This window comes from Asticcacaulis sp., assembly GCF_035497195.1.
Lineage (GTDB): Bacteria > Pseudomonadota > Alphaproteobacteria > Caulobacterales > Caulobacteraceae > Asticcacaulis.
The window spans coordinates 457780-514262 of the sequence record NZ_DATJDZ010000019.1; the positions used below are offsets into that span (position 1 = coordinate 457780).

At 57.9% G+C, this 56483-nt stretch carries 55 protein-coding genes and 2 tRNA genes (2 of these 57 only partly in view); 25 read left to right on the top strand and 32 right to left on the bottom strand.

The window, feature by feature from the left end; genetic code table 11:
* Positions 1-278, bottom strand: the beginning of a protein-coding gene (locus VL130_RS13000) for a YqgE/AlgH family protein (RefSeq protein WP_325363421.1). It extends 325 nt beyond the left edge of the window; only the first 278 of its 603 coding nucleotides appear in the window; the start codon lies at positions 276-278; its stop codon lies beyond the left edge, outside the window.
* 216 nt (positions 279-494) lie between these two features.
* Here VL130_RS13000 and VL130_RS13005 point away from each other — a divergent pair, with 216 nt between their 5' ends.
* Positions 495-977, top strand: a complete 483-nt coding sequence (locus VL130_RS13005; protein ID WP_325363347.1) for a peroxiredoxin — start codon at positions 495-497, stop codon at positions 975-977.
* On the opposite strand, the gene VL130_RS13010 is transcribed toward VL130_RS13005, so the two are convergent.
* From VL130_RS13010 to VL130_RS13020, 3 genes are all read right to left on the bottom strand, one after another.
* Positions 974-1528 (bottom strand): hypothetical protein, encoded by a 555-nt coding sequence (locus tag VL130_RS13010; RefSeq protein ID WP_325363348.1) that lies wholly within the window; start codon positions 1526-1528, stop codon positions 974-976. The two genes, VL130_RS13005 and VL130_RS13010, sit on opposite strands and share 4 nt — an antisense overlap.
* 203 nt (positions 1529-1731) lie before the next feature.
* Positions 1732-3519, bottom strand: a complete 1788-nt coding sequence (locus tag VL130_RS13015) for an acyl-CoA dehydrogenase C-terminal domain-containing protein (RefSeq protein ID WP_325363349.1) — start codon at positions 3517-3519, stop codon at positions 1732-1734.
* A gap of 42 nt (positions 3520-3561) precedes the next feature.
* Positions 3562-3993, bottom strand: a complete 432-nt coding sequence (locus VL130_RS13020) for a MerR family DNA-binding transcriptional regulator (protein ID WP_325363350.1) — start codon at positions 3991-3993, stop codon at positions 3562-3564.
* 179 nt (positions 3994-4172) lie between these two features.
* On the opposite strand from VL130_RS13020, the gene VL130_RS13025 reads away from it, so the two are divergent.
* From VL130_RS13025 to VL130_RS13035, 3 genes are all read left to right on the top strand, one after another.
* Positions 4173-5861, top strand: a complete 1689-nt coding sequence (locus tag VL130_RS13025; RefSeq protein WP_325363351.1) for a hypothetical protein — start codon at positions 4173-4175, stop codon at positions 5859-5861.
* A gap of 63 nt (positions 5862-5924) precedes the next feature.
* On the top strand, positions 5925-7595 hold the full coding sequence (locus VL130_RS13030; RefSeq protein ID WP_325363422.1) for a lysine--tRNA ligase: 1671 nt from the start codon (positions 5925-5927) through the stop codon (positions 7593-7595).
* A gap of 57 nt (positions 7596-7652) precedes the next feature.
* Positions 7653-8837, top strand: a complete 1185-nt coding sequence (locus VL130_RS13035; RefSeq protein ID WP_325363352.1) for a serine hydrolase domain-containing protein — start codon at positions 7653-7655, stop codon at positions 8835-8837.
* Between the two features lie 54 nt (positions 8838-8891).
* Here VL130_RS13035 and VL130_RS13040 read toward each other — a convergent pair whose 3' ends face one another.
* From VL130_RS13040 to VL130_RS13060, 5 genes are all read right to left on the bottom strand, one after another.
* The gene (locus tag VL130_RS13040; protein ID WP_325363353.1) at positions 8892-9524 is read right to left on the bottom strand and encodes a helix-turn-helix transcriptional regulator; all 633 of its coding nucleotides are present in this window, start codon (positions 9522-9524) and stop codon (positions 8892-8894) included.
* 111 nt (positions 9525-9635) lie between these two features.
* Positions 9636-10061 carry a hypothetical protein gene (locus VL130_RS13045; RefSeq protein WP_325363354.1) on the bottom strand — a complete coding sequence of 142 codons (426 nt, stop codon included), beginning with the start codon at positions 10059-10061 and terminating at the stop codon, positions 9636-9638.
* A gap of 72 nt (positions 10062-10133) precedes the next feature.
* Entirely contained in the window at positions 10134-10502 is a 369-nt protein-coding gene (locus tag VL130_RS13050; protein WP_325363355.1) for a hypothetical protein, read from the bottom strand.
* 126 nt (positions 10503-10628) lie between these two features.
* A complete protein-coding gene (locus VL130_RS13055; RefSeq protein WP_325363356.1) occupies positions 10629-11072 on the bottom strand; it encodes a PaaI family thioesterase in 444 nt (147 codons plus the stop codon).
* Complete coding sequence (locus VL130_RS13060; RefSeq protein ID WP_325363357.1) at positions 11072-11527, bottom strand: PaaI family thioesterase; 456 nt, start codon at positions 11525-11527, stop codon at positions 11072-11074. The genes VL130_RS13055 and VL130_RS13060 overlap by 1 nt, the downstream gene beginning before the upstream one ends.
* Before the next feature lie 146 nt (positions 11528-11673).
* Between VL130_RS13060 and queC the strand changes: the two genes are divergently transcribed.
* The 3 genes from queC to VL130_RS13075 all read left to right on the top strand — a co-directional run bounded on the left by queC (position 11674) and on the right by VL130_RS13075 (position 13931).
* Complete coding sequence (gene queC / locus VL130_RS13065) at positions 11674-12456, top strand: 7-cyano-7-deazaguanine synthase QueC (protein WP_325363358.1); 783 nt, start codon at positions 11674-11676, stop codon at positions 12454-12456.
* 117 nt (positions 12457-12573) lie between these two features.
* Complete coding sequence (queE, locus tag VL130_RS13070) at positions 12574-13206, top strand: 7-carboxy-7-deazaguanine synthase (protein WP_325363359.1); 633 nt, start codon at positions 12574-12576, stop codon at positions 13204-13206.
* Between the two features lie 59 nt (positions 13207-13265).
* Positions 13266-13931, top strand: a complete 666-nt coding sequence (locus VL130_RS13075) for a DUF1349 domain-containing protein (RefSeq protein WP_325363360.1) — start codon at positions 13266-13268, stop codon at positions 13929-13931.
* On the opposite strand, the gene VL130_RS13080 is transcribed toward VL130_RS13075, so the two are convergent.
* The 3 genes from VL130_RS13080 to aroC all read right to left on the bottom strand — a co-directional run bounded on the left by VL130_RS13080 (position 13906) and on the right by aroC (position 16315).
* On the bottom strand, positions 13906-14376 hold the full coding sequence (locus VL130_RS13080; RefSeq protein ID WP_325363361.1) for a hypothetical protein: 471 nt from the start codon (positions 14374-14376) through the stop codon (positions 13906-13908). The two genes, VL130_RS13075 and VL130_RS13080, sit on opposite strands and share 26 nt — an antisense overlap.
* A 55-nt stretch (positions 14377-14431) precedes the next feature.
* Entirely contained in the window at positions 14432-15145 is a 714-nt protein-coding gene (locus VL130_RS13085) for a pirin family protein (protein ID WP_325363362.1), read from the bottom strand.
* A gap of 66 nt (positions 15146-15211) precedes the next feature.
* Positions 15212-16315 (bottom strand): chorismate synthase, encoded by a 1104-nt coding sequence (aroC, locus tag VL130_RS13090; RefSeq protein ID WP_325363363.1) that lies wholly within the window; start codon positions 16313-16315, stop codon positions 15212-15214.
* A 127-nt stretch (positions 16316-16442) separates the two neighbouring features.
* Here aroC and VL130_RS13095 point away from each other — a divergent pair, with 127 nt between their 5' ends.
* Positions 16443-17714, top strand: coding sequence for a dicarboxylate/amino acid:cation symporter (locus VL130_RS13095; protein ID WP_325363364.1), 1272 nt, complete (start codon positions 16443-16445; stop codon positions 17712-17714).
* On the opposite strand, the gene VL130_RS13100 is transcribed toward VL130_RS13095, so the two are convergent.
* A complete protein-coding gene (locus VL130_RS13100) occupies positions 17711-18436 on the bottom strand; it encodes a GNAT family protein (RefSeq protein WP_325363365.1) in 726 nt (241 codons plus the stop codon). The genes VL130_RS13095 and VL130_RS13100 overlap by 4 nt on opposite strands.
* 73 nt (positions 18437-18509) lie before the next feature.
* Positions 18510-19265, bottom strand: a complete 756-nt coding sequence (locus tag VL130_RS13105) for a DnaJ C-terminal domain-containing protein (RefSeq protein ID WP_325363366.1) — start codon at positions 19263-19265, stop codon at positions 18510-18512.
* A 108-nt stretch (positions 19266-19373) separates the two neighbouring features.
* On the opposite strand from VL130_RS13105, the gene pdxH reads away from it, so the two are divergent.
* The 4 genes from pdxH (at position 19374) to VL130_RS13125 (ending at position 26160) form a co-directional block, all read left to right on the top strand.
* Positions 19374-20042, top strand: coding sequence for a pyridoxamine 5'-phosphate oxidase (pdxH, locus tag VL130_RS13110; protein WP_414636280.1), 669 nt, complete (start codon positions 19374-19376; stop codon positions 20040-20042).
* Complete coding sequence (locus tag VL130_RS13115; protein WP_325363368.1) at positions 20042-21469, top strand: AAA family ATPase; 1428 nt, start codon at positions 20042-20044, stop codon at positions 21467-21469. The genes pdxH and VL130_RS13115 overlap by 1 nt, the downstream gene beginning before the upstream one ends.
* 145 nt (positions 21470-21614) lie before the next feature.
* On the top strand, positions 21615-22454 hold the full coding sequence (locus tag VL130_RS13120; RefSeq protein ID WP_325363369.1) for a DUF1499 domain-containing protein: 840 nt from the start codon (positions 21615-21617) through the stop codon (positions 22452-22454).
* Between the two features lie 628 nt (positions 22455-23082).
* Positions 23083-26160, top strand: coding sequence for a TonB-dependent receptor (locus VL130_RS13125; RefSeq protein WP_325363370.1), 3078 nt, complete (start codon positions 23083-23085; stop codon positions 26158-26160).
* Between the two features lie 458 nt (positions 26161-26618).
* Here VL130_RS13125 and sppA read toward each other — a convergent pair whose 3' ends face one another.
* From sppA to VL130_RS13140, 3 genes are all read right to left on the bottom strand, one after another.
* Positions 26619-28403, bottom strand: a complete 1785-nt coding sequence (gene sppA / locus VL130_RS13130; protein WP_325363371.1) for a signal peptide peptidase SppA — start codon at positions 28401-28403, stop codon at positions 26619-26621.
* A gap of 124 nt (positions 28404-28527) precedes the next feature.
* Entirely contained in the window at positions 28528-29424 is an 897-nt protein-coding gene (locus VL130_RS13135; RefSeq protein WP_325363372.1) for a rhodanese-related sulfurtransferase, read from the bottom strand.
* Between the two features lie 19 nt (positions 29425-29443).
* Positions 29444-29923: an MEKHLA domain-containing protein gene (locus tag VL130_RS13140; RefSeq protein WP_325363373.1), complete on the bottom strand. Its 480-nt coding sequence runs from the start codon at positions 29921-29923 to the stop codon at positions 29444-29446.
* Between the two features lie 184 nt (positions 29924-30107).
* Here VL130_RS13140 and VL130_RS13145 point away from each other — a divergent pair.
* A tRNA-Gln gene (locus VL130_RS13145) sits at positions 30108-30181 on the top strand.
* 18 nt (positions 30182-30199) lie between these two features.
* On the opposite strand, the gene VL130_RS13150 is transcribed toward VL130_RS13145, so the two are convergent.
* The 3 genes from VL130_RS13150 to VL130_RS13160 all read right to left on the bottom strand — a co-directional run bounded on the left by VL130_RS13150 (position 30200) and on the right by VL130_RS13160 (position 34096).
* Complete coding sequence (locus VL130_RS13150; protein WP_325363374.1) at positions 30200-31360, bottom strand: carbohydrate porin; 1161 nt, start codon at positions 31358-31360, stop codon at positions 30200-30202.
* 88 nt (positions 31361-31448) lie between these two features.
* Complete coding sequence (locus VL130_RS13155; RefSeq protein ID WP_325363375.1) at positions 31449-31985, bottom strand: GNAT family N-acetyltransferase; 537 nt, start codon at positions 31983-31985, stop codon at positions 31449-31451.
* Positions 31982-34096 carry a S9 family peptidase gene (locus VL130_RS13160; protein ID WP_325363423.1) on the bottom strand — a complete coding sequence of 705 codons (2115 nt, stop codon included), beginning with the start codon at positions 34094-34096 and terminating at the stop codon, positions 31982-31984. The genes VL130_RS13155 and VL130_RS13160 overlap by 4 nt, the downstream gene beginning before the upstream one ends.
* Before the next feature lie 196 nt (positions 34097-34292).
* Between VL130_RS13160 and VL130_RS13165 the strand changes: the two genes are divergently transcribed.
* A complete protein-coding gene (locus VL130_RS13165; RefSeq protein ID WP_325363376.1) occupies positions 34293-35204 on the top strand; it encodes a serine protease in 912 nt (303 codons plus the stop codon).
* A 67-nt stretch (positions 35205-35271) separates the two neighbouring features.
* Here VL130_RS13165 and VL130_RS13170 read toward each other — a convergent pair whose 3' ends face one another.
* On the bottom strand, positions 35272-35889 hold the full coding sequence (locus tag VL130_RS13170; protein WP_325363377.1) for a TetR/AcrR family transcriptional regulator: 618 nt from the start codon (positions 35887-35889) through the stop codon (positions 35272-35274).
* 152 nt (positions 35890-36041) lie between these two features.
* On the opposite strand from VL130_RS13170, the gene VL130_RS13175 reads away from it, so the two are divergent.
* Entirely contained in the window at positions 36042-36788 is a 747-nt protein-coding gene (locus VL130_RS13175; RefSeq protein ID WP_325363378.1) for a YafY family protein, read from the top strand.
* Here the strand turns inward: VL130_RS13175 and VL130_RS13180 are convergent.
* Positions 36771-37028 carry a hypothetical protein gene (locus tag VL130_RS13180; RefSeq protein ID WP_325363379.1) on the bottom strand — a complete coding sequence of 86 codons (258 nt, stop codon included), beginning with the start codon at positions 37026-37028 and terminating at the stop codon, positions 36771-36773. The two genes, VL130_RS13175 and VL130_RS13180, sit on opposite strands and share 18 nt — an antisense overlap.
* Before the next feature lie 203 nt (positions 37029-37231).
* Between VL130_RS13180 and VL130_RS13185 the strand changes: the two genes are divergently transcribed.
* The 5 genes from VL130_RS13185 to VL130_RS19540 all read left to right on the top strand — a co-directional run bounded on the left by VL130_RS13185 (position 37232) and on the right by VL130_RS19540 (position 43263).
* Positions 37232-39556: a TonB-dependent receptor gene (locus VL130_RS13185; RefSeq protein ID WP_325363380.1), complete on the top strand. Its 2325-nt coding sequence runs from the start codon at positions 37232-37234 to the stop codon at positions 39554-39556.
* A 120-nt stretch (positions 39557-39676) separates the two neighbouring features.
* Positions 39677-40735, top strand: coding sequence for a glycerophosphodiester phosphodiesterase (locus VL130_RS13190; RefSeq protein ID WP_325363381.1), 1059 nt, complete (start codon positions 39677-39679; stop codon positions 40733-40735).
* Positions 40736-40843: 108 nt separating this feature from the next.
* Positions 40844-40919, top strand: a tRNA-Lys gene (locus VL130_RS13195).
* 162 nt (positions 40920-41081) lie between these two features.
* Positions 41082-42320, top strand: a complete 1239-nt coding sequence (locus tag VL130_RS13200; RefSeq protein WP_325363382.1) for a tyrosine-type recombinase/integrase — start codon at positions 41082-41084, stop codon at positions 42318-42320.
* A gap of 655 nt (positions 42321-42975) precedes the next feature.
* Positions 42976-43263, top strand: a complete 288-nt coding sequence (locus VL130_RS19540; protein ID WP_414636274.1) for an integrase arm-type DNA-binding domain-containing protein — start codon at positions 42976-42978, stop codon at positions 43261-43263.
* A gap of 192 nt (positions 43264-43455) precedes the next feature.
* Here the strand turns inward: VL130_RS19540 and VL130_RS13205 are convergent, their stop codons facing one another.
* The 10 genes from VL130_RS13205 to VL130_RS13250 form a co-directional block, all read right to left on the bottom strand.
* On the bottom strand, positions 43456-43989 hold the full coding sequence (locus VL130_RS13205; protein ID WP_325363383.1) for a host attachment protein: 534 nt from the start codon (positions 43987-43989) through the stop codon (positions 43456-43458).
* 307 nt (positions 43990-44296) lie between these two features.
* Entirely contained in the window at positions 44297-45445 is a 1149-nt protein-coding gene (locus VL130_RS13210; RefSeq protein ID WP_325363384.1) for an efflux RND transporter periplasmic adaptor subunit, read from the bottom strand.
* Positions 45446-45448: 3 nt separating this feature from the next.
* Entirely contained in the window at positions 45449-47770 is a 2322-nt protein-coding gene (locus VL130_RS13215) for an ABC transporter permease (protein WP_325363385.1), read from the bottom strand.
* A 44-nt stretch (positions 47771-47814) separates the two neighbouring features.
* A complete protein-coding gene (locus VL130_RS13220; RefSeq protein WP_325363386.1) occupies positions 47815-48519 on the bottom strand; it encodes an ABC transporter ATP-binding protein in 705 nt (234 codons plus the stop codon).
* Between the two features lie 93 nt (positions 48520-48612).
* Positions 48613-49089: a GNAT family N-acetyltransferase gene (locus tag VL130_RS13225; RefSeq protein WP_325363387.1), complete on the bottom strand. Its 477-nt coding sequence runs from the start codon at positions 49087-49089 to the stop codon at positions 48613-48615.
* 59 nt (positions 49090-49148) lie between these two features.
* A complete protein-coding gene (locus VL130_RS13230) occupies positions 49149-50057 on the bottom strand; it encodes a universal stress protein (RefSeq protein WP_325363388.1) in 909 nt (302 codons plus the stop codon).
* An 18-nt stretch (positions 50058-50075) separates the two neighbouring features.
* Positions 50076-50738 (bottom strand): helix-turn-helix domain-containing protein, encoded by a 663-nt coding sequence (locus tag VL130_RS13235; protein ID WP_325363389.1) that lies wholly within the window; start codon positions 50736-50738, stop codon positions 50076-50078.
* Positions 50739-50843: 105 nt separating this feature from the next.
* Positions 50844-51179 (bottom strand): hypothetical protein, encoded by a 336-nt coding sequence (locus VL130_RS13240; protein ID WP_325363390.1) that lies wholly within the window; start codon positions 51177-51179, stop codon positions 50844-50846.
* A 43-nt stretch (positions 51180-51222) separates the two neighbouring features.
* Positions 51223-51393, bottom strand: a complete 171-nt coding sequence (locus VL130_RS13245) for a LuxR C-terminal-related transcriptional regulator (RefSeq protein WP_325363391.1) — start codon at positions 51391-51393, stop codon at positions 51223-51225.
* A gap of 32 nt (positions 51394-51425) precedes the next feature.
* Positions 51426-51854 carry a response regulator transcription factor gene (locus VL130_RS13250; protein WP_325363392.1) on the bottom strand — a complete coding sequence of 143 codons (429 nt, stop codon included), beginning with the start codon at positions 51852-51854 and terminating at the stop codon, positions 51426-51428.
* 630 nt (positions 51855-52484) lie between these two features.
* On the opposite strand from VL130_RS13250, the gene VL130_RS13255 reads away from it, so the two are divergent.
* The 5 genes from VL130_RS13255 to VL130_RS13275 form a co-directional block, all read left to right on the top strand.
* Complete coding sequence (locus VL130_RS13255; protein WP_325363393.1) at positions 52485-52886, top strand: c-type cytochrome; 402 nt, start codon at positions 52485-52487, stop codon at positions 52884-52886.
* Between the two features lie 203 nt (positions 52887-53089).
* Positions 53090-53764, top strand: coding sequence for a phosphoribosyltransferase (locus VL130_RS13260; protein ID WP_325363394.1), 675 nt, complete (start codon positions 53090-53092; stop codon positions 53762-53764).
* Between the two features lie 245 nt (positions 53765-54009).
* Positions 54010-54876 carry a universal stress protein gene (locus VL130_RS13265; RefSeq protein WP_325363395.1) on the top strand — a complete coding sequence of 289 codons (867 nt, stop codon included), beginning with the start codon at positions 54010-54012 and terminating at the stop codon, positions 54874-54876.
* Complete coding sequence (locus VL130_RS13270; RefSeq protein ID WP_325363396.1) at positions 54873-56165, top strand: MgtC/SapB family protein; 1293 nt, start codon at positions 54873-54875, stop codon at positions 56163-56165. The genes VL130_RS13265 and VL130_RS13270 overlap by 4 nt, the downstream gene beginning before the upstream one ends.
* Before the next feature lie 72 nt (positions 56166-56237).
* Positions 56238-56483 carry the start of an exopolysaccharide biosynthesis protein gene (locus tag VL130_RS13275; protein WP_325363397.1) on the top strand. The gene runs 411 nt beyond the window's last position, so the window shows 246 of its 657 coding nt (coding positions 1-246); the start codon lies at positions 56238-56240; the stop codon falls past the right edge of the window.

Genomic DNA, 56483 nt, shown 5'->3' on the forward strand with positions numbered 1-56483 from the left:
TGGTAATCGAGGCTGTGCAGCACGAAGCCACGATCATTCTGCACCGGCCCGCCGCGATAGATCTTCTGCATGGCCAGTCTTTGAGCGAAACGCGGATTGTCGCTCTCGATGCCCAGTTCCTTCATCATCTTGCTGAAATTCAGACCCGTGATCGGCTGGTTTAGGATCAGGCCCATCGCGTGGTCTTCATCGTGCTGGCAGACATAGATGACACTGTGATTGAACGGCTGGTCGTTCAGCACCGGCATGGCGATCAGCAATTGTCCCTGATAGGACATGTGATCGGGCAGGGGGCCATCTTCGGGGCGGGCGTCGGAAGAACTGATCATGGCGTCAATGCCTTTGGAAAAGCGCGAACGGAAAGCGTGAATATTACGCTATATGGGCACACCTGTCTTGATTGCAAAACGCCACAAATGGGGATAGCCATCCGTATCGCATTTTGATGGCGACTTCCTTACGACTTCGCCGCGATCCATACAGAAAGACCTATCATGACCCTGCAAGCCGGCGACGCCATTCCCGAACTGACCCTGACCGTGGTTGATGAAGCCGGGCCGAAACCCGTTTCTTCCAAAGAATTTTTCGCCGGCAAGACGGTGGTCCTGTTCGCCGTTCCGGGCGCCTTCACCCCGACCTGCTCGGCGCGTCACCTGCCGGGATTCAAGGATCACGCCGCCGATTTTGCCGCTAAGGGCGTCGATGTCGCCGCCTGCACCTCGGTCAATGATTATTTCGTCATGAAAGCCTGGGCGAAGGATCAGGGCATCAGCGACGAAGTGGTTCTGCTGGCTGACGGCAACGGCGATTTCGCCAAGGCGATGGGCCTGACGCTCGATGCTACCGGTTTCGGCATGGGGCCGCGTTCGCAACGCTACGCCGCCGTAATCAGGGACGGCAAGATCGACAAGCTGTTCGTCGAGGCCGGTGGCGAATTCAAGGTGTCCAGCGCCGAATACGTGCTGGAAAATATCTAACCACACTTCCTGCGATCCAGTGCGGCTTGCCACCGGGTATATCTCGGTGGCGACGGCTGCTGGCGCAGATCGGCATAATCTTCAAGCCGCGTGCCGGACGGTCCGGCGCGTGGCGTGAGATAGAGCACATCATAGGACGGGTCACAGGCTTGCAGCCCCAAGCGCCCCTGTGGCCGCATGATGACGGTCTCTTCAATGGCGCTGTCGGGCGCCGGACGATGACACAGCCGTTCATCCTTGCCGCGTGGCGCACAGGTAAAGTCCGTCGGCAACTCGGCCCTGGTCAGGGAATCGATTTTGGCCTCGAATCGCACCGCTGGTTCCTGGTCGTCGCTGTTCCTGTAGAGCGAAACATATTCAGAGGGGGGCTGTCCGTCTGAGGCGCCACCATGATAGTCCGTGATCACATGGGTGAATTCCGCCGGTGCATTGATGCAGGCGGTGGAAAGTACAGCGCAGGATTGCCTGGCGACCGTTTCCGGCGCGCACGCCCATACTGCAAAGCCCGTCGTAACACAGGCCAGCAGGATTACAGCTATAATGGTTTTCATGCCCGGCCCCTAATCCCCCGAAGGATTTAGGGTAAACCGGTTATGGTTAACGGGCAAGCCGCCTATCTTATCGCGTGTATATTTTTACGCCTAAAGCAACGAGCGTTCAATTTGACTTACAAATTGAGCGCGAGATGCGAAAAAACGTAAAATGTAGAGCGGTCTGCATTCCTTTAAATGACTCATTCAGAATGCAGACCGCTTTAAAACTGATCGTCGGCCAGCGCCATCAGGCCTTCCGAACCGGCCTTCATCTTGATCAGGTGCGCTTCGGCGTCGGGCATGATGCGTTCCAGGAAGACGCGGCCGACCTTCAACTTGGTGTCGAAGAACGGATCGGTGGAACCGGCGGCGATCTGCGCCTGGGCCGCTTTGGCCATCCGCGCCCACATATAGGCGGTGCAGGTCAGGCCGAAGAGGTGCAGGTAATCCATCGAACCGGCGGCGGCGGCATCGGGATTGCCCATGCCGTTCTGCATCAGCCACATGGTGCCGTCGAGCAGCCTGGCCTTGGTGTCTTTCAGGGCCTTGATATAGGCGGGCACGGTCGAATTGGCTTCTTCGGCGGCGATATAGGCGTCGATTTCGCCAAGGAAGCTTTGCAGGGCGCGGCCGCCTTTTGAAGGCAGTTTGCGGCCAACCAGATCGAGCGCCTGCACGCCATTGGTGCCTTCGTAAATCAGGGTGATCCGCACATCGCGCATATATTGCGAGGCCGGGAAGTGCTCGGTAAAGCCCGACCCGCCGTGCACCTGCATGGCGTCCTGAGTGACTTTCAGGCCCTTCTCGGTCAGGTAAGCCTTAATGACGGGGGTGAGCAGGCTCATATAGTCGCTTGCTTTTTCACGCATTGTTTCGTCTTCGGCGACATGCGCCAGATCGGCCTGCAACGCTACCCAGGTCAGGAAGGCGCGGCCGCCTTCGATCAGGGCGCGGCTTTCCAGCAGCATCCGGCGAACATCGGGGTGGACGAGGATGCTGTCAGCCGGCAGTTCCGGCGATTTCGGGCCGGTGAGGGCACGGCCTTGCAGGCGGTCCCTGGCGAACTGGTTGGCGGCGACCAGCGCGGCATGACCGATCGCCAGGCCCTGCAAGCCAACGCCGAAGCGGGCATTGTTCATCATGTAGAACATGATCTTCAGGCCTTCGTTTTCCTGACCGAGCAGGAAGCCCTTGGCTTCGTCATACATCATCACGCAGGTCGAATTGCCGTGGATGCCCATCTTGTGCTCAAGCCCGGCGCATTCGAGTTTATTGCGTTCGCCGGGATTGCCGTCGGCATCGGGCAGGAACTTCGGCACCAGGAAGAGCGAGATGCCCTTGACGCCCGCCGGGGCGCCTTCGAGACGCGCCAGCACCAGATGGCAGATATTGGACGTGAAATCGTGTTCGCCGGCTGAGATCCAGATCTTCTGGCCGGTGATCTTATAGCTGCCGTCGCCATTCGGCATGGCCTTGGTGCGCAGCAGGCCTAAATCAGTGCCGCAGTGCGGTTCGGTCAGATTCATGGTGCCCGACCATTCGCCGCTGATCAGTTTTGGCAGGTAAAGGTCTTTTTGTTCTTGCGTGCCGCCGGCGGTGAGGGCGGAAATGGCGCCTTCCGTCAGGCCCGGATACATGCCGAACGCGCTCGACGCGCCGGAGAGCATTTCGGAAAAGGCGGTGTTGACGAAATGCGGCAGGCCCTGGCCGCCATATTGCGGATCACCCGAAAGCGCCGTCCAGCCAGCTTCGGTCAACGCCTTGTAGGCTTCCTTGTAGCCCTTCGGCGCCGTCACCGTCTTGTCGGCATTGAGGACGCAGCCTTCCTTATCGCCGGTGATATTGATCGGGTGGATCACCTCTTCGGTGAACTTCGCTGCTTCTTCGAGGATGGCCGCCACCGTCGCCGTATCGGCGTCAGCAAAGCCTTTCAGGTTGCTGTACTGATCAGTGTTGAAGACGTTTTCAAAAAGAAACTGATAGTCTCGAACGGGAGCTACATAGGCCATTTTGTTGTTGTCCCTGTTTAGGATGGCGGAATTGGATATTGATTAATTTGAAGTTTCGGCTTCTACGTCGTGGATCTGCTGTTCGAGCCAGACGCAGCCCTCGGCCATGTCCTTGATCGCTGCATCGATATCCTCGCGCTGGCGTTTCAAGGTTTCGATCTGGCTGCGATATTTCTGGAGCGTGGCGCGCATCTGGGCGGCGCCGTGGTCCTTGGGGGTGTAGAGGTCGAGAATTTCGTGGATTTCGATCAGCGAAAAACCGAGACGCTTGCCGCGCAGGATCAGTTGCAGGCGGGCACGGTCGCGCGGTGAATAGAGGCGCGTCTGGCCCTTGCGCTCCGGCGAGATCAGGCCCTTGTCCTCGTAAAAACGCAGGGCGCGGGCGGTGACGTCGAACTCCTTGGAGAGTTGGCGAATCGAATAGGTGCGGTGCCCATCCTTGCTGTGAGAAGTGTCTTTTTGTGGCGTTTCCATGGGTGTTTTCTGATTTTCAGGTTGAGTATGTCAAAGCTTTACATTGACGTCAACGTAAAGATTAGGGATGTTTGTCAAGATCGTCAAGCAAAAAACTTGCCGTAGGGTGAAGAAGCGGCGGGCGTTGACTTGAATCCTTGCGCGTGGTCTCAATAGCCAGGCCCAACGGGGGGAGCGCTATGACATTTCAAGCCAGACTGACAACATCGGCGGCGCTGTTTTGTGTGCTGAGTGTCCTGGGGTGCAAGACTGTCCCCACAGCCAACACGCTTGATCCCGCCATCCTCGCTGGCAGTATGTGCGGCAAGCCTGAGAGTAGCGCCAGCGATAAGCCGATGCCGCTGATCAAGGGGTTGGCGACGATCCATTACGCCGTGTCATCGAGCAATCCCAAGGTGCAGAGCTATTTCGACCAGGGCATTTCTCTGCTTTACGGCTTTGAATACGACACCGCCTACAAGAGCTTCAAAGTCGCCCGCACGCTTGATCCGGACTGCGCCATGTGCGCCTGGGGCATGGCTATGGCGCTTGGCCCCAATATCAACAATGGTGACATGGACGACAAGGATTCCGCCGAGGCGCGTGGCCTGGTCGCGGCAGCTCTAACCCGGCCTGGCTTGACGGATCGTGACCGTGCGCTGCTGAAGGCGCTGGCCATCCGTTACGCGCCAAAGCCGCCCAAGGATCAGGGCAATGTCTATGCCGAGAAATACGCTGATGCTTTGATAGCGGCCTCGCAGCGCTGGCCGGACGACGATTTTGTCGCCGTACTGGCGGCGGAAGGTGCCATGACCGTCAGGCCTTGGGATTATTGGGAAAAGGGCGGGCATGTGGCTTTGCCGTGGGGCGGCAAGGCGATGACGCTGGTCGAGACCGTGCTCAAGCGTAGCCCGGACCAGCCCGAAGCCATCCACCTCTATATCCATCTGACGGAAAATTCCGACAATCCGCGCCGGGCCGAACCCTATGCCGACAGGCTGGGCCTGCTGGCGTCGAATTCGCCGCATCTCATCCACATGCCGAGCCACACCTATTATCCGCTCGGCCGCTTTGCCGATTCCATCCGCATCAATGAGCAGGCGATCAAGGCGGATGAGGGCATGGCGCGCGATCTCGGTGAGAGCCCGGTGGCCTTTGGTTATTATTTCCATCATTCGCGTTTCATCATGTCGGCGGCGCAGCAGGTTGGTGACGGCGCTACGGCCCTGCGCATCGCCGCTGAACTGGAAAAACAGGTGCCGCTCGACAAGGCGCTGAAATCCGAGTGGAGCGAAAGCACCCTGGCCCTGGCGCTTCAGGCGCGGGCGCAATTTGAAATGCCGGCTCAAATATTGGCCATCAAGGCGCCGGATCGCCGGCTGAAACTCGCCACTCTGGTCTGGCATGGCGTTCGTGCCGAGGCCTATGCGCGGAGTGGTGCTATCGATGCGGCGCGCAAGGAGTTGAGCGCCGTGGACAAGGCAAGCCAGGCGATCAAATCGAAGGACTGGCAAGGGTTTGTGCAGCGAATTGTTGAAATGGCGCACGGTCGGGTCGATCTGGCGGCCAAAAACTATGCCGCGGCGGCGGGTCATTTCCGCACGGCGGCGCTGCGCGAGGGCGAGTTCGACTATTCCGAACCGCCGCTGTGGGATCAACCGGCGGAAACCGCCCTGGGGCGGACCCTGCTGATGGCGGGAGATGCGGCCGGTGCCAAAGTGGCGTTTGATCAGGCGCTGAAGATGCGGCCGGGCAATGCCTATGCCCTGTGGGGGCGGGCGCAGGCCGAGGCCAAACTTGGTGACGTCGCCACAAGCCGGGACAGCCTGGCGGCTTTTGACCAGATATGGCTGGCGGACAAGACGGCTATCAGTCTCGAACGCCTTTAACATTGACCTTGCGGCGTGTGGGACGTAAAGCCAAGCTCTCTTAAAAGGAAAGGCTTTATCCCTATCATGTCGTCTCTTAGCCCTCTCGCTTACGCCGGCCGCGCATGGCCGTTTGAACAGGCCCGCAATCTGATTGCGCGTCTGGTCAAATCGCGCATTTCGGGGCATGAGGATCAGAAACGGGCGCTCGCCCTGATTGAGGCCGGCAAGACGGATGAAGCGCTGAAGGCTTTTGAAGGCCTGGGCCGCGCGGTGATTTTCGAGACCGGCTATGGCCCGTCCGGTTTGCCGCATATCGGCACGTTTGGTGAAGTGGCGCGCACCACCATGGTGCGCCAGGCCTTCGAGGCCATGACCGGCGGTGCGTGGCCAACGCGCCTGCTGTGCTTTTCGGATGATATGGACGGCCTGCGCAAGGTGCCGGAAGGTATCCCCAATGCCGATATCCTGCGCGAAGACCTCTATAAGCCGCTGACCGTGGTGCGCGATCCGTTCGGTGAACACCCGTCGTTCGGCCAGCATAATAATGCGCGCCTGAAGGCATTTCTCGACAGCTTCGGCTTTGCCTATGAATTCCTCTCCTCGACCGACTGCTACAAGAGCGGTATGTTCGATCAGACGCTGTTGACCGCTTTGGATCGCTTCGACGACATCCAGAAGGTCATGCTGCCGACGCTTGGGCCGGACCGCCGCGCCACCTATTCGCCCTTCCTGCCGATCTCGCCGAAGACCGGTTTCGTGCTGCAAGTGCCGACCCTGGAACGCAATGTGGCGGCGGGCACGATCGTGTTCGAGGAAAACGGCGAACGCTTTGAGGTGCCGGTGACCGGCGGTCACGTCAAGATGCAGTGGAAGCCGGATTGGGCGATGCGCTGGGCTGCGCTCGGCGTCGATTATGAGATGGCTGGCAAGGACTTGATCGATTCTGTTAAGGTGTCGTCTCAGGTTTGCAAGGTGCTGGGCGGCACGCCGCCGGAAGGCTTCAACTACGAGCTTTTCCTCGATGAGGCCGGCCAGAAGATATCTAAATCCAAGGGTAATGGCCTGACCATGGAGGACTGGCTGCGTTACGGCGCGCCGGAATCGCTGGCCTATTACATGTTCCAGTCTCCGAAATCAGCCAAGAAGCTCTATTTCGATGTCATCCCGCGCGCGACGGATGAGTTCTTCCAGCAGTTGGATGCCTTCCCGAAGCAGGAAGAGGCCAAGCAGATCGAGAACCCGGTGTGGTTCGTGCTGCGTGGCGATACAGCGATTAAGTCACCGCCGGTGACCTTCGGCCTGATGCTCAATCTGGTTTCCGTCGCCAATGCCTCGGACAAGGAAACCCTGTGGGGCTTCCTGCGCGCCTATCTGCCGGGCGCCACGCCGGAGACGGAGCCGGTACTCGATCGTCTGGCCGGCTATGCGCTGAACTATTTCGAGGACTTCGTGAAGCCGTCGAAGACCTTCCGTCTGCCGGACGACAAGGAAAAGGCGGCGATGATCGATCTGGTGGCGAAGTTTAAGCAACTGCCGGCCGATACACGCGATGCCGATGTGCTGCAAAATCTCGTGTTTGAGGTCGGAAAAATTCATGAATTCGAGCCTTTGCGGGCGTGGTTTCAGGCTTTGTATGAAGTTCTGCTGGGGCAATCCCAGGGGCCGCGCTTCGGTTCCTTCGTAGCCATCTTTGGGCTGGAACGCACGATTGCCTTGCTTGAACAGGGCATCAAGGGCGAACTGGTCGCTTAAGTCGTATTGACGTACCACACGGGCCATGATGACCTCTCGTAAAATCGGGAGGTCGTCATGCTGCGTTCATTGGCTTTCAGTGCTCTGTTATGTGTACCCACGATTGCCTTCGCGCAAACGCCCCGGCCGATCCCGGCGCCTTTGGCCATAGAGGCCAGGGTGGACGAGGCCATGAAGACTACCAGCGCCAAGGGACTGGCTATCGCGGTCATCGATGACGGCAAGGTGGCCTATGTCCATAGCTATGGGGTGCGCAATGCCGCCGGCGATCCGCTCCAGACCGACACGGTCATGTATGGGGCCTCGCTGACCAAGACGGTTTTCGCCTATGCCACCGTGAAACTGGTCGATCAGGGTAAAATCAATCTTGATACGCCCATCGCTGACGATCTCGACAAGCCGCTGGTCGAGTATGATACCAATGCCATCTATCCGGACAAGTACGGCCCCTACAAGGATCTGGCCAGTGATCCCCGCTGGAAACTGATCACGCCGCGCATGGCCCTGACCCATTCAACCGGTTTCGCTAATTTCTGGTGGCTGGAGCCGGATGAAAAACTGCACATCCATTATGATCCAGGCACACGCTACGCCTATTCCGGCGAGGGGCTGATCCTGTTGCAATTCGCTATCGAGCAGGGGAGCAAGGCAAAGGGGTTGGGCGTCGATGTCGGCGATCTGACGGATGACATTTTCAAAGAACTCGGTATGACGCGCACCTCGCTGATATGGCGCGATGGTTTCCGTCCGAATCTCGCCGATGGCTTTAATGACAAGGGCGAGGCGGTTGAACACGACGAACGTAGCAAGGTGCGCGCGGCTGGTTCGATGGATACCACTATTGATGATCTGTCGAAATTCGCCGCGGCGCTGGTGCGGGGGGATGGATTGAGCGCGGCGTCACGCGCGGAGATAGTCAGGCCGCAATTGCATATCGGGACAAAGACGCAGTTTCCGCCGTTCGCCAATGAATTGCCGGTCGATCAGCAGCGCAAGGACCTGTACGCCGGTTTGGGAGTCGTGGTTTTTGACGGGCCACAAGGGCATGGCTTCTTCAAGGGCGGGCACGACGATCAGACGGCGAATACTCTGGTTTGTATTGAGGCATCCAAGCGCTGTGTGCTTATCCTGTCGAACGATGTCCGCTCGGAAGCGGCCTTCGCTGATCTGGTGCGATTTATCCTCGGCGATACCGGCGTGCCCTATGATTGGGAATATGGCGATCATGCGGGGAAGTCATAGCCTGTAAACTAATGGGGTTTGGGGCCTCAGGCCCCAAACCCCATTAGTTATCAGCTACTGACTGGCCCACACAATCCGCGCGATCCACGCCACCTGCAACCGATCGAATGTTCGGTCCGGAAACTCCGGATTCAACGAACGCAGTTCTATCTGTCGCGCCGAATACCGCACCAGTTCCTTGGCCATCACCTCGCCATCGATCGTCTTGACCACAACGCGGTCGCCCTTGCGCAGGTTCTGATTATGCGGATCGACCAGGATACGGTCACCATCCCGATACAGCGGCAGCATCGAATCGCCGGAAATCTCCAGCGCATACAGCCCTGTATTGACCGACGGAAAGGTAATCTCATCCCAACCCTGACCGAGCGGAAAGCCTGAATCGTCAAAAAAGCCTTCGCTGCCGGCCTGGGCAAAGCCAATTAACGGAATACCCTGCCCACCGGAACGGCCCTCCGCCAGCAGGGCGAATTCGGAAAACTTGATGCCGGTCGCTTCCAGCAGCTTGGCCAGGCTTTCGGTCGACGGCCAGCGTGGCCGTGCAGGCGTTTCAGGTGACGCCCGCTTGGACTTGTTGAAGCTCGTCGGGTCGAGGCCGGCCATGCGCGCCAGGCCGGACGGCGTGGTGCCGAGCCGATTCGCCAGGGCGTCTATAGCGGCCCAGATGTGGCGGTGCGAAAGGGTCATACAAAGGCCATGTCCAGGATCAGGCCAAAACAGGCCTTGGAAACTAGGAATTACAATGAATTTCAAGGAAAATAAATCTAATAATAGGAAAATCAACCTATTTGATGGATTTTATTCGTTTCCGGCACCCTTTTTCCGCCTGCCTATGGCGGCTAAAGTCCCGGCGAGCAGGGCCAAGAGTACACCGTACGCCGAAACGATAAGGAGCGTCATATAGGTCCATTGCGCGACCTCGACGTTCAGCAGGCCGCAAATGCCGGTCATGGTGGAAGCGAGTTGACATCCAGCCGCCCATAACGGCCAGGGATGCGGCGATTTCCAGCACAAGGTGACAAATCCGATCAGGCATAGGATATCCGTTATTGTGTGGCTCAGGTTCTGCAAATGGCTCATTGCGTTCAGTGCATTGGCAATTACGTAAGCCGCCAGATAAAGGCCGGCGCCGGCCCTTTCCCGCCATGAACCGAAGACAAAAGCCGCCAGGCAGGTGAAGGACAGAAAAATCGCGCCGAAAATGGCCAGGGGAGAATGCAGCATATAACCAGTCCTGCGTGACGCCTGTCACGGATGGATGATTTAAGCCGCGATTCCCGCCTGGACCGGAAGAGGCTATTCGGCGGCGATGATCTCTTCTTCGGCAGGCGCCACCAGATGACCGGTTGGCGGTTTTGGCGCCGGCTTGTCGTCGGCCGGCAGGATGGCGACATTACCAAGGCCGACCTGTGCCTGCACCAGGGTCAGATCCGCATGGGCCGCCGTCATGTGCTGCTGCGCCGTGCTGAGCGCCATCATCGCCTTGAGGGTATTTTGATGCACGTCATTGCCGATGATCGTTGACATGTGGATCGCCCGGCGCGAGGTGACATAAGTTTCGATCAGATTGGCGGCCTCGGCAAGCGCCGTGTCTATGGCTTCTTCCGCCACATGAAGTTGGGAAGCCAAGGCTATGGCAATGTTTGTCTTTTTCGCTGTAGACATGATGTATGACCCCTCAGAATCAGTAAAAATGACGCCGCCCTATCGCCGCGTCAGTTTTAAGGGGTATCAACAATTATAGATTGTTCAATAGAAAATTGCTATTTTTAGGAGAATTTACTGCCCGATTCATCCCGTCAGGAAATGCGCCTGCAAGGTCGCTATAGGACTCTGGCGATTTTCCTGCCAGGCGGAAACCTCGACGCTGGCGATGGTGCGCCCGACCCGCTTCACCACGGCGCGGGCATAGGTATCGAGCGATTTGCCGGAGCGCAGATACTGGACGTTGACATCGATCGGCTTGGGAATGTGATCGAAATTGCCGTGCAGGGCCAGTTGCGCCATAGCGGTGATTTCCATGAAGGCGCCGATGACGCCGCCATGCAGGGCCGGGATCATGGGGTTGCCGATCAGATGCGGCGCGAAGGGCAGGTGTGCGGTCAATTTGTCGCCAGCCAGATTCAGGCGCACACTGAGAAAGGCCGCGAACGGTATGTCCTTCAGCAGGGCGTCCGGATCGCATTTTGCCGGGGGTTGCAGGGCGGACAGGTTGTCGGTGCTGAGCTTTTCCATCAGGATTTCACGCCTCCGGTCTGAGATTTAAGAGCAGGAGAGGGGATAATGAAGGCGCATTGCGCCGCCGCCACGGGATCGTCGGGGCTGACCTCATAGGCGAAGGCGCGCACGAAACCGATGCTGCGCGTCAGTTTGTAGCATTTGGCGGTCACCTTCAGTACATGATCGGGCAGGGCCGGGCGCATATAGTCGATGCGCAGGTCAAGCGTGGCCACCGGTTTGAATTCGTTGATCTTGTCCCATACCGCCATGCCGCAGCAGTTATCGAGCAAGGCCGTGACCACGCCCGAGGCGATCACGCGGGTTTCAGGATCGCCAACGAGGTCTTCGCGCCACGGCAGGTCCATAGTGACGCCGGCATCGGAAACGCCGGCATAGGAAGCGCCGATCGCCTTCATATAGGGGGTATTGTCGATAATCGTGCCGAACATGTCGGAAAAGGGTTGGGTCATGAATTATGCCTTTCGTAGTCTATAATCCGCCAACTTTACGTGAACGTCAAAGGAAACCGTTTTTGCGACGCGTCAAAAAGGCTTGCAAATCGCGGCAAAGACGCGTTTTAGATTAGGACTGCCTCAGCATCGAAAGTTTTCGTCCCATGTCCGCGTCCCTGGATCATGTCCCTGCCTCGAAATCCGCGCTTGTCCTCTTTTCCGGCGGGCAGGATTCCAGTGCTTGTCTCGCCTGGGCCCTGACCCATTTCGACCGCGTGGAGACGATTGGATTCGACTACGGCCAGCGCCATGCCATCGAAATGACGACGCGCACCACAGTGCTGGAAAAGTTCCGCGAGGTCTTTCCGCAGTGGGCGGATCGTCTGGGAGAAGATCATGTCTGTGATCTGCGCGGCTTCGGCGCCGTGGCGGAATCCTCGTTGACGCGTGAGACCGAAATTGTGATGACCGAGCGCGGCCTGCCGTCTTCCTTCGTGCCGGGGCGCAATCTGGTATTCTTTGTCTATGCGGCGGCGGTGGCGGATCGGCGCGGGCTTGATCATCTGGTCGGCGGCATGTGCGAAACCGACTTCTCCGGCTATCCCGATTGCCGTAACGAGACGCTGCAAGCCATGCAAACCGTGCTGCAACTGGGTGTCGAGCGGCCGTTCGAGATTCACACGCCACTGATGTGGATCGACAAGGCGCAGACCTGGGCACTTTCGGAAGAACTGGGCGGGGAGCCGCTGGTCGATCTGATCCTTGAAGAAACCACCACCTGTTACAAGGGGGAGCGCGGCGAGCGGCATGTCTGGGGCTATGGCTGCGGCGACTGCCCGGCCTGCCAGTTGCGCAAGACCGGTTTCGAGCACTTTATCGAAGCGAAGACGCCAGTAGATTTATCAAACCACGAAACGAAGTTCGGCGGAGCCAATAAACACGAATGATGGCCTGCTGCCATCTAACACGAATGGAAGAGTAGCTTGCCTGTGATTGGCTTCGCCGAACTCTATTCGTGTTTATTCGTGGTTCATTTTTCAGGCATTTGCCGGTAAAGCACCAATATGTATTCTTTCAAGGAAATTTTCCTGACCCTGCAAGGCGAGGGCGGACAAGCCGGCCGCGTCAATGTTTTCGCGCGCTTTGCCGGCTGCAATCTGTGGAGCGGCCGCGAGCAGGACCGCGCCACGGCCGCCTGCACCTTTTGCGACACGGATTTCGTTGGGGTTGATGGTGAGAATGGCGGCAAATTCCCGACACCGGCAGATGTGGTGAGGACGCTCGATGCCGTCTGGGGCGAGGGGCGTTCGGCGGACAAGGCGGTGGTCTTCACCGGTGGCGAACCGCTGCTGCAACTGGATGAAGGCCTGATCGATGCGGTCAAGGCGGCGGGGTATTTCATCGCTGTCGAGACCAATGGCACGCTGAAAGCGCCGGAAGGTATCGACTGGATATGCGTCAGCCCCAAGGCCGATAACCGCCTGCACCAGACACAAGGTCAGGAACTGAAGCTGGTCTGGCCGCAGGCCGGTGTCGATCCTGAGGCATTTGTGGCCCTCAGTTTCGAACGCTTTTATCTCCAGCCGATGGATTCTGCAAATCAGGCTGCGAATACGCAGGCGGTCATAGATTACTGTCTGGCGCATCCGAAATGGCGCATGAGTGTGCAGACGCATAAGCTCGTAGGGCTGAAATAACTGGCCCTTGCGCAATTCCGAACGGTGTTTTATGACCGGTCCATAGCAGGGGGACTGACATGCGCGCATTCATCGTTTCGATTCTGGCTTTTACGGTCCTTTCGGCGCCGGTTATGGCCGAGCCTGTGGCGGGCCGCTTGAATGCGCTTCCACAGGCCCTGACGCTCGATAATCCCGGCAAGGCGGAGGTGAACGGCGATCGCCTGATCCTTACCGCGCCGAAGGGCAGCGATCTCTATACGTCCGCCGATGGCAGCCCGCCGGTCAATTCAGCGCCACGGATTACCTTTCCGGCAGACGGCGACTTCATCTTTTCCGCCAAAATGGAAGCACCTTTCGCCGCCAATTACGATGGTCCAGGCCTGGTGCTGTGGAACGATGAAGACTATTGGGCCAAGCTGTTGTTCGAGCGTCTCGATGAAAATCACAGCGTAGTATCGTCCAGTTTCGCCACGCCGATCAGCGACAACAGCTATCACACACGCCTGCCGGGTGACATTCATACGCTATGGTTGAAGATCGTCCGCGCCGGCCGCTCAGTCTATTTCTACACGTCGCTCGATGGCAAGGACTGGCAGATCCTGCGCGATTTCGCCGTCGATCCGACAAAGCCGTTACAAGTCGGCTTTCTCAGCCAGTCGCCGCTGGGCGAACAGTTCACCGCCACTTTCAGCGATGTCCGCTTCGAGGCGAAAACCTTCAAGGATTACTGGCAGGGCGAATAGCGGCGGTTTGACCGGCGCAACCTTTCAGGACCGAAGCGCCGATATGAACCACGGCTTTCAGCGGATAGCCCCGGTCGCTCATACCGTCCGAACAGCGGCCAGCGGTAAGATAGATATCCATATCCTTGCCGTGCCACTCCGCGCCGGCCTTGGTCAGGATGAAGGGCTGGGTCGTGGTTTCGCCGACATGAGAATCCGGGCTGGAAAAGACCATGCGGCTATCACCGAAAAGGATATTCCAGAAAGGCTCAGTGCCAACCAGGGTGATCGACTGATCCAGATCGACGCCGCCGAGGAAATGGGTTGGATTTTCTTCCGGAGGGGTGATGGCTGACATGACCGCTGAGGCGGCGGCCGATTCGGCGCTGGCAACCTTCGCCTTATGGGCCGGAGAGCAGGCCACCAGAGCGAAAACGGCGACCGTCACAAAAAGGCGAGTAAGCATAAGAATACCTCCGGAAGGTGCAGGTTAGCACCTTCCGGAGGTTGATCAAGGCAGATTATGCGGCGTCGAGCAGCACAACCTCGGCATCTTCCAGCGCCCGGATGTCGAGCGTCGCTTCGTCCTTGATGGCCGCGCCGTCGCGTTCATCGAGTTCGACGCCATTGACGCTGACCCTGCCGCGCGCCACCACCAGATAGAGATGGCGTGTCTGGCCTTCGGGGGCGGCAACCGGCGTGTAGGTTTCCGACTGGTCCTTTAGCAGGGTGGCGCCCAGCAGGCGGGCCGGCGTACGGATCGGCAGGCTGTCCTCATCGCCCTTGAAGCCGGAAGCGAGCGTTACGAACTTGCCCGAACGGTCGCCCTTGGGGAAGGGCTTGGCGCCCCAGGCGGGCGGTTCGCCGCGGACGCTTGGCTCGACCCAGATCTGGAAGATCTTGGTGGTGTCGCTCTCCAGATTATATTCCGAGTGGCGGATGCCGGTGCCGGCCGACATGACTTGGACATCGCCGGCTTCCGTGCGGCCCTTATTCCCCAGCGAATCCTGATGGGTAATGGCGCCTTCGCGGACATAGGTGATGATTTCCATGTCATTGTGCGGATGCGGCGGGAAGCCGGTCTGGGCCTTGATTTCATCGTCGTTCCAGACACGCAGGGAACCCCAGCCCATCTTGGCCGGATCGTAATAGGAGGCGAACGAGAAATGGTGTTTGGCATTCAGCCAGCCGTGATTGGCGCCGCCGAGTTGGTTGTAAGGTCTTTTGTCGATCATGAGAAACTCTCCCTCTTGAGCATGTGACCCGATATATAAGTGTAACTTATACAATTACAATAGGCGTTATCCCACCTTGTGAGGCCCGCCGCCGGTCTGGCCGCGATGGCGCAGGAAAGCATCGAGCAGCACGCAGGACATCATGGCCTCGGCCACCGGCACGGCGCGGATGCCGACGCACGGATCGTGGCGGCCCTTGGTCAGCAGGTCGACCTCATTGCCTTTGATGTCGATGCTCTCGCGCTTGTTGAGGATGGAGGAAGTCGGTTTCAAGGCCATCCGCGCCACGACCGTTTGGCCGGTCGAGATGCCGCCCAGGATGCCGCCGGCATGGTTGAATTTGAACTCAGGGCCATCTTCGCCCATGCGCATTTCGTCGGCATTGTCCTCGCCGGAAAGCTCGGCCGCGCCGAAGCCTTCGCCGATTTCGACGCCCTTACAGGCATTAATGCTCATCAGGGCCGAAGCCAGTTCGGAATCGAGCTTGCCATAGATCGGGGCGCCCCAACCGGCGGGGATGCCCTCGGCCTGGACCTCGACTACGGCTCCGATGGAGGAACCGGCCTTGCGGATGCCGTCAAGATAGTTTTCCCACAGCGTGACCGAAGCCGGGTCGGGGCAGAAGAAGGCGTTATTGCCGACCTCATCCCAGTCCCAGTTACCACGTGCCGCCTTGTGTGTGCCGAGTTGCACCAAAGCGCCGCGCACCTTGACCTCTTCGCCGATCAGCACCTGCAGCACCTTCAGCGCCACGGCGCCGGCAGCCACACGGGCGGCGGTTTCGCGGGCAGAGGAGCGTCCGCCGCCGCGATAGTCGCGCACGCCATACTTGGCGAAATAGGTGTAATCGGCATGGCCGGGGCGAAAGGCCTGCGCGATATCGCCATAGTCCTTCGAGCGCTGGTCGGTGTTTTCGATCAGGATGGATATAGGTGTGCCGGTGGTGACGCCTTCAAAGACACCGGAAAGGATCTTCGCTTCGTCGGCCTCACGGCGCTGGGTGACGAAGCGCGAACCGCCGGGCTTGCGGCGATCCATGGCCCACTGGATATCGGCTTCCGACAGGGCGATGCCCGGTGGGCAGCCGTCGATGATGCAGCCAAGCGCCGGCCCGTGGCTTTCGCCCCAGGTGGTGACGCGGAACAGATGACCGAAGGTATTGTGCGACATGGATTTATGGCCTGTAGTTTTCCCACTGGCTTTAGCGCCGTTTAACCGTGGCCGCAAATTTTTTAGTGTGCAAAACGCAGGATGCAGGCCCATATAGTTTCAACTGGTTACGCACGAAAGTATTCCCATGGCATGGCTCGGCAAAATCCCATTCTGGCTGAAAACCCTGATTGCGTTCGCGCTGGGCGTCGCCGTGGCGCTCTATTGGGGCAAGGCGGCTTTGCCGTTCCTCAATCCGATCGGTGATGTCTTTATCCGCGCCATCAAGATGCTGGTGGCGCCGCTGGTCTTTTTCACGATTGCGGCTTCCATCGCTCGTCTGGGGCATGGCGAAGAAGGGACGGGGGGCAGGGCGCTTAAGCTCGGCGCCCAGACCATCATCTGGTTCATGATCACCTCGGCGATCGCCGTATCGGTTGGCTTGGCCATAGGCATCTATTTCCAGCCGGGCGCGGGACTGGCCGGCCTGCCGCTGGTGGTCGAAGCGCACGTGCCGATCCCCGGACCGGTCGAGGTCATTACCGGCATTGTGCCGTCGAATATTTTCAAGAGCTTCGCCGAAGGCCAGATATTGAGCATCGTTTTCTTCGCCATCCTCGTCGGGGCGGCGCTTGGTGCTTTAGGTCAAAAAACCAAGGCCTTGGGTGATATTGTTGAACAAGGCTCTCAGGTCATGTTCAAGCTGACGCGCTGGATCATCCAGTTGACGCCGATCGGCGTTTTCGGCCTGATCGGCTCTGTGGTCGCCTCCTATGGCCTTGAGGCGCTCAAGCCGCTTATTCCCTATATCGGCCTGATCTATCTCGGTTGTTTTGTCGAGCTTTTGATCGTTTACCCCGGCCTGCTCAAGCTGCATGGTTTGCGCGTATCCGGCTTTTACAAGGGCATTTTCACCGCGCAGCAGACGGCTTTCTTTACTTGCTCGTCCATCGGCACCCTGCCGGTGTCGCTGGCGGCGGCGGTCGATAATCTCAAACTGCCGAAATCCTATGCCGGCTTCGCCCTGCCATTGGGCGCCAATATGAAGATGGATGGTTGCGGCGCCATCTATCCGGCGATTTCCTCGATCTTTATCGCCAACTATTTCCACATTGTCCTGACGCCGCAGCACTATCTGTTGATCGCCCTGGCCTCGATCCTGGGGTCGCTGGCCACGGCCGGTGTGCCGGGCGTGGCGACGGTCATGCTGACGGTGACGCTTTCCACGGCTGGTCTGCCGCTGGAAGGGCTGGCCATTCTGGCGGCCATCGATCGTATCCTCGACATGATGCGCACGGCGACCAATGTCACCAGCCAGATTCTGGTGCCGACGCTGGTGGCGCGCGAAAACGGCATGATCGAGAAAGATTCGCCCCTGCTGACCAAGCCGCCGGCGTCGGTTTCGGCCGCGGAAATTTAAAGGGGTATATCGCTCAAGGCTTGCGTCTGTATGCCATCGGCATCGAAATTGGCCGGATCGAGCCAGGCCTCCAGTCGCGCGCGCACCTGTGGCCATTCCTCGACAATCACCGAATACCAGGCCGTATCGCGGCGGCCTTCACGCGCCACCTGCGCATTGCGGAAGACACCTTCAAAGGTAAAGCCCAGCCGCAACGCGGCCAGACTGGACGGCACATTCAGTTGGTTGCATTTCCATTCATATCGCCGGTAACCGTGATCGAAGGCGTGCTTCATCATCAGATACATGGCCTCGGTGGCGACGGTCGTGCGTTGCAGGGCAGGGGAATAGGTGACGCCGCCGACCTCGACGCTGCCGTGAGCCAGGTCGTAGCGCATGAAGCTGGCATGGCCGACCGGTCGTTCATCTTTTAAAATAACAAAACTATGCAGGCCCCTGTTTTTCTGCCAGCTTTCTACACTTTTATCGACCGCTTCCGCACTGTCGAACGGACCGTAGGGCAGGTAACTCCACATGCGGCCATCATCTTGCGCATAGGCGTCGTACAGGCCCTGGGCATGGGCGATGTCGTAGGGTTCCAGCCGGCAGGTCCGCCCGGTCAGTGTGATATCGGGCAGACGGACGCAGCCTTGCCAGTCAGGGATGTCTTTGCCGATCAGGTTGCCGAAGGCGTCCTCGCGGGCGCCGAGAGACGGGCTGAACGTATCGTAACTGAGCGACATGTGCGGCTCCCCATTTGATTTGGGGCGTCATGGCACAGGAGAAGGTCGAGGTAAAATCGCTTTTTGTTTTGAATTATGACGCCCAGCGCTGGCGGAATTCGCTGAGAACGTGGACCACCGGGCGAACGATATCCGGACAGGCTTCCAGGCGGATATAGAGATTGCCGGCCGGCGTGGTTTCGGTGGCGGGCAAGCCCTTGCCGCTCAGGCACAGACTGGCGCCGTGCGGAACGTCCCGGTCAATCTTGATTTCCTGCGGGCCATGCGGGGTATCGATGATCGCTTCGCCGCCGCGCTGGAACAGGCGGTTTTCAAGTCTGGCAGTCATCCAGATATCATCACCCCAGACACGGCAATTGGTCTCCGGTTCGATATGGATATGGAAAAACATTTCACTAAATGCCGCGCCTTCACAAGGAAGGCGTACTTTTTCGCCATCGCGTAAACCACAGGGCAGGGCGACGCACAGGGTTTTGGTCTGGGTGAGGGAGGTCAGGGTTTCCTCGGCATGGGAGAATTCAAGGGCGGGCACTTCGGCCATCGCCGTGCCACCGAAAAGTGCCTGTTGCAGCGTGATGATGAGCGGCGTTGAACTGTCGTCGAACGCAGCATGAATAAATTCAAAGGCTTCCTGTTCACTTTTACGCTTTGACATCAATAGGTCACGCGCCAGGATAAGCCGCCGTAGACGTGTATCGGCGCCGCCATTGAGATCGGGGTGCGCCCGTTTCAGGCGCTGGCGAAAAGCCTTGCGGATATCTTCATCGCTGGCGGTTTCGCTCAGGCCCAACTCGGCCAGCGCCGCCGCATGACTTTTTAATCCCGCCATCTTGAAGTTCCGGCCCCCGAAGTCCATTCTGAAACATGTGGAGTCGACGTCATATTCCGGCGCCGAAGACCAAAATTAATGCCTGATTATCCTTTGCAAAGTCTTAAGATCGCCATGACCGATTCGCTGATTCCGCCCAGCCCTTCCGCCGATCAATACGCCGAGGCGCACATAGCGCATGAAGCCGAAATAGAGACGGGCGAACCCTTCGCCCTGTTCGCCGAATGGCTGAAAGATGCCAAGGCGAAGGAGCCGAATGATCCGAACGCTATGGCGGTGGCCACGGTCGATGCCGACGGCCTGCCGGATGTTCGCATGGTGCTGCTAAAGGACTTCGATGAAGCGGGTTTTGTCTTTTACACCAATACCTTGAGCGCAAAAGGTCAACAACTGACGCAAGTTCCGAAGGCGGCGCTGTTGTTGCATTGGAAATCGCTGCGCCGTCAGGTGCGTATCCGCGGCGAGGTGACGCGGGTCAGTGATGCCGACGCCGACGCCTATTTCTACAGTCGCGCCCGCCAGAGCCAGATCGGCGCCTGGGCTTCGGATCAGTCGCGCCCGCTGGAAGATCGTTTCGCGCTGGAAAAACGCGTGGCCGAATACGCGCTGAAATTCGGCCTGGGGCAGATACAGCGCCCGCCGCACTGGACGGGATTTCGCGTGGCGCCGCTGGCTATGGAGTTCTGGCGCGACAGGCCTTTCCGCCTGCATGACCGCGTGCAGTTCCGCCGGGATACGGTCACCGGTGGCTGGTCACGCGTGAAGCTGTATCCTTAATGTCGCTCAGTCAGGTTCTGTTTCACCTCAAGGAAGGCGCTGATCAGGTGATCGAAACCTCCTGCGCCACCGTCGTGCTCAAGGGCGCGAAGGCCTACAAGATCAAGAAAAGCGTCGATTACGGTTTCCTCGATTTCACCACGCCTGAGAAACGTCGCACGGCCTTGTTACGGGAGTTGCGCTTCAATCAGCGCATGGCGGCCGACATCTATCTTGGCGTCGAAGAGCTAGATGGGGAAAGCGTCCTGGTCATGCGCCGGTTCGATACGGCGGGCGTGTTGGGGGAGCAAAGCGCTGCACAGGCCGACTGGTCGCCAGATATGACGGTTATGCACGATCTCGGTCAATTGGTCGCGCGTTTTCATGCCGGATCGGAAGTTTGTCAGGACATCCAGCATATCAATAATATCAAATATGTTATTGACTCTAATCGGGAAAATATTGCCGCATTTCGGGAGCAACTCGGCGCAGAGGCCGTCGATGCTTATGACGCCGCCATGCGTGTCGCCTATTCGGCTGTCGAAGCGGATATACTGAAACGGTTTGACAATGGCTATGTCCGTCATTGCCACGGCGACCTGCACCTTGGCAATATCCTGATCGAGCATGGCAAGCCCGTCTTGTTCGACTGCATCGAATTCAACGACCGCCTGAGTCAGATCGATGTGCTGTACGACCTGGCTTTCCTGCTGATGGATCTGTGGGTGAGGGGGTATGAGGCCGCCGCCAATCGGGTGCTGAATGTCTGGCTGGAGCAGGCATCGCGGCTGGAAGACGACGCCGGCGCGGTCCATGCCGGCCTGAAACTGCTGCCTTTATATATGTCGATGCGCGCGGCCGTGCGCTGCCACGTCAACGCCAATGGCGTTGAGGGCCATTATGGCCTGGATCAGGCGCGTATGTATCTCAGGGCGGCGCAGGACTTTCTCGAAATGCAGCCGGCGCAACTGATGGCGATCGGCGGCCTGTCCGGTTCGGGCAAAAGCACGCGCGCCCGCCAGGAAGCGCCTGCCATCGGCCGGGCGCCGGGCGCGATTATCCTGCGCAGCGACGAAATCCGCAAACGGTTGTGGGCCTGCCCTGAGTACGAAACCTTGCCAAAGGAGGCCTATACGCCGGATGAAAACGCACGGGTCTACGGTCATATGTTCGCCTTGGCGAAAGCGATCCTGACAGCCGGGCAATCGGTTATTCTTGACGCCACATTTCGTGAAGGTCTCTGGCGGGATCGCTGCGATGAGCTGGCTAGCCGCGATAACGTGGCTTTTACGGGGGTATGGCTCGATCTGCCGGCAGAGGTTCGGGGGAGCCGTATCGCTGGGCGAGTGAATGATGTCTCGGATGCGACGCCGGATATCGCGCTCAACCAGCAAGCTGTTGATCCGTCAATGATTTTGTGGCATGTTGAGAGTGCCTCAAAGCCTTGAAATATGGCGCTTTGGGCTGTGTAATTAAGTTGAATATTTAACTTTCCTGCCTGTATTTTCGCGTTTTGAAGGTAAACGCGTGACGTGGGCCTTTCAGAGGCTATTTTGCCTCAACGATAACCCGCCGCAATCTGGGAGCTGTCGAGTGTCCGATCCGCATACCGAGGATACCGCCCATCAAATCCCGCCGCATCCCAGGGCGCGGAAGAAGGGGTTTGCCTTCGCGCATCTGGCCTTTATGGTTTCGGTCATCACGGCCCTGTTCCTGCTGGGCACCATGATGATCACGCACCTTGGCTATATTAGCCTGGACGTCGGGTTCAAGACGCTGACCCTGGGCATCGGACCCAAAATGGCGATGGCCGCCCTGGTCGTGGCCGCGCTGTCTTTGCTTATCTCACTTTTCATGTGCCCGACCCGTTGTGCGCCTTGGGCATTTGCGGCGGTCGTGATCGCCGGCGGCATCCTTGGCGGCTATGCCTGGTATCATAAATTGCTCAGGGATTACCCGCCGATCGCCGATGTCGCCACCAATTGGGACCGGCCGTTGAGCTATTCGGACAAGCTGGTGGCGCTGCGGGGCAGGGATGCCCTGCCGATCGAGGACTTGCCACGGGTGCCGCGCAATGAGTCGCTCGACTGGGGTGGAAAAGCCATTGCGGCGATCAATGAAGCAACCTGTCCCGCCGCGAAAACGATCGGGGAGCGGATCATTACCGAAGAGCAGATTCCGGCGTTGGTGGCCATGCTCAAACAGAGCCATTATACCGTTTTCGGCACCTCGCCCTGGCGTGTCGAGGCGACCTATCAGGACAATTTTTACGGCTTCAAGTCCGACATTGTGATCCGTATTGACCCGCGCAGCGTCGATGTGCGCTCGATAAGTCGTTACAATATACCCGATCTGGGCGCCAATTGTCGGCGCGTGACCGAAATTATTCAAAAAATCAAGGCCATGCCGGTATCACCCGTTACAACTGGTTGATCCGGCTGGCCTGTCATTTGCTGCCTCCCTGCCACAGTCAGGACAGGGCACGGTATGGCGATCGCCATTTTTCTTTATATATCAAAACGTTCACAGCGCATTGTCGCCGCTGTGCTCAGTCTTGTTTTGATACATATGCTTGTCGCCAGTTGTGCGCCTGAGCCTGTTTCACCGCCGACATATACGCGTGTGACGCGTTAATCGACCTGCGTCGAATCTGCATCTGTTCCATTATTTTGGGATCCGGAGCGCGTGGGCATCGCAAAATCCTCTGAAATGATTTTCGGCATATTCCCTGATTTGCGGGTGAATTTTTTGGTGTGCGCATCGGTAGAACGATGTTTGCCAATTGTCGCGCAAGATGCTGATTTTTCCTGAAAAATTGTTTAAATACGCCGTTATTTTAATTGCGCTACGTTTGGTCAAATTGACCTTTATGGGGCAAAAATAGTTTCCCTAACGGAATGTTTCTGATGTGACTTTATTGAAACAGGTTGCAATTGATATGGACAAAAATGTGTCGTGCGATTGACGGATTTACGACAGAGGTCTTTAACTTCATTAACAGCGTGTAATGCTGGAAACTGCGGTGGGTGCGCCTACACCCTCATGTAACCCGGAGAAACAAGTGAAAAAACTATCTTTGCGATCTGGCCTGATGGCCACGACGACGATCTGCGGTGCAGTATTGTCAACGCTGGCTGGCGGCGCCTTGGTGGCGACCGTTGCCACAATGCTGCCCACGGTAGCTCAAGCCCAGGACTATACCTCGGGCGCCCTGGTCGGTACGGTTACCGGCACTGGCGGAACTCCCGTTTCCGGCGCCACGGTCACGCTGACTTCGGTTGGTCAAGGTCAGGCGCGTACGTTGACGACCAATGCCAACGGTCAGTTCACTGCCGCAGGTCTTCAACCTGGTGAATACACGGTTAACGTTTCAGCCAGCGGCTACACGGACTATGTCGGCACCGCCCAGATCGTTATTTCGCAGGAAACACGCTTTTCTTACGAAATGTCGGCCGTAGGCGCCCAGCCGCAGACAGTCGTCGTTAAGGGCAAGCGCGTCCGTCAGGACTTCACGAAGACCACGACCGGTCTAACCGTCGACTTGGATACATTGACCTCGCAGCAACCAATCGCCCGTTCGTTGACGGCCGTTACTATGCTGGCCCCGACTGTTACTAAGGGTAATCCGGGTTTCGGTGATGTAGCCTCGTTCGGCGGCGGTTCGGTTGCTGAAAATGCTTATTACATCAACGGCCTGAATGTCACCAATCCCGATACCTATGTCGGAGGTGCTGATGTGCCGTTCGATTTCTACAAAACGATCGAAGTCAAGACCGGTGGATATGCGGCTGAATATGGTCGTGCAACAGGCGGCGTTGTCAACGCAACGACCAAGTCCGGCACCAATGATTTCATGTTCGGCGTTCACGCCAACTATCAACCGAGCGATCTGCGGGCCGACCAAGCCAGCGCTTATAACCGTGATGGCCATTTTGCCACGGCGCAGGATAACTCACTGTCAGTAGAAGCGGGCGGTGCCCTTTGGAAAGATCATCTCTTTGCTTATGGCCTTTATCAGACGAATGATACGTATTCGACCTTGGCTGATACGCGTAACAACGTCTATCAGAAGATTAAGAATGGCGATCCGTTCTATGGCGTTAAGCTCGATGCATATATCACTCCGACCCAGCATTTCGAGTATACTTATTGGAACACTGAACGTACGAACGTCACTGACAAGTGGGACTTCGATCCGACGACGGGTGTAATCGGTGACCGCGCTGCACATTCTACAAATGATCTGGGCGGGGATAATTGGGTTGCCAAATATACAGGCAACGTGACGGATTGGTTCACGGTTTCGGCGGCTGTTGGCCAAATGAAAACCCGTGACGACATTGTCCCAACCGATACGACTAGCTATGCTGTTTATGATCAGCGCGACGGTACGGCAGAACTGATTTCCGATCAAAAAAATACGGCCGTTCAGATTGACGATGTCGAGCGCAAATTCTGGCGGGCTGATGGTGATATTCGCTTTGAGCTGGCTGGTCGCCACCACGTCCGTTTCGGTGTGGACCATGAAGAAAACAGCATGACCAAGCTGAACTATCTGACCGGTAATCAGCCTGTCCAGTATAGCTTCCGGCATAGTGCCGCTCAAGGCGATTATCTCCGTGTCGTTTACGAACGTCTCGGCGGTGGTGTCAGCGCAGAAAACCAATCCTATTACCTCCAGGATTCTTGGGATGTAACATCTAACCTCAATCTGCAAATTGGTCTGCGCAACGATGATTTTTCGCAGAACAATCTTTCTGGAGAACAGTATCTCGATCTGACAGGCAACGTTGCGCCACGGCTCGGTTTCTCTTGGGATCCTACGGGTGAAGGTGTCTGGAAGGTTTACGGTTCATATGGCGCCAATTTCATTCCGCCAGCTATGAATCTTGGCTATCGCGGTAAGGATTTGTACTACATCGAGAACTTCCACGCCCCAACGGGTGGTTTCGTACTTGATCCGACGACAGGCCTGCCGGCTGCTGTTGGCGATCCTTTTGCTTTGACTGCCGCTTACGCATATCCTTGCCCTGTATCTGATCTTGCAAGCGCGCCAGGTTTCAACGCTGTTAACGCAGCGCCGGGTGCTATTGCTTGTCACGTTTACGGCAATGGCACTCAGGAAGCTGCAAATGCCAAAACTGCTGAGGGTCTTCAAGCGACCCAGGAAGATGAAGTCATACTGGGGGCTACCTATCGCGTTGATGACCTTTGGACAGTTGGACTGAGCTATACCTACCGCAATCTGAAGCGTATTTCTGAAGATTCCGATTTCCAGGACGCTATCATCAATTACCTTGACGCGAATGGTTTGGATTCCTCACAATATACAGACGGCACGATTTCTTCCAGCTACTATGTTTGGAATGTCGGAGATCATGGTGCAACTTTCACTCTTAAGAGCCCACTGCCAGGTGAAACTGAGCAACGCACGCTGACGCTTAGTGCTGATGATCTTGGTCACTACCACGATCCGAAACGTGAATATCAAGCTCTTGTGTTTGATTTCAAACGTGCCTTTGACGGGAAGTGGGGTCTGCAAGGATCGTATACCTGGTCGAAGTCCTACGGCAATTATGAAGGCACCGTGAAGTCAGATGTTGGCAACGATCAGCAAACTGATGCAGGCGCAACTATCGCCTTTGACTCGCCCGGATTCGAAGATTACGGCACCGGCCTTCTGCCGAACGATCGTACGCACACCCTCAAGCTCTGGGGCTCTTACTCCTTTAATCCGAATTTCCTGATTGGTGCGAACGTGCTGGTTCAATCCCCTGCCAAATTTGGTTGCTTGGGTGTCCACCCGACCGATCCTTATGCCGAAAGCTACGGCGCTTACTCGCACTACTGCGGTGGTGAACCGGCGCCTCAAGGCAAGGGGCCGAAGGGCGATTGGACGAAGACACTCGATCTGTCGCTGCGTTATACGGTACCAGAAAAGTACGCAATTGGAGGCAATCTCGTTCTGCGTGCCGACATCTTCAACGTGTTCGATAATCACAGCGTGACGGCACGTTATGTTGAGTACGAATACAGCAGCGATTATACCGATCCGGCGAACCGCGATCCGGATTATGGTTCGGTCCTGAGCTACAACACACCTCGTTACGTGCGTCTGGGTTTCGACCTGACCTATTAAGATCGGACCTTCGGGTATTCTAAAGAAGCGGCGGAAGGGAAGCCTTCCGCCGTTTTTTTTGTGGGTGAGATGATCAATATCGTTGCGTTTAAGCTGGACAGGAGGGGAATTGGCATAATGTACCATCCTATAGCTCAGTTCGTCTTTCACTGGGGGGCGGCCTGCGAGGTACGAGAGCGGTAGAAAGAAAAGGGAAACCGCAGATTTACGCAGATTTTTCAGAGTCTTATTGGCTAATTTGCGTGCTTTACCTGCCGCAATCCGGCGCATCGCGCCAAAAGCAATGCGTATGCTCCAAGTGCATGGCGTCGGATGCTGAAAAATCTGCGTCTAAACCTATCTGCCATAAACTATCATGCTTTAACGCGGCTGTGATCGAAGGGACGGTTATCACATGACACATAGAAAAAGCGCCCGCAGGAGAATCACGGGCGCTTTGTTTTATGACGTGCGGGTGTTTAGCGAACTGACGCCTGATAGGCTTCCGGGGCCAGGACGCTGGCGCCTTGTTCGCGCAGGCGTTCGTCACGTACCTGCGACATGACCGCTTCGGCCTTGGAATCGCTCATCGCCCAGCCAAGGAACGAAAGCGCCCTGATACCGCTCATACCCATGTGGATGCTCTGCTTCGCGCCACCGAAGAGGCCCGGCTCCGTATCGTAATTGACCAGGCGCACCTCCGTCTTGCTGTCGATCTTGGCAAGGCCCTTGGCGACATCGACGGCATCATAGAAACCGCCGAGCTTATCGACCAGTTTCAGGCCAAGCGCCTGTTCGCCGGTCCAGACGCGGCCCTTGGCGATATCGCGCACGGTCGCTTCGGGTAGCTTGCGGCCGGTGGCGACATGGGTGACGAAGCCGTTATAGATTTCGTCGATCCAGCCGGAGAGGGCGGCGCGTTGCGTCGGGCTAAAGCCTTGCGTCTGGCTAAAGGCGCGGCTGTAATCGCCGCCGACCGAGATGTCGCGGTTATCGACGCCAAAGCGCGCCAGGGCGTCACCGATGGCGAACTTGCCGCCGAAGACACCAATAGAGCCGGTGAGGGTACTGGGATTGGCCACGATGGACGAGGCGCCGGAAGACACCCAATACCCGCCCGAAGCGGCATATTCACCCATCGAAACGACGACCGGCTTGCCGGCGGCCTTGGCGGCCTGCATCGCTTCGGCGATCTGTTCCGAAGCCGTATCCGAACCGCCCGGCGAGGAGACGCGGAAGACGATGGCCTTGACGCTCTTGTCCTTGGCGGCCTTGTAGAAGGCATTGGCGATCTCATCGGAGACCATGCCGGGTTCGCTGTTGAAGCCGTTGCTGCTGCCGGCGCGGCCGGTCATGATGGCGCCTTCGCCGTCGATCACGGCGATCGTCTGGCCGGAGAAAGAGGGCGTCAGGGTGCGTTCGTAATCGGCAATATCCATGACCTTGGCACCATCGCCGGCGCGCTTGACGGCGGCGTCCTCGGCATCCTGAACCTGGCCGAGTTGGTCGATCAGGCCCAGCTTGAGCGCCTGTTCGGCGCCATAGGGGCCGGCTTCGAGGGTCGCTTGCAATTTGCCGGCGTCAGTGCGGCGGTCGGCGGCGACATTATTGATCATCGAGTGATAGATGCTGTTCATCCAGCCCAGGGTCGCTTCGCGGTGCGCCGGCGTATAGTCGCTGTAAAGATAAGGATTTACGGCGTTCTTGAACTCATAGCGCTGCTCGTATTCGGCCTTGATGCCGTACTTGTCGAAGGCGCGCTTGAGGAACATGGTCGAGGTGGAGATACCTGTGACCTGGAACGAGGCGTGCGGCTGCATCCACAAATTGCCGGACGAAGCGCCCAGCATGTAGGAAGCGACGACCATGGTGTCCGGATAAAGGCCCTGGCTGTGGGCGATCACCGGCTTGTTGGCGCGACGCACATAGACGATGGCGTTGCGGATTTCCTCGGCGGCGGAAGGCGAGATTCCGCCTTCGGGCAGGCGGATAAAGACGCTCTTGACGCGCGCATCATCGGCGGCATGATGCAGGGTGGTGACCACATCCATAGTGGACAGGCTTTTACCGGTCAGAAAGGCAAGGGGCGAATTGCGGCTCTGGTCGGTCATTTTCTGGCGCAGATCGAGCGACAGGACGACGGCCGCCGGCACTTTCGGCTTGGAGACCGAGGCGATCACCACGACTGCGCCGATCGGCAGGGCGACAAAGACGATCAGCAGGGCCACGATTGCGGCCGCCAGCGTAATAAAGAACTGTTTCATATGTAACCCAAAGCCCCCCGGAATATTCAGCGCACAGCATAAGCTTTAATGCCGGTACGTCAAATGAAGAGCCTGTCATATAAACGGTTGCGGGCCAATATGTGGCCATGCGGACACCCGGACGTCAGAATTTGACGCGGCCGGGGCGCTTTTGCGTCGGTGGGCGGTCATGGGCATGGCGGGGTTCGCCTTCGCAATGTGGACAGGAGACACCCTTGATGTAGCTCGGTTGCTGTTGATCGTCGTTGGTCAGGGCATGGTCGCAATGCAGGCACAGGACGGCGGTTTTTGACGGTTGAAGCGCGTGATCGACGGCGATGCGCTCATCAAAGACAAAACATTCCCCTTGCCAGAGCGATTGCTCGACCGGCACGTCCTCGAAATATTGCAGGATGCCGCCTTTGAGGTGATAAACGTCCTCAATGCCCTGATCGATCAGCCAGGAAGTATATTTCTCACAGCGGATGCCGCCGGTGCAGAAGGTAGCGACCTTTTTGCCTTTAAGGCTCTCGGCGTTGTCGCGCGACCATTGCGGCAGATGCTTGAAATTGGGGATATTGGGGTCAATGGCGCCCTTGAAGGTGCCGAGATTGACCTCGTAATCGTTGCGGGTATCGATGATCACCACATCGTCGCGGCTGATCAGGGCGTTCCAGTCATGCGGCGCAACGTACTGGCCGAAGCGCTTCATCGACACGGGTTCGCCAATGCCGATGGTTTCCTTTTTCAATCGTACGCGCAGTTTGCCGAAGGGCTGATAATCGGCATAGGATTCTTTCCAGGTGACAGGGGCGCCGATCAACTCGTTTTGCAGGTAGCCCAGAAAGCTGTCGATGGCTTCGCGTGTGCCGGCCATGGTCGAATTGACGCCCTCGGCGGTGATCAGCAGTGAGCCCTTGATGTCGAGCGCGGTCAGGCGGTCGTACAGCGGCATCCGCATGGCTTCGAAATCGGGGAAATCGAAGAAATGGTAGAAGGCGGCGATGACGATCGGGGGCTTGGCTTGCGTGGTCTCGAACATGGCGCGGACCTATCATATTTTACAGAAAGCGCCAATCCCGGATGAAGGCCGCTTGGCCGTGACGCACGCCTGTGTCATCGACGACATTCCACAGGACGGTGTTGCGGATATCGAAGCGCTTGCCGGTGCTGGAGATGCGAACACCTGCGCAATTTTCGACCCAGCCCTTTGTCAGGGCGGCTTTCAGCAGGGCGTCGCGGTCGGACTGGATATCGCCGGCGGCCTCGGCGCTCAGTCGGGAAGGCAGGCGGGTAAAGGCGTCCCAGTCCATTTCCCAGAGCTTGAGCGCCTGCGCATTGGCATAGCGGAAGATAGGATCGGCCTCGGTGCCATGGGAAACAATAGCTCGCGGGGCATTGAACATCGCCTGCGCCAGTTCAATGTCGCTCAGGCGGGCGGCATCGATCATACCGAGAATCGATTGGCCGGTAAAACGCTGAAAGCTGTTCGCCATCAGACGGTTATAGGCGGCTACAGGCGTAGTCAGATAAGGTTTCATGGCTTTATCAACTGCGCGCCGGGCGAAAGCGCAATAAATTTGGCCAATGATCCACAAATAATGCTGCGGCAGCGGCGCCTCGCCGTGAAAAAGTTGTTACGGGGGATTGCTTTAGGCAAAACCTTGCGCTATCTCCACGCCTCTCGCGGCGTCACGCTGCTTCGGCGCGGGACCGGCTATATGCTGGGGAATGGTGTAATGGTAACACTCCGGTTTTTGGTACCGTCATTCTAGGTTCGAGTCCTAGTTCCCCAGCCAAGCTCTCTCCCTTGCAATCTAGCGAAAGGCCATGAGATCGGTCTTCAATCGCAGACCGACGACGACCGCATCGTCGATATCGCTGCGGCCATAGGGGTTCTGTACATATTGCAGGTCTGGCTGCACTGACAAGCCGTCACGGATATCCCAGCGATAGGTCAGTTCGTAAGTGATTTCCCGCTTGAGCGCCTCATTGATTGACGCCTGATAGGGCGTGCCGAAATGCGCCGCCGCCACGGCAAGTCCCAACTGATCGGTGACGCGGTTTTTCAGCGGGCCGGTATAGACGAGCCCGCCGCCAACATAGTCGGCGATCGCCATCAGCCGGTCATCTGCCATGCCGGCACGCACCCAGCCTTTCAGACCGTGATCATCATTGCCTGTGAGCGTAAAGCCTGTCTGGACATAGGTGCCGCCATTATCGTCGGACCGGCCTGTACCATCGAGCCGTTCCAGTATGGCCGTGTTTTTCCAGACGCCGAGTTTCACGAAGCCACCTGTGAAATCATATTGATACTCGCCGGTCCAGTGGCTGCCTTCTTCGGCGGACAGCTTGATATAGACGAATTTCTTGTTGTCATGGGGATCGCCCGGAACGCCATCAAAGACGGCGGCACGGACAGTCTGGTGCGAGGTGAGGCGCCATTGTCCGACAAGGCCGAGGCCGGTGGTCGGGAAGATAGAGAGGCCAGTTTGTGAATAATCGACGCCTATGCCATGTGAGGCATTCAGAAAGACTGTGGCGTTATCCTGAACGTCGAAAATGCCGTTGAGATTGATCAGTCCGGCCATGACATAGGCCTTATAGTCACCAAAGGTTTTCTTACCGTAGGCTTCGAACAGCCGCCAGCCATCCGGACAATCGATATTGGAAGTCACCTGCACATCGCCAACGCGGTTGGCGGAGAAGTTGCCGCCGAAATCGCCCAGCACATAACCAAAGGCTTCCCACCCCCTGTCGTTCTGCCAGTGGGCTGTCAGGTCGAGATTGCTGAGCCCGCTGGAACCGACATCGAGTCCGCCTTTGACGAGGGAGTCGACTTCGGTGGTTAGCACTGCACGGGTTTCAAATGTATCGGCGCGTGCTTTCTGGGAAATGACGGCGGCCAGGACCAGAAGGCCGATAAAACCGTAAAAGCCAATAGCCGAGGACTGACGGTGAGGGCGCAGGGAGGACATGAGGCCACGCGGGTAAGCTATTACTTTCCCTGAATTATTTCACAAAATTGCTACTTTTGAGTGAACGTCGTTATCGCAATCGGGCCAATTAATCATCCCAGCCGGCCCCTTGCGGATCGGGTGTATAGGGCAGCAGGTCGCGCGTCATGAAGACGACATCCAGCCAGCGGTCAAACTTGAAGCCTGCACGGGGCAGACTGCCGGTGTAGTCAAAGCCACACGCCTTATGCACGCCGATCGAGGCCAGGTTTTCGCTATCGCCGATCACGGCGATCATACTGTAAAGGCCGCGTTTGGTGCAGAGTTCCATCAGTTTCAGCAACAGCGCCTTGCCGATGCCGCGGCCGGTGGCTTCCGGCGCCAGATAGATGCTGTCCTCCACGACATATTTATAGGCCGGACGGGTGCGGAAGGGCGCAGCATAGGCATAGCCCAAAATCTTGCCGTCCTCCACCGCCACCAGATAGGGTAGTCGCAGTTTCTGTACGGCGTGAAAACCGGCCAGTATTTCATCGATTAACGGCGCTTCCAGCGCGAAGGTGCCCGTGCCATGCGCGACATTCCAGGCATAGATGGCGGTGATAGCGGTAAAGTCGTCTTCGGTCGCCGGGCGGATATCAATCATGCCTTGCGTCCTACGGCCCAAATGGCGAAGGCATAGTCGAAAGCGATCTCCTTCAGGAACTCAAACCGACCGGAAGCGCCGCCATGACCTGCCTCCATATTGATCTTGAGCAGCATGGGCGCATCCGATGTCGATTTCTCGCGCAGCCTGGCGATCCACTTCATCGGCTCCCAGTAGGTGACGCGCGTGTCGCTGAGACCGCCGGTGGCCAGAACCGGCGGATAGGCCTTGGCGGTGATATTGTCATAAGGCGAATAGGAAGCGATGTACGAATAGGCCTCTTCGTCTTCCAGCGGATTGCCCCATTCGGGCCATTCCGGAGGGGTGAGCGGCAAGGAGGTGTCGCTCATGGTATTGAGCACATCGACGAACGGCACCGCGCCGATGACCCCGGCCCACAGGTCCGGCCGCAGATTGGTGACCGCGCCCATCAGCATACCACCGGCCGAACCGCCATAGGCGACGATCCGGCCGCGCGTGCCGTAGCCGGCATCACTTAAGGATTCGGCGCAGGCAATGAAGTCGGTGAAGGTGTTCATCTTCTTGTATTTGCGGCCGTCGAGGAACCAGCCGTAGCCTTTTTCAGAGCCGCCGCGGATATGGGCGATGGCATAAACCCAGCCGCGATTGACGAGACTCAAACTGCGGATCGAGAAACCGGGGTCCATTGGCATGCCGTAGGAACCATAGGCATAGAGCATCAGCGGAGCGGAACCGTCGAGTTTGGTATCCGCCTTCATCAGTGCGGTGATGGGGACGCTCTGGCCGTCCGGTGCCGTGGCATAGAGCCGTTTGGCGACATAGTCTTTCGGGTTATGGCCGGACGGAATGACCTGGGTTTTCCGCAGAACCTGCTCGCGCGTCTCCATATTATAGTCGAAGGTCTGGGCCGGCGTGGTCGGTGAGGTATAGCTGTAGCGGATGATGTCGGTATCATATTCATAACCGCCGGAAGCGCCCAAACTGTAGGCTTCTTCGGCCACCGAGATTTCGTGTTCGGCCATATCGGCCTTGCGCGTGATGACGACGCGGGTATTGGCGTTCTCGCGCTCGACGCGGATCATGTGGCGCTTATAGACGCCGGAACCGGTGACATAGATGCCGGGGCGATGCGGCACAAGGTCTTGCCAGGTGTCGCGCGTGGGCTTTTCAGCGGCAGAGACCATCAACTTGAAATCGATGGCGTCGTCGGCATTGGTGCGGATGATGAAGCGGTCGTCCCAGTGGTCGATATCGTACTGGACGCCTTCCCGGCGCGGCTCGACGCAGAAGGGCAGGGCTTCCGGCGTGGCGGCGGGGATCAGCCAGGTTTCGTTGGTCTCGTGATTGCCGCCGCCAATGCTGATAAAGGCGTCGGAACTGAGCGTGCCGACATTCAGAAAAAAGCCCTCATCCGGTTCATCATAGATCAGTACGTCCTCACCGCCTCTGGCCGGACGGCGATAGACCTTGGCCGGGCGTGAGTTCTCGTCGCGCCAGGTCCAGAAGATGTATTGGGAATCCGGCGAGAAGGTGAAGCCGCCATCGCAGCTTTCGATCGGATTAGGCAGGATTTCGCCGGTCGCCAGATCCTTGACATAGACCTTGTAATACTCGGAGCCTTGTGTGTCCTCGCCCCAGGCGAAAAGCGCGTGATCGGGACTGTGCTGGGCATCGGAGGTCTCGTAGAAATCGCTGCCTTTTGCCCGTTCGTCCTCATTGAGCAGGATTTGCTCGATGGCGCGGGTATCGTCGGTCGAAGGGATGACGCTTTGGAAATCGCCTGTTGTGCGCGGACGGCGAGCGACGAAAGGATGCTGGGCACCTTTTTCAAAGCGTGAATAATATTCCCAAACGCCATCGGGCGAAGGCACGCTGGAATCGTCTTCCTTGATGCGGCCTTTCATTTCGGCAAAGATATCATCCTGCAAGGCTTTGGTGCTGTCCAGCATGGCGGCGGAATAGGCGTTTTCCTCGACCAGAGCCGCCTTGATGTCGGCCCGGATCAGGCCCGGATCGCGCAGCACCGCCTGCCAGTTGTCGTCCTTCATCCAGTGGTATTCGTCGATACGCGTGTGGCCAAGCTGTTCGATAGCGAAGGGCTGTTTGGCAGGTGCGGGCGCAGCGGGCATTTTAGGAAAAGCGGACAATGAATGTTCCTTGATCGGGGAGTGTGGCGGTAAAACCAGCCTGCGTCATAAAACGGCTACGTGGCGTAGTCAAAGTACGGCGGCGTGGCGCACGGTTGGGGTAGAGGATTGACCCAATCCGTAAATGCCGTCAAATGGCTTTGGCTGTGTTTTAAGGTTTTTTGGGGGGAAAAGCGTGATGATGGATGTTGACCTGACCGTGGCCCTGATCAAGGCGACCGTCCAGATCGATCAGCCGATCAGCGAGGCCAAGCGCATGGTCGGCACCGGTTTCCTGGTGTCCGTACCCAAGGGCGACGGCACAAGCCAGATCGTCCTTGTCACCGCCGCCCATGTCTTTGAAAAGATGCCGGCGGCCGATGTGCGTATCGGCTGGCGCGTTGAGGGCGTGACAGGCAACTGGCGCTATGTCCCCTCCAACATGACCATCCGCACAGCCAATGGTCCCACCTGGTATCAGCACCCGTCGCAGGATATCGCCGTCATACCGGTTACTGTGCCCGAAGGCCTGCGCGATTCCGCCATTCCCGCCGCCTGGCTGGCCGATGACGCCACCTTTATTAATGAGGGTGTCGCTGCCGGCGATGAAATGATGACGCTCGGTTATCCGCATGGTCTGTCAGCCAATGTGGCGGGCTTTCCGATCCTGCGCGCTGGCCGACTGGCTTCCTGGCCAGTGGCGCCTTCAGCCAGCTATCCCACTTTCCTGATCGACCTGACCGCCGTGCCGGGCAATTCAGGCGGACCGGTTTTCATGACCAGCCAGGGCGGCAAGGGACACACCTTCATCGCCGGGGTGCTGATCAAGCAGGTTGAGGACGACAATCAACGGCTCGAACTCGGCGTGGTGACGGACGCTATCTTCGTGCATGAAACCATCAATCTGATGTTGAAAGCGCAGGGTTTTGGCGTCAATCCATCGGCCAGCCTGAAGCCGGCGGCGCCTGCGCCGATGCGGACACCGGGCGGCCCTACGACCGATACGCAGGATATGACCCGGCGCGTGACAGATACAGTCGGTCAGGCCGCCAAACCGTCACAGGGCCTAGGCGGTGAACAGGTAACGCCGGAACAATCGCCAGCCAATTAAAGCTTTGATTATCCGTGCTTGTCTGGCTTATCTGTGAATACCTTTTCTATCTTACTTTCAAAGCCGGTTATGGCCGTAAGCCTTCCAGATAAACGCGCAACTGCTTCAGGCCGGAAATCAGCACACGGCCATCCTGGGCGGTCTTGGCCAGCGACATATAACCTTCGTAACTGGCGACGAAGAAGGTGGCGGTTTCGCGCGGATCGATATCGCGGCGGACCTTGCCATTGACCTGGCCCAGCCGCAGGGCATCGGTGACACCGCTGATCCAGTTGGTGAAAATCTCCGAAAGCCGCATACGAAAACCTTCATCGAGCGGCGACATCTCCTGCGCCAGATTGTTGAGCGGGCAGCCACCGGCGGCTTCGGCGTCAGAGGTGCCGGTGTTGTCGAGAATACCGATCAGGGCGTTGATCGGGTCATCGACGTCATCGAGCGGCGCCAGCCATTTGTCCTGAGTGATGCGGGCGATCACCTGTTCGATGACGGCGTGGCCGAGGGCTTCCTTGCCGGTGAAATGGTGATAGAGCGCCCCCTTGGTGACGCCCGCTTTCGCCAGGATGGCATTGAGGTCGCTGCCCCGGAATCCAGAATGATAAACCTCCTCGAACGCGGCATTCATCAGGCGTTCGCGGGTGCGGCCGGGGTCGCGGCGTGAGGGGATGAAATCGTTCAGATTTGACATACCGAGCAGTATGTATGTTCTGTTGTGAGAGTCAAGTGTCCACAATATTTGCGGGGTCGCCGGAATTATGCTGACAGAACTTGGCATGAAATGGATGATAGACTGTCATCAGTGCCGCGTACCTAGAAATAACCTTACCAAAGGACGCTCCCATGTCGCGTGCCACCCGCCTGCTTGATCTGCTGCAACTGTTGCGCCGCCACCGTTATCCGGTGTCGGGCGCCGAACTGGCGCGTGAACTCGATATCTCGCTGCGCACGCTTTACCGCGACATCGGCGCACTTCAGGCGCAGGGCGCGCATATTGAAGGCGAACCGGGCGTCGGCTATGTGCTGCGGCCGGGCTACATGCTGCCGCCGCTGATGCTGTCTCAGGAAGAACTGGAAGCGTTGGTGCTGGGCGTGCGCTGGGTGGCCGATCGTGGCGATGCGCGCCTGGGCTATGCGGCGCAGAACGCCCTGACCAAGATTGTCGCCGTGCTGCCGAAGGATCTGGCGGACGAGATCGAGACGTCCGGCCTGTTGGTGGTGCCGAGCTGGTCAACGCCGCCGAGCCGGATCGACCTCGGTGATATCCGGGCCTCGATCCGCAGTGAATGCCGCGTGGAGGTACGCTATACTGACCTTAAGGAAGTGACGACCGACCGTGTGGTGTGGCCGATCGCGCTCGGTTTCTTCGAGCATATCCGCATGGTGGTGGTGTGGTGTGAGATGCGTCAGGCCTTCCGCCATCTGCGCGCCGACCGGATCGTGACGTGGACTCCGCTGGAGAACCGTTACCCCAAGCGCCGGGCGGTGTTGCTCAAAGCGTGGAAGGCGGAGCGCGACGAGGAACACGCCCGCTATGAGGCGGAACTACCGGCCCGGAAAGCGGCTTTGGCGTCACCGATGGTGCAGTAAGTTTATTGCTCCCCAGCCCCAGGATTTGCCAATATGGCCGGATGGCCAGGTATTTCGCTTCGACTGTATCGATTGCGGCGCGCGCTGGCGCGGGCCGAGCGTTTCCGGCGGGCGCGTAATCACGGAAAAACTGCCTTCGACCCAGTCAAACCGCTCGATATCATCAAGCGGCGCCGATAAAGGCGTTGGCCACAACCACGCGCTTTGGCTGTTTCCCGGGATCAGCAGCTCAGGTTTCATTTAAATTTCCCTCCCATTTTACAGATTATGGTATCTGTAACCCGGAAGGCACAGTTATTTTCTTCATGAAATCAGTCTTTTGTCTGGTGTCATTAAACTGTTTCGGACCTGACACGATAGCTTCCAAAATCCTTGAATGAACCGTCATCAAGCCGGATTACGGCGTTTTTCCATGGAACACTTGAGTTCCGTGGGGATAAATCATGAAAATCGCACTGTTCACATCCGTGGCTGCCTTCGCTCTTCTGAGTGCCGGCATGGTTCACGCACAGGACACCGCACCAGTCGCTGCCGCTACCGCCGTACCGACCACTTCCGAAGACGTCACTGAGGTCATTGTTTACGGGCAGGGCCAGAGCCACCAGACCCAGTCGGTCAAGGCCGAGGACATCACCAAGCTGGCGCCGGGCACCAGCCCGCTGAAGGTGCTCGACAAGCTGCCGGGCGTCTCCTTCCAGTCGGCTGATCCGTTTGGCGCCTATGAGTGGTCGGCCCGCATCTCGGTGCGCGGCTTCAACCAGAATCAGATGGGCTTCACGCTCGATGGCGTCACCCTCGGCGACATGTCCTACGGCAACTATAATGGCCTGCATATCTCGCGCGCCATCATCAATGAAGACATCGCCCGCGCGGATCTCTCGCAAGGCGCCGGTTCGCTCGATTCTGCCACCTCGTCGAACATGGGCGGTACGCTGAAGTTCGTGTCGCGCGATCCGTCCGAAACCCTCGGTGGCGAACTGGCCGGCACGGTCGGTTCTGACTCCATGCACCGTCTCTATGGCCGCTTTGAAACCGGCGCGATTACGGCGCTTGGTGGCCTGCGCGGCTATATCTCCGCGGTCGACATGAAGACCGACAAGTGGAAGGGCGGCGGCGAGCAGAAGCAGCAGCAGGTCGACGCCAAGGCGGTCCTGCCGATCGGTGAAGGTTCGTTGTCAGCTTTCGTCAATCATAGCCAGCGACGCGAACAGGATTATCAGGATATGTCGTTCGAGATGATCGACCGCCTGGGTTCCGACTGGGATAACTTCCAGCCCGACTGGAAGCTGGCCAACCAGGTGGCGCAACTCTACCAAACCCAGACCACCCCGACCTATCCGGGCAAGATCACCACGGTTGACGATGCCTATTATTATGGCGGCGGCGTGCGTGATGACACCCTGTCGGGCATCACCCTCAACCTGCCGGTTTCCGACATGTTGAAGGTCAACGCCACCATCTACAACCATACCAACAAGGGCCAGGGCCTGTGGGTCACGCCATATCTGCCGTCGCCGGGCGTCAGCTATTCGCCCTTCTATAATGCGGCCGATCCGTCCTCGGATGACGCCTATGTCTCCATCCGCACCACGGAATATGATATCAACCGCACCGGCGCCATCGGCGGCGCCACGCTCGATCTCGGCGCGCATCAGGTGTCCGCCGGCTTCTGGGTGGAAAACAACGATTTCAACCAGGCTCGCCGCTTCTACGGCGAGACGCTTGCCGCGCCGCATCGTGACAGCCTCGGTTTCCAGAGCAACCCCTTCTATACGCAGTGGGAATACGCCTTCAACACCAAGACGACCCAGCTCTATCTCCAGGATGTCTGGACGGTCACCGACGCTCTGAAGGTCAATTTCGGTTTCAAGTCGCTGGAAACCACCAACAAGGTCAATCAACTTGTCGGCGGCACCATCAAGGCCGAACTGAAGTCCAAGGACACCTTCCTGCCGCAGGTCGGCGCGGTCTACAAGATCAACAGCAACTACGAAGTCTTCGGCTCCTATGCCGAAAACATGGACGCCTATGTATCGGCCGCCACGGCCGGACCGTTCAGTTCGCAAAGCCAGGCCAATATCGATTACGTCAAGACCAGTCTGAAGCCGGAATCGTCGAAAACAATGGAAGGCGGCCTGCGTTTCCGCTTCCCGCAATTCTCCGGCGTCGCGGCACTTTATAATGTCAAGTTCGACAACCGCATCCTGGCAGTGGCGCAAGGCGCCGGCATCCAGGGCAATGCCCCGGTATTGTCAAACGTCGGCGGCGTCACCAGCCAGGGTATCGAACTGGCCGGCACATACCGCTTCACCCCGCAGTGGAAGCTCTATGCCGCCTATAGCTATAACGACTCGACCTATGAAGACGATGTCCACTCGTTCGATGGCGCCGGCAATCCGGTGATCACCCCGACGAAGGACAAGAGGGTGGTCAACACGCCGAAAAACCTGCTGAAGACCGAACTGGGCTATGACAACGGTGCGTTCTTCGGTTCGCTCGGCGTCAATTTCACCGACAAGCGCTTCTATACCTACACCAATATCGGTGGCGAAGTGCCTTCGAGCACGATTTCCGATCTGACGCTCGGCTATCGCTTCGAGACCATCGGTACGACGGTTCAACTCAATGTCACCAACCTGACCGACGAGCAATATATCTCGACCATCGGCTCGAACGGCTTTGTCAATGCCGATGCCTCCGGTACGAGCCAGACCATCCTGCCGGGCGCCCCCCGCCAGGTGTTCCTGAACGTCCGTAAAACGTTCTAATTTTTTGCTTTCCCACCCTTGGGCCAGCCGTTTCATCACAACGGCTGGCCTTTCTTTTTCAGCGGAGCTACCCTGATGCATATCAATCGCCGCCGGTGTCTCGGCGCAGGACTTGCCACCATGGCCGCTGCCACTGTCGCCTATGCCGCCACGCCGAAAAAGCCGCTGATTGTCGGTCACCGCGGCGCGCCCGGCTATCTGCCCGAGCACACCATTCCCGGCTATGAACTGGCTATAAAAATGGGGGCTGACTTTATCGAGCCCGATGTGGTGTCGACCTCTGACGGCCACCTGATCGTGCGTCACGAGCCGCTGCTCTCAGTCACCACCAACATCATCGACCATCCCGAATTCGCCGACCGCAAGCGCACCCGCAAGCTGGACGGTATCGACACCACCGACTTCTTCACCTGCGACTTCACCTTGGCCGAGATCAAGACCCTGCGCGCCAAACAGGCCTTCCAGGACCGTGACCATAGCCATGACGGCCAGTATCAGGTCCAGACTTTTCAGGAGGTCATCGATCTGGCGCAGGTCAAATCACGCGAGACGGGCCGCGCCATCGGGATCTATCCGGAAATCAAGCATCCAAGCTTCCACCAGGCGCTCGGCCTGGCCATCGAGGACAAGCTGCTGGAGACTCTTAACAAGACCGGAATGAACAAGGCCTCGTCGCCGGCCATCATTCAGTCGTTCGAGACCGCCAATCTGAAATACCTGCGCCGGAAAACCACCATCCGCCTGATGCAACTGATCGATGGGTTCGACACCGATCCGGATACCGGCGCCATGATCCTCAAGCCCCCGTCCGACAAGCCCTATGACTGGGTGCTGGCAGGTCGGGCAGGGGACAACCACGATCAGTTGTCACCGGCAGGCCTGAGCGAGATCGCCGCCTATGCCGATATCGTCGCACCGTGGAAACGGCACCTGCTAAGCTTCGCCAAGGGCAAGCCGGTGTATCGCCGCGATATTATCGACAATGCCCATGCGCGCGGCCTGCAAGTCCATACCTGGACGATGCGCAGCGACCAGCTTGATCCATATTATAAAGGTGACGCCCAGAAAGAGTATTTCGATCTGTTCGACCTGGGTGTGGATGGGGTTTTCACCGATTTCGCCGATACTGGCGTTAAGGCGCGCGATGCCTGGTCGAGCGCTTTGAATCCTCAAGTTTAAAAACTTTGGGAAAAGCGAATTTAGCGCTTGTCATGCCAAAATAATTGGCTATGTTCCGCGCCTCACCGCCGGGGTCACCAAGCTCGGTTGGTTCCGAAGAATTGGTTCGGGTGTGTAGCTCAGTTGGTAGAGCAGCTGACTCTTAATCAGCGGGTCTGGGGTTCGAGTCCCCACCCACCCACCACTTCTCCTTCCGCCGAGGTCCGGCGCGTATTGAAAAATCCTTTAAAATATGGTACTTTAGCGCTCATGACGTTCGTGAGTGTACGGCCTTATTCGCCCGCATCCGGGTCAATTTGGGGTCACGCAGAGGGTCATGCCCAAAATCTGCAAAAGTGTGACCCCAATGACCATGACAGATACGTCTATTCGAGCGGCGAAGCCCTTGGAAAAACAATACAAACTGTACGATGCAGGCGGCCTGTTTATGATTGTGAGGCCTTCTGGGCAAAAACTATGGCGGTTCAAGTATCGTTTTAACGACAAGGAGCAACAGCTCACCGTCGGAACCTACCCGATAACTGGCCTGAAAGAGGCGCGAGCAAAGCGGGACAACGCCAAACGTCTGCTGGCTGACGGAATCGATCCATCGGCCGACAAAAAGCGAAAAGCCATCGCCGCCGCCATTCAGGCAAATAATACATTCGGCGCAGTCGCTAGAGAATTTCTAGACAAGCTGGATAAAGAAGGTGGGGCTAAGCCGACAAAGGTCCGAAACGAGCGCTGCATCAAACAGCTCGATGCAGATTTAGGCCGACGCCCTGTTGCGGAGATAGAGCCTTACGAAGTTCTGGCTGCGCTTAAAAAGTTTGAACGCCGGGGCATCTACGAAACGGCAAAGCGGCTCAGAGCATTCGCGTCGCGCGTTTTCCGATATGCAATTATCACTGGCCGGGCGCGGCACAATCCTGCGGCGGACATAGGTGAAGCATTGGTCACACCAAAGCGAAAACACCTGGCTGCTATTATCGAGCCTGCTGCGCTCGGCGAACTGCTCCGGTCAATCGAAACCTTCGACAAATACATGACCACCACCTTAGCCCTCCGCCTCACGCCCCATCTCTTTGTTAGACCGGGAGAGCTGAGGCACATGGAATGGGCCGAGTTGGACTTCGCGGGCAAGGTCTGGCGAATTCCGGCCGAAAAGATGAAAATGCGCAATGAGCACGCGGTTCCATTGTCACAACAAGCGCTAGCAATCTTGGCAGAGGCAAAGGCATTTTCAGGCCACAGCAAATACGTTTTCCCGTCGATACGGACGGGGCTAAGACCAATGAGTGAAAACACGGTCAACGTTGCACTTCGGCGTTTGGGCTACACTGGTGATGAGATGACGGCGCATGGCTTTCGCAGCACCGCGAGCACACTGCTAAATGAATGCGGGCTATGGTCTTCTGATGCCATTGAGCGTGCCCTAGCGCACAAAGGTAGCGACAGGGTGCGGGCTATATACCATCGGGGCGCGCATTGGGATGAACGAGTTAGAATGGCGCAATGGTGGTCAGATTATTTGGATAAATTGAAAGACGACAAGCTAATTTCGCCACCAATGATGACGATTTTTGGGAATGTTAAGATCTGCTAGTCCGTCTAATGGTCCATCATAGCCCACAGCAAACTTAAACCGTGTCGTGCAATCGCTTAGTAGGCCAGCTATAAAAATCGCATTGCCTGCTTATGGCGAGGGCCGTATATTTTTCGTTCTCCTGGGATCGCAGCAGCGAGTAGGTGTCACGTTCAGTTTGGATTAGAGAAACTGGCCTGATTCCGGCTCGAAGCAAATGGCTAGCGAAGAACTAGGACTTCACGGCTTACGATACGCCAGTGTCACAATTGCGACCAAGGCATCGTTAAGGAACCCGAGCTGCGTTAAGTTAACTGGGCAGTTGCGAGTGCCGTTTTGATTTTCAGACATTGATTCATATAACGCCGCTAAAATTTGCTTCTAATTTAGAAAGCTTAAGTTGGGGTCATTTAATCCCCGATAAGGAGTCAAACCTAAGGCATAATATTTAATTGGGGTCACGGATGGGGTTGCATTGATATACCGACGTTATAGACGGTTTAATAACATAGACATACCGGCTGAACGTGAGTCCGTGCCCAACCAATTTTCTTCCGCCAGGGCCCGGCGATATTGGAAAAATCCTTATTTTATGGTAGTTTAGCCTGATATTCATCCGGTGAAATCCCCACCCCATGTCCGGCAACGTCCGGGGTATTTGGGGGCGCCGTGTCTGGTGGTATCTTCATGCCGCGGACACCAGGAAAAACTTCTGTCGTTCGGACCGTACCGGCTCAATTCGCTTCGTGATGCCAGGGACCACCGCGACGAAGCCCGACAGCGGCTGCTGAATCAAATGGATCCGGCAGCCGACAAGAAGCGCAAAGAGGTGGCGACAGCCCTTCAGGCAGCCAGTACAGCGACGACAATCTGGTCAATGCGATCAGGGAGCCACCCAGGAAACGGCCAACGCTTATGGTTCGCTCCGGATGGCCGCTGCGGGGCATCGTACAAAAGGATTTGATCATTGCGACAGGAGAGTGCGGAATAGCTTAACAGGCTACACTCGGTGTCCGTCGAACCGGCAGCAGCTCATAGCGGCTGAGAGTGTTGAGGCCTCCAGCGCAGGAGAAGGGCGCCTTGTGCCTGAAAGACCTAACATGCGGCCAGAGGTTCAAAATTGATGGCAATCAAGCCCCTGAATATGGGTGATGCTTCAATGTGGCAGTTCACGCGCCGGGAAGATATCTCGCAGGCGCTCTGTAAGCGCATGAAGCGGAAGATTGGTAAATTCCTTTGCCAGTTCAACCAGCACGACGTCGCGCACCGCTTTGGCAAGATGCGGACGCAGTATGCCGAGCCAGACAGGGGGCGCTATGATAACGAGGTAGTCAAAACGGTTGTCTGTCTTCGCCCGGTTCAACTGGCCGGCCACGCGTTCGGCCAGGTCCGCCTTGATCTTTGTGCGAATGTCCATACGCGGCTCGGTCAAATGACGGACATTGCCACTGCTCTCGAAGATCGTTGCGGAGAGACCGCTGCCTGTATCGTAAGCCTCGATCGGCTCGGCCTCGAAGGCAAGGGTATCGACGGGTTGAAGCCCCCAGGTCAAGGCACCTTCTGGTTGGGGCGTGGCGCGCGCCACGAAATCCCCGCTGGGTACGCGCAAATAGACCTTCGCCTGGCGGCTGTCGGCGACCAGAACCCACACCACGGAATGGTGATAGGGGAGGGGATTGGGTTGCGTCATTGATTTCTCCTAACTTAACGTATTCCGGTGGGGCATAAACCCAACTCCGTAACAGACTGGCCGAGTGACAACCCGCCCCCAACTTGCGCTCCGTTGGGAAAGGTGGTCCCGGCGGGGGGGCAGGCACAGACGACCTCGAACGAAGACTATCCCTTTCTCAACCGAAAGATTTGACCTTCGTCAATCCAGCCACTGTAGCAACCAAATTGCCAGGTCGTGACCCACCGAGGGATGAAAACGGGCCGCAGAAATGGATGACGGAGCCCGGTCGCCCGGTCGAAAGGCGAGTGCCTGAATGCGGGCAATCTTATTTCGGTTGCACCTTGTCGCCGGACCTGAGCGTATCGCCAGGGAAAAGAACAAGACGATCCCCGGCGGAAAGCCCGGATATAACGGCCCGAAACCGGTCGCCGCCATCGCCGATTTGGACTGGCCTCAAAACCGCACGACCCTTCTCGACCCTGAAGACCGACCAAGCCTCGCCATTGCGGACAAGACAATCGACGGGCACACGCATAGCACCCTCTTGCCGGGAAATGACGACGCGCAGATCCACGCGAAATCCATGGCCGAGCGAAGGCGCCGAATCCGGGTGGATCAACTGCGCGATGACATTGACACGCTGCTCCTCCACACCGAGCGCGGACACCTTGGTGTGTGCGTAGGGTTCTATTCGGCTGATCCGCGCAGGGATGGGCGTGTTTCCGCCCCATCCTTCAACGAAGGCATTGTTGCCAACCTTCATCAACACCGCGTCCTGCGACAGGAATTCGCTGACAATTTCGACTTCGGCGGGGTCGCCTATGCTCAACAGCGGAGAGCCTGCGGGCAGGACCGTCTCGCTTTGCTGGTAAAGCTGCAAGACCTGGCCCGCGACCGGGCTTTTCACTGTGGTGATGACGCCGGTCTCACCGCCGGGCGTCCCCGCGGCCACCTGGGCCTGTTTCAACTGAGCCAGGCGGGCCAGCCGCGTCGCCTGGGCCGCATCGAGCACGGCCGTGGCATTGTCCAGGGCGGCCTGACTGGCATAGCCGCGATCAAACAAGGTCTGAGTTCGAAGCCGATCCCGGCGGGCCAGCGCCAGATCGGCATCGGCCGAGCGCAGGCCGGCGGCGGCCGCCATGATGCCGGCTTGTGTTTCCGCTGAGAGCCGCGCGTCGAGCAGCGCAGGGGAGGCTGGAGACAGCAGAGCCACGGTCTGACCACGCACGACGGCATCGCCCGGTTCGACGGCAATGCGCTGCAACTCCCCTGCGACCGGCGCCGCGACAACGAACACATTGTGGATGCGCGTACGTCCTTCATCAATGATGTCATGCTGGACGACGCCCCGATCGACGATCGCGGTTTCGACGGCCTTGGATCTGGGCCACATCATCCACAAGAAGGCTGCCAGGAGCACGATGCCCGCGCCCAACCAAAGGAGATGGCTTAAATTTGGTTTTGGCAATTTCATCTTTTAATCTCTCGCTTTCAGGACGCCCACCATGTCCAGGTGATCGACGGACGCGCGCACGATCAGGGCCGCCGCCAAAACGCAGGTCAGCGTAAAGCCAATGGCGAAAGCGTAGCCCGTCGGATTGAAGACATAGGGAAAGGCAAAATTTTCGGTGCTGAACAGATGGGTCATCCAGATCGCCATGGCGGTGCCGAAGGGGATGGCCAAGGGAATACTCAGGAGGGACAGAATGGCGATCTCGCCAATCAAGACATAAGAGACCTCAAGACGGGTGAAGCCCAGCACACGCAATGTGGCGAGATCGCGCTGCTGTTCTGCCAGGGTCACACGTGCGGCGGAAAACGCGACACCGCCCGCCATGATAGCGGCAAAGCCCGAATAGATGGCCGTCATCAACCCCATATGTTCGTTGAAGTTCTTGCGCATGGACCGCTCGGCGAGGGAAACGAAACTTGCCCCCATCAGGCTTGGGGTGCCCTTTAAGCGCTGTGTGAACGCCTGGTAGCCAGCCGGGTCGAGGTGCACATAGGCGCCGCTGATCCGACCCGGTTCGCGCATTAACCTGGAAAGCGCACCCAGTTCCATATAGCCGGATGAACCGATCATCGGATCGACAATCCCTGCGACCCGCACACGCGCACGAATGCGCCGGCCCTGGGTCTGCTCTACAGTGATCTCATCACCGGGTAAGGCAACAAGCTTGCGAGCCAGGGAACGCGACAGGAGCACGCCGTCAGCCGGTGGAGATATAACCGACAGGTCACGCCCGATGAGGCGGTTAAGAGTGGCGTTCGGGCTCATACCGATCAGGGCTTCCTGGACGCGTCGCTGATCCTTGCTGAAAGCGACACCATCGATACGGAAGGGCTCGGCCCTGATGACGCCAGGCAAATGCGCGATGTCATGAAGTGTACCGACTTCGTGCGTCTCGCCAAAGGTGAGCGTCACGTTTTGCCGGTTGGCAAGCCCGAAATGCACGTCGAGCATATAGGTCATCTCGGCGGGGAAGGATTGTGTGACAATGAGAATGGACATGGCGAGGCCAATCCCGATGGATGTTGTCACCGCACGCCTGGGAAAGCGGGTTATACGCCGCAGAATGATGCGGGTCTTGGCGTCCAGACCCTCCGTCACGCCGTGGAGCGATCTGGTGCCATGGTCGAAATTGGCGGGCTGCGGGGGCGCCAGAGCTTCGGCCGGAGCCAGGCGGGCGGCCCGGTTGACGGCGCTCCACGCACCGAGCCCGGCGGCCGCGAAGCTGGCCGCAGCCGCCAGCGCCAGTGTGGATAACGAGGTCGAAAACTGGAGGTTCGGAAAATGGTAGAACTGGCTATATTGACCGGCGACAAAGCGGCCATAACCCGTGCCTGCCGCTATGCCCACGGCCAAGCCGAGCGCGCCGAATATGAGCGCGCTTTCAGCGTAATGCCAGGCAATCGCCAGATCGCTGTAACCGAAAGCTTTGAGCAGGCCGATATTGGAGCGCTCTGTGGCGATGACACGTCCCATCGAGACATTGACGAGGAAGGCCGCAACGATCAGAAAAAACGCCGGAATAAAACTGGCAAGCACGCCAAGCTGATTTAGCTCTTCGCTCAGATACCGGTCCGACATCATGCGATCGCGACCTTGCGTGCCGGAGGCGCCATAGGCGCGCAGAGCCGCGTCGATGGCCACCTTCGCTTTGCGTGCGTCTGCGCCGGGCGCCAGGCGGATAACGGCGTCATTGAAGGCGCCACGCATATCATAGGCTTCGCCCAATGCGTCACGTCCCATCCAGATCACCGCAAAGCGCTCAGGTTGCGGAAACATTTCGCCGGGGGCAGCGACGAACACGAATTCCGGCGAGTTGGCTACGCCGGCAATGACCAGCCTCTGACGGTGGCCATGAACAATAGCGTCCAGTGTGTCGCCAGGCTTCAGTCCGACGGCCTTGGCAAAGGCTTCGTTGACCAGTGCGTCCTGGGGACGCGACGCATCGGGCCAACGGCCAGAAACGAGCGCCAGATCATTGACCTTTGGCCGCCCTTGCCGGGGAAGGGAAACCAGGTGTGCGGCAACCGGTTCCAAGACGTGCGGCAGATCGAGCAGGGCATAACCCGATATCCGCGTTTCGACGGCAGACACCCCCGGCGCGTCCTCGATGCCGGTCGCCAGCCTGTCCGGCGCGCGGACCAGAGAAACGGCCAGGTCGGCCATATGCTTCTCTGCGTAATAATGGACGCGCGTGGTCTCAAGGGAGCGCCCCATCCCCACCGCCATGATGAGGACGGACAGGCCACAGCCAAGGACGAGGACAATGCCCGCGGCATGCATCCGCATCCGCCAAATGTCCCTCACCAATTTTGCGTCGAGCGGTCTCATCTTCACCACACGAGCTCAGACGGTTTGGCAGGGCTTGCGTTCGTCTCGATAGTGCGGATATGACCGTCGGCGAACTTGACGATGCGCGATCCCATGCGGGCGATATCGGCATTATGAGTGACGACGAGGGTGGTAGATTTATAAAGCCGATTGATCTCGCTGAGCGCGTCAAGCACCTGCACCCCGGTTGTCAGGTCAAGGGCCCCGGTCGGTTCGTCGCACAACAGGATGGCCGGACGTTTCGCAATGGCCCGCGCCACGGCGACGCGCTGCTGCTCACCGCCGGACAATTGGGCCGGAAAATGATCCATGCGCCCCGTTAGTCCGACCAGGGCCAGCGCATCGGCCGCAGAGAGCGGATTGTCGGCGATTTCGCGCACCAGATCGACGTTCTCGCGCGCGGTGAGGCTGGGGATCAGGTTGTAGAACTGAAAAATGAAACCGACATGCTTTCGGCGATAGGCCGTTAGTGCGCGATCGTTCATCGCTGTCAAGGTTTGGCCCTGAAACGTCACCTCGCCACTGGTCGCATGATCAAGTCCGCCCAAAATATTGAGGAGCGTGGACTTGCCGGAGCCCGATGGGCCGACCAGCATGATGAGTTCACCGGCCTGAATATCGAAAGTCACATCACTCAATGCCCGGACGGCGGTTGTCCCGCTTCCATAGAGCTTGGTCAGGCCTTTAATGGAAAAAGAAATGGGCATGGGCGCTCCAGAACAAACAGCCCTGTACATATCCCGCCAAACCGGTGTCGCGGTTTGCGCCTGATCAAACGTCAGAGATTTTTTTGAAAGATGTTACAGCAGGGCAAGCATATGCAGGCGGACTTGATCTCCGGGACCGGCTGTCTTGCAGCCGGTATAGAGAAAGCCGCATTGTATCAAAATGCACGCTGCGGCCTCATCGCCGCCCATGTGCGAGGCAAGGACTGGACGAGAAAACCCCTCATTTCGCAGCTGAGTGATAACGGCCCTTGCCAGTTTCGATCCCAGGCCGCGCCAGCGAAATTTGGGCTGAATATATAGTCGTAAGGCTGGACTAAGTCGTGCCAAGGTGGCGTCGAATTCAGCCGGGGCATATTCCAGACTGGCATACCCAACATGGTCATGGCCGCAATAGGCGTCCCACAGGACATACGCGCCTGCATTCCGCGTTTCCGCCTGATCCAAACGGAGTTTCAGGACGAGATCGCTCCCTGTCTGCGAAATAGCTGTATTGCAGGACGCGTGGCGGTCTGGTCCGGTCGTTGGGCGTTCCAAAACTTGCATACTCATATCTCAATTCCTCTAAGCAATCACCCAGGGACTGGGCTTTGCCTTGCACAGCCTGCCGCCTAATGAGTCAAAAGAACGGGCAGAGCCGCATGTTTCAAGACGTAATGGCTCGTGCCGCCAAGCAGGATTTCCGAGAGGCGATTATGGCCAAAGGCACCGAGCACAAGCAGATCGACCTTCAGGTCGGTGGCAGCATCGAGGAGGCATCGGGCGACCGAACCCTGCGTATCTTCGAGCTCAACGGGTATCGGGACAATCCCGTAAGGTTGAAGCCATACAACAGGGTCTATCCACGGCGTTTTCGTAGAATAGCCTGTCTCATTCACGGTGAGGAGATAGAAGCTCTTCACACCAAACATTAAGGGGAGTGCGTTCTTCAACGCGCGTGAGGCTTGGCGGCTGCCATCCCAGGCGATGGCAATACTGTTGAAATCGCCCCGCCGTCTGGGCGATTCAAACGGCGTGCCGGGGACAAGAATAACCCCTTTGCCCGTGTCCAACAAGGCGGGCAGGACGCGGCTGTCATTATTGAAACCGCTGGCTTCTTCGCGCCGGGCCACGATGATGTCCGACAGCCGGCCATAATGGTCGACGAGGCGCCCGGCGTATCCCTCCTCGACATCAAAAACGACGCGGGGTCCGGCGGTGATCGCGGCGTGATGTTCGTCTCGGCACAAGGTTATCTTGCAGGATGCCGCGTACTGTTGAACAGACTTACGGGCGGTGGCTATGAGGCTGTCTTCGTCTTTTATCAAACTATCTATCAGGCCTTCGCTCACGAAGCCCCCGACATAGGCGCTCGCGCCAAACGGATCGATAATCTGCATCGGTGGTGTGGAGATATGCAGAACGCGCAAAACAGCGCCAAAGCGGCACGCCAATCCGAAGGCCATATTGAGCGCAGCCAGTTCGGAGCTTTCACCCTGAAACAGGCAAAGAATGGAAGAAACGGTCGGCAATTTGGTCATTTCGGCCTCCTGCGCGATTTACGCGGTCATATTTTCCAATGCATCCCAACGCAGGACATCGAGATGACGCGCTGAGTCCAGGCGAATGATGCCAGCGACCTTCAGTTTGGTGAGTACGCGAGACACCGTTTCGATCGTGAGGCCGAGATAATCCGCCACATCGGCGCGGGACATCGGCAAGTCGATGATATTGCTGTCTCGCGAGTCCTGGCGGTCGGCCAGCTCTATCAGGAAGGCGGCAACGCGCCCGGCTGCGTCGTTACGGCCAACGTTCATCAAATGATCGTGCGCGCGATCCAGTGAGCTCAAAGCGAGCTTGAGCAGTTCATGCGATAATTCGGCTTCGCTGCCAGGACGCAAAACCCGCAGGCCCACGAGGTTGACGGCGTCCGCGAAAAAGTGCCGCTGCGCGCCCGACTCGAAACCGAAAATTTCGCCGGGAGTCTGGAAGGCGCATATCTGGCGACGGCCATCAGCCAGCAACCGGTAAATACGGACGACGCCGAAGGCGACCTGGTATAGCGCACCGGACTTGTCGCCCTCGGCGTATATCTCCCTTCCAGGGGAAAAAGTCACCACGGGACCGGTCAGGAGATGATCGAGCCGGTGACCTGTATCGGCGGAAATCGCCGCGCGGCGCTGGAGGGCAACTGAAGCGTGGGCGGGGGCTGCATCAAACATGAACGTCACTCCGTTAACCAATGTTAAGACATTAATGCCCGGAAATATCGATGCTCGGTATTCGGTTTTCTATCTACGGGATTCTACTTAGACAATGGATTCGCCTCAAAGGAGCGTATTGAGCGTATCGATAAGTTCGCGTTCGAGGAGCGGTTTGTGAACGACAACAGCACCCGGGACGAGCGGCAAAATACGTTCCCGTCTGGCCAGAATTACAATCTTCCCTGTCAGACCGGACAGCGTTTCGTCGCCCGGATATTTGTCGGCGAAGGCGCCATGATCGATCACGACAAGATCGGTATGAGCCAGGTTGCCTTGAGGTGGCCAAACGGTATCGGTTTTCACCGAAAACCCCTCTGCGGACAATATAAAGGCGAGAGAATGCCTCAGGTCAGCGTCAGGTGCGACAACGAGCACGGAAGGCGAATCAAGTGTTTTCATGTCAGTAGCATATCCGGCCCTGGCCAATTGCATTTGATGCTGATCAATCGGACTCCGGATTCGACCGGTTCAGGTCGACCGACAGCGTCATGCGAACCAGTTCAGGTAAGCTCCTGGCGTTCATCTTGCTTATAATATTGGCGCGGTGCACTTCGACCGTTCGCGGACTGATTTCAAGTTCGCAGGCAGTCGTCTTGTTTGGCATTCCGGCCACGAGGGAGCTCAATATCTCACGTTCCCTGGCTGTTAGCTGATTGAGGCGCTGGTATGTCTCCGCTGCGTGGCGCTTACGACAGCGTGGGAAGTCGCTGTGGCGCAAGCGCGGTTGATCGCCTCGATGATCAGATTGTCGGCAAACGGCTTTTCGATAAAGTCGGAAGCGCCAGCCTTCATCGCGGCCACGGCCATTGGCACATCACCATGGCCGGTTATGACGATGGCAGGGATATGCCACCGGCGTTCGGCCAGGGCCTCGATCAGTTCGACGCCATTCATTTCGGGCATGCGCAAATCCGTGACCAGGCACGCGCTATCCGGCTCGGAAAGGGCTGAGAGAAAAGCCGGTCCTCCGTCGTGGACTCGTACGGCGAAGCCGGCTGACATCAGCAAGAAGGCCAGAGATCTCCGGATTGGGGCTTCGTCATCGACAATGTGAATAACGCGATCGGTTGTCATTTCCGTTCCTCGCTATTGAGACTGTCATCCGCTTTGGGCAAGGTGAAACGAAACGTAGCCCCGCCGCTGGCATTGCCGCTGACGGTGATCCTACCGTCGTGACCACCGCCAGGGCATAGCTTGGCCAGCCCGCATATTTGCCGGCGGGAACACCGTCATAAAAATGCGCCTTGCGACGCCGGAGCAGGTCAAAAACGTCTTTCACGCCGAATACCCCTTGGAATCTACTTAAAGTGATAGGTACTCGCCTTTGTGGCGAATTTCAATTAGGCATGGTTAATCGAGACAAGTCAACGTGGGGCATTGCAACAGGCAGCCGGTGTCGTTATTCCGCACGACCTGAACGGGAAGGGGGATAGTGTTGCCTTTCCTGCCTGCTGCGGACAACATCAGTTCACGACCGGGGCCTTAGTGGTCTTGCCCAGTCGCGTTTTGCTTGACGCCACAGAATATCCCGCCGCGTTTTGAAGCTTCACGGGGCAATCTTGGGAGGTGCGATGATGGGCGGCATGACGAGATACGTTTTGGTGAGGACAAGTCGATAAGGATTGATCGCAATCAATGTCAGAAGGAGGGATCTTGCCTATTGTCTGACATCGAGCGCATTGTGTTCAACAGAGGTGAATGAAGATGAACCGTCTCAAGGCCCTGATTTTAGCAGGCGTGTTTGTTGCCGGTCCAGGATGGGCAGGTCCTCGAATGAAGACCGAACGCTTAACCCTCGGTGCCGAAGTCTATGCGAGGAATTGCACCGTGTGCCATGACAATAGCCGTTACATGGTCAATGATCTTGGGCCGCCTCTCTTCGGCGTGGGGGGGCGTCGCATCGGATCTGTTCCCGGTCGCACCTACTCGTCAGCGCTTCAAGCCAGTTATGCGCGTGGCGACACCTGGACCGATGCGGCGCTCGATCGGATGTTGGAGGATCCCGGGCGCGCCCACCCAGGAACGCCCATGTGGATTGGTATCGAGGACAAAAAGGAACGACAGGCGCTCATTGCCTACCTTAAAAGCCGGACAGACGATCGATAAAAAACGCCTCACCGGGCGGCATGACTTTTGTCAATTATCGACCACAGACATTCAATAGGGCCTCGCGGGGTCGAAATCAGGCGTTCAACGAACTGACATTCAATCGGGCAAAAGGGTTAAAGCGATCACATTTGATCGCGATCAAGGCTGGAATGCCGAAAAACCGATAAACGGCGAGGTGAAAGCTTCAGGGAGAATGTCTCATGTATTTCCGGGACCGAAGAGATGCCGGTCGCCAACTGGCAAAACCGCTTGAAGGATTCCGCGATCGGCGTGACGTTATTGTTATGGCCTTGCCGCGGGGAGGGGTTCCGGTAGCGTTTGAGGTTGCGAAAATTCTGCATCTGCAACTCGATTTGATGCTGGTGCGCAAGCTTGGTGTCCCGGGGCACGAGGAACTGGCCATGGGGGCCATCGCAGATGGCGGTGTCAAGGTGCTCATTGATGCAATTACACGATTCATCCCAGAGGCAGACATCTCAACAATAGTGAGCAGGGAACTGGCAGAACTTGAACGTCGTGGCCGGACTTACCGTCAGGGACGATCAATGCCAGTACTGAAGAATCGAACGGTAATCCTGATTGACGACGGATGCGCGACAGGAGCCACGATGGGCGCCGCCATCCAGGCCGCCCGTAAACTGGGTGCGGCGCGCATAACCGCTGCCATTCCAGTGGCATCCCAAACCGCCCATGCGCTGCTGAAGAACTTGGCAGACGAGGTGATTTGCCTCGATGTACCTGAGCCGTTCCGTAGCGTCGGCATGTTCTATGTTCATTTTGGGCAGACCGAGGATGCTGAAGTCGTGGACTTGCTCGCTCAAGCTTGGGTGTGGGATGAGACAACGCATGTCGCCCCGACGCCGCAAAGGCCTTGATTGGTAATGATCAATTACGCCGGGCGCCTTGTATGACGCAGTGCGCGAAATCGTTCCTGGCCATTGATTAGCGCGGTCTTGAAATTGTTCGCTCGAGGTTAAACCTGCCCAGGACGGGCGATTTGGCCTCTTTTGTCCGCCAGGCTCCGGTTCCAGGTTCAGGCGAACAAAGAGTGCGGCTTTGATCCAGGTCAATGCACCACCGGCCGTGGTGTCTACTGTCTACTCATAAAGGATGTAAAGTCATGACCGTCAAATCCATTCTGTGCGTCTACGCCGGCGAGAGTTATGAAGCCGCCGCCCTAAAAACGGCGTGTCTTGCCGCCAAGAGATTTCAGGCCGAATTGCAAATAGTCCACCCGATGGTACCGATCGTGGTCTATCCGGATCTTTATGGCGTAGACTTGGCGGCCATGGAGCGGGATGGGCTGGCCAGGGCGGACAGGGCTGAACTGGAGGCGGCGGAAACGGCGGCACAATCCGGCTTGCCTTTCGTCCGCCAAACAGACGCTGACAGCGGCCATGACGCGCCCCGCGTCTTATTCGCAACCACCGTAGGCATTGCCAGCACTGTTGTCTCGGCTTTCGGGCGCACCAGCGATCTGATTATCCTTGGTTGTGACGCGCCTCAGACGTCCTATGACATGGCCCCAATTCTGTCCGCGCTTCTGGATACCTCCGTGCCCACCCTGGTCGTACCGAGCGGTTCCGAGCCAGTGAGCGACCTGGCTACACCTGGCCAGGTGTTAGCCATCGCCTGGGATGGAAGCGCCGCCGCCGGGCGCGCGCTCAGGGCGATGGAATTCCTGATCGCGGCGGGGCAGAATGTCCAGGTGATCTCCATCTTGCCGAAGGAGGAGCGCCACTTCGTCGCGCCCGTGGAAAAAGCCGCGCACTGGATCGCCTTACACGACGGCGTAGCCCACATTGAGCGCGCCGGCCCCTTTGCGATGAGTGATGGCGAGGCCATTCTCACCTATGCCCAACGGTTGAACAGCCAACTTCTGGTCATGGGGGCCTATGGTCATGCGCATTGGAAGGAGATGCTGGTAGGCGGCGCCACCGATCATGTCCTGAAGAACAGCCGTATTCCGCTGCTTCTTTGTCATTGATATCTTCCATTGGCAGTCTGCAAGCGATCGGCTCGTATCAGGGCATAATCCTTGCCTTGGGGCTGGGGCTGCTTGTCGGGATCGAACGCGGCTGGTCGCGGCGCATGGAACCGGATGGCGGGCGTGTCGCCGGTATTCGCACCTTCGGCCTTCTGGGCCTGGCAGGCGGCATTGTCGGCCAGACTAACGCCGTAGCGTCTGGAGTCTCTCTTGTCATCGCAGGCGCCTGCGCCGCTATCATGGTGGCTGGCTATGTACGCAGTTCACAGTCAAGGAAGGATGTGAGCGCGACGACGGCGATTGTGGGCATCATTACGATAGGCACGGGAGTCATGGCCGCGTCCGATCATGAAGGGCTGGCCTGCATCGTGGCGGCCGTGACCACGCTGGTGCTGGCATCGCGAACTCAGCTTCATGCCTGGCTCGACACATTGACCGAAGCAGAAGTTCAGGCTCTGGCGCGGTTCGCCCTGATTGCACTGGCCATACTCCCGGTCCTGCCCGATGAGGCGATGGGCCCGATGCTTGCCTGGAATCCGCGCCGTATATGGTCGATCGTAGTACTGGTTTGCGGGTTTTCGTTTGCCGGCCATATTGCGGTGCGGCGCTTTGGCGCCTCCCGTGGCATTGTCCTGTCAGCCGTCGCTGGCGCAATGGTGTCCTCAACAGCGGTGACCGCAAGCCTGGCAAAGCGTCTTCGGGAGGAAGGGGCGGCGGTCAACGCTCTGGTGGCGGGTATCGTGGCCGCGACAGCCGTCAGTTACGTCCGTCTGTTGCTCCTGACCGCCGTTTTGTTACCGTCTGCGTTCGCACATGTCTGCCTGTTCATTGCACCGACCGCCCTGATCTCGACAGGCTGGAGCGCCGGGCTGCTGTGGCGGAACCGGGCCGCCGCGCCGCAATCCTCCGTTGCCGCGCCGCCCGGTAATCCCTTCGAGCTGATGCCAGCCGTCGTCCTGGCGGCGCTGATTGCGGCTCTGTCTCTGGCGGCGCGGTGGATGCAGGAAGTGTCTGGCCCGTCGGGCTTGAGCGCCGTCCTGGTCCTCGGCGGCATGGCCGATGCCGATTCCCCGGTCATTACCCTGAGCGGTTTGCCGCCCGGTTTCGTGACGCCGCAGGTCGCGGGACTGATTGTGTCCGCCGCCGCGATGTTGAATACCGCTGTCAAGGTGGGGCTGGTGTTAGGCTTGGGAGGCGTGCGTTCCGGCTGGCGTGCAGCGGCGCCTCTGTGCGCGTGCATTGCCAACGCATGTCTACTGGGCGTCTTGAGCTGGATCGCTCGCATATGAAATAAATCTGTATTCTCAGCTCAGGCCACTGCACTCTCGAGCCGGGTTACAGTGAAACCAAGGGGGTAATCCATGCGACGTCCGGATGCGTCTTCCGTCACTCAAGACGCCATGCCCTCATCCGAATTGTTCAGGCAATTGGCGGAGCAACTCGAAGGGCCACGCGTTTCGGTCGGCGAATTAATTGACGCCTTGGCCGGGAGAGGCGTCGGCTTGCTGCTTCTCGTATGCTCGCTGCCATTATGCGTCCCGAACATTCCCGGTATGTCTACCCTTTTCGGTATCCTGTTGATCGCGCCATCGCTGCAAATTATGACC

Excerpts from the sequence above, each read along its gene's own strand:
- VL130_RS13060 (WP_325363357.1), bottom strand. The coding sequence starts at position 11,527 with ATGACCCAACCCTTTTCCGACATGTTCGGCACGATTATCGACAATACC.
- VL130_RS13205 (WP_325363383.1), bottom strand. The coding sequence starts at position 43,989 with ATGACGCAACCCAATCCCCTCCCCTATCACCATTCCGTGGTGTGGGTT.
- VL130_RS13105 (WP_325363366.1), bottom strand. The coding sequence starts at position 19,265 with ATGGCGGGATTAAAAAGTCATGCGGCGGCGCTGGCCGAGTTGGGCCTG.
- VL130_RS13250 (WP_325363392.1), bottom strand. The coding sequence starts at position 51,854 with ATGACAACCGATCGCGTTATTCACATTGTCGATGACGAAGCCCCAATC.
- VL130_RS13215 (WP_325363385.1), bottom strand. The coding sequence starts at position 47,770 with ATGCGGATGCATGCCGCGGGCATTGTCCTCGTCCTTGGCTGTGGCCTG.
- VL130_RS13050 (WP_325363355.1), bottom strand. The coding sequence starts at position 10,502 with ATGTCTACAGCGAAAAAGACAAACATTGCCATAGCCTTGGCTTCCCAA.
- sppA (WP_325363371.1), bottom strand. The coding sequence starts at position 28,403 with ATGAAACAGTTCTTTATTACGCTGGCGGCCGCAATCGTGGCCCTGCTG.
- VL130_RS13155 (WP_325363375.1), bottom strand. The coding sequence starts at position 31,985 with ATGATTGATATCCGCCCGGCGACCGAAGACGACTTTACCGCTATCACC.
- VL130_RS13045 (WP_325363354.1), bottom strand. The coding sequence starts at position 10,061 with ATGCTGCATTCTCCCCTGGCCATTTTCGGCGCGATTTTTCTGTCCTTC.
- VL130_RS13180 (WP_325363379.1), bottom strand. The coding sequence starts at position 37,028 with ATGAAACCTGAGCTGCTGATCCCGGGAAACAGCCAAAGCGCGTGGTTG.
- VL130_RS13150 (WP_325363374.1), bottom strand. The coding sequence starts at position 31,360 with ATGTCCTCCCTGCGCCCTCACCGTCAGTCCTCGGCTATTGGCTTTTAC.
- VL130_RS13020 (WP_325363350.1), bottom strand. The coding sequence starts at position 3,993 with ATGGAAACGCCACAAAAAGACACTTCTCACAGCAAGGATGGGCACCGC.
- VL130_RS13135 (WP_325363372.1), bottom strand. The coding sequence starts at position 29,424 with ATGTTCGAGACCACGCAAGCCAAGCCCCCGATCGTCATCGCCGCCTTC.
- VL130_RS13225 (WP_325363387.1), bottom strand. The coding sequence starts at position 49,089 with ATGAGTATGCAAGTTTTGGAACGCCCAACGACCGGACCAGACCGCCAC.
- VL130_RS13260 (WP_325363394.1), top strand. The coding sequence starts at position 53,090 with ATGTATTTCCGGGACCGAAGAGATGCCGGTCGCCAACTGGCAAAACCG.
- VL130_RS13140 (WP_325363373.1), bottom strand. The coding sequence starts at position 29,923 with ATGAAACCTTATCTGACTACGCCTGTAGCCGCCTATAACCGTCTGATG.
- VL130_RS13190 (WP_325363381.1), top strand. The coding sequence starts at position 39,677 with ATGGCCGCTGCCACTGTCGCCTATGCCGCCACGCCGAAAAAGCCGCTG.
- VL130_RS13015 (WP_325363349.1), bottom strand. The coding sequence starts at position 3,519 with ATGGCCTATGTAGCTCCCGTTCGAGACTATCAGTTTCTTTTTGAAAAC.
- VL130_RS13055 (WP_325363356.1), bottom strand. The coding sequence starts at position 11,072 with ATGGAAAAGCTCAGCACCGACAACCTGTCCGCCCTGCAACCCCCGGCA.
- VL130_RS13220 (WP_325363386.1), bottom strand. The coding sequence starts at position 48,519 with ATGCCCATTTCTTTTTCCATTAAAGGCCTGACCAAGCTCTATGGAAGC.
- VL130_RS13115 (WP_325363368.1), top strand. The coding sequence starts at position 20,042 with ATGTCGCTCAGTCAGGTTCTGTTTCACCTCAAGGAAGGCGCTGATCAG.
- VL130_RS13010 (WP_325363348.1), bottom strand. The coding sequence starts at position 1,528 with ATGAAAACCATTATAGCTGTAATCCTGCTGGCCTGTGTTACGACGGGC.
- VL130_RS13240 (WP_325363390.1), bottom strand. The coding sequence starts at position 51,179 with ATGAAAACACTTGATTCGCCTTCCGTGCTCGTTGTCGCACCTGACGCT.
- VL130_RS13075 (WP_325363360.1), top strand. The coding sequence starts at position 13,266 with ATGCGCGCATTCATCGTTTCGATTCTGGCTTTTACGGTCCTTTCGGCG.
- VL130_RS13255 (WP_325363393.1), top strand. The coding sequence starts at position 52,485 with ATGAACCGTCTCAAGGCCCTGATTTTAGCAGGCGTGTTTGTTGCCGGT.
- VL130_RS13165 (WP_325363376.1), top strand. The coding sequence starts at position 34,293 with ATGATGGATGTTGACCTGACCGTGGCCCTGATCAAGGCGACCGTCCAG.
- VL130_RS13080 (WP_325363361.1), bottom strand. The coding sequence starts at position 14,376 with ATGCTTACTCGCCTTTTTGTGACGGTCGCCGTTTTCGCTCTGGTGGCC.
- VL130_RS13100 (WP_325363365.1), bottom strand. The coding sequence starts at position 18,436 with ATGTCGCTCAGTTACGATACGTTCAGCCCGTCTCTCGGCGCCCGCGAG.
- queC (WP_325363358.1), top strand. The coding sequence starts at position 11,674 with ATGTCCGCGTCCCTGGATCATGTCCCTGCCTCGAAATCCGCGCTTGTC.
- VL130_RS13095 (WP_325363364.1), top strand. The coding sequence starts at position 16,443 with ATGGCATGGCTCGGCAAAATCCCATTCTGGCTGAAAACCCTGATTGCG.
- VL130_RS13230 (WP_325363388.1), bottom strand. The coding sequence starts at position 50,057 with ATGACCAAATTGCCGACCGTTTCTTCCATTCTTTGCCTGTTTCAGGGT.
- VL130_RS13035 (WP_325363352.1), top strand. The coding sequence starts at position 7,653 with ATGCTGCGTTCATTGGCTTTCAGTGCTCTGTTATGTGTACCCACGATT.
- VL130_RS13005 (WP_325363347.1), top strand. The coding sequence starts at position 495 with ATGACCCTGCAAGCCGGCGACGCCATTCCCGAACTGACCCTGACCGTG.
- VL130_RS13025 (WP_325363351.1), top strand. The coding sequence starts at position 4,173 with ATGACATTTCAAGCCAGACTGACAACATCGGCGGCGCTGTTTTGTGTG.
- VL130_RS13210 (WP_325363384.1), bottom strand. The coding sequence starts at position 45,445 with ATGAAATTGCCAAAACCAAATTTAAGCCATCTCCTTTGGTTGGGCGCG.
- VL130_RS13235 (WP_325363389.1), bottom strand. The coding sequence starts at position 50,738 with ATGTTTGATGCAGCCCCCGCCCACGCTTCAGTTGCCCTCCAGCGCCGC.
- VL130_RS13170 (WP_325363377.1), bottom strand. The coding sequence starts at position 35,889 with ATGTCAAATCTGAACGATTTCATCCCCTCACGCCGCGACCCCGGCCGC.
- queE (WP_325363359.1), top strand. The coding sequence starts at position 12,574 with ATGTATTCTTTCAAGGAAATTTTCCTGACCCTGCAAGGCGAGGGCGGA.
- VL130_RS13160 (WP_325363423.1), bottom strand. The coding sequence starts at position 34,096 with ATGCCCGCTGCGCCCGCACCTGCCAAACAGCCCTTCGCTATCGAACAG.
- VL130_RS13085 (WP_325363362.1), bottom strand. The coding sequence starts at position 15,145 with ATGATCGACAAAAGACCTTACAACCAACTCGGCGGCGCCAATCACGGC.
- VL130_RS13175 (WP_325363378.1), top strand. The coding sequence starts at position 36,042 with ATGTCGCGTGCCACCCGCCTGCTTGATCTGCTGCAACTGTTGCGCCGC.
- aroC (WP_325363363.1), bottom strand. The coding sequence starts at position 16,315 with ATGTCGCACAATACCTTCGGTCATCTGTTCCGCGTCACCACCTGGGGC.
- VL130_RS13200 (WP_325363382.1), top strand. The coding sequence starts at position 41,082 with ATGACCATGACAGATACGTCTATTCGAGCGGCGAAGCCCTTGGAAAAA.
- VL130_RS13265 (WP_325363395.1), top strand. The coding sequence starts at position 54,010 with ATGACCGTCAAATCCATTCTGTGCGTCTACGCCGGCGAGAGTTATGAA.
- VL130_RS13040 (WP_325363353.1), bottom strand. The coding sequence starts at position 9,524 with ATGACCCTTTCGCACCGCCACATCTGGGCCGCTATAGACGCCCTGGCG.
- VL130_RS13185 (WP_325363380.1), top strand. The coding sequence starts at position 37,232 with ATGAAAATCGCACTGTTCACATCCGTGGCTGCCTTCGCTCTTCTGAGT.